This is a genomic window from Halarcobacter sp., from assembly GCF_963675975.1.
In the GTDB taxonomy this organism is placed as follows: domain Bacteria; phylum Campylobacterota; class Campylobacteria; order Campylobacterales; family Arcobacteraceae; genus Halarcobacter.
Genome location: NZ_OY780939.1, coordinates 346,028 through 403,698, shown reverse-complemented (window position 1 = coordinate 403,698; position 57,671 = coordinate 346,028). Strand labels below are relative to the sequence as shown.

Below are 57,671 nucleotides of genomic sequence, written 5' to 3'. Positions count from 1 at the left end.
ATGCTCTTTGTCTATGATATGAAAATCTTCTGATAAAACCTCTCCTGTATTTTTATCAACTAAAAGCATAGTATTATGTATTTCAAGTTCTGCTTCATTTTTATGACTGATAATTATGTCTTCAAGGTATTCACCCGAGACTTCATAATTGTTTTTAGTAAAAGCCTGACATTTATTTTCAAGAATATTTCTATCTTCATCAGTAATATGAGCTTGAGGAGTTTTGAGCTGTTTGCTATGAAGCATACTCAAGTAAGTTTCTTTAGCATACTCATCAAATGGCTTAAAGTTATTAAACTTAGTATTCATAAAGAACATCTCTCTTACTATGCAATTTCATAGCCTCATCTCTTGCTATGTCATCTACAAGTTCATTCTCATAGATACCACTATGAGCTTTAACCCATATAGCTTTAACTTGATGTTTATTTGATACCTCTAGATACTCTTTCCAAAGGTCTACATTAGCAACCCTCCTAAAGTTCTTTTTTATCCAACCTTCAAGCCATTCATTAATAGCCCTTACAGTTATGTTAGAGTCACTATAGACTGTAACTTTAGAAGGCTTTTTAATTGCCTTAAGTCCTTCTATGATAGCTGTTATCTCCATACGATTGTTCGTAGTATCTAACTCACTACCTTTGATTATCTTTTGTTTAGCTTTATCAGGTGTTTGTAGTAAAGCACAATACCCACCAGTTCCATTATTTCCGTTGTCTAAACAAGAACCATCTGTGTACATAATTACTTCTTGTAATTGTTCATTTTTCATTTGTTATCCTCCTTATATTTTGAGAAGAAACTTATTTTATTTTGTAATAATAAAAAGACTTTCTTCTCCTGATAGGGGGGTAGTTCCTGAGTCAGCCCATTTCTTGGGACTTTGTAAAAGTTTATTTTGTTTACTGAGAGACTCTTTCAATAATATTCTTAATAGACCTAGCAGTCCATGAACCAGTCTTTCCTCTTGCTGTGAGTAATCCTCTCTTATTAAACTCTTTAGCGATGTTGTTAAGAGAGTAGCCACTGTCTAACAGAGGTTTTATAATCTCGTAAGTATCTTTTGCGAATACATCAGCCTTTGCAGACCTAACTTCTGAACTGACTCTAGTTCCTTTATCTCTATTTCTAAGGTTTTGTGGAGAGCCTAACTTTACTCCTCTTTCTTTTGCTCTAGCTAAAGCTTCTTTAGTTCTCTTAGAGGTCATCTCTCTTTCATGTTGAGCTAGAGCTGAAAGGATGTGAATTGTAAGTTCATTTACATTCGGGTTGTCTGTTGCAATAAATTTAACCTCTGATTTCATTAAAGAAGAAATAAAACTCACATCTCTGGATAGTCTGTCAAGTTTTGAGATTAATAAGGTTGCATTGTATTGTCTACACATTTTTAAAGCTTTCATTAGTTCTTCTCTATCGTTTTTCTTACCTGACTCAATCTCTGTAAAGCTTCCTATTACTTCTCCTTTGTTGAACGATAAGTAATCTTTGATGGCTCTTTCTTGTGCTTCAAGACCTAATCCTGATAGACCTTGTTTAACTGTAGATACTCTGTAGTAAGTAATGAATTTCATAGTGTCTCCTAATGGTTTTGTTATAGTTTGTAAAAAAGTTAATTGTCCCTTTAAGCTATTTACACAAGAAAGGTAAATAAAAAAGACTGCCTATAAAACAGTCTTTACTTATGTGTTTAGTTTGTCTTGAATTAGAGATATCTTCTTATCAATAAGAGACTCTAGTTCAATTAAGTCTTTTTCTAAATGCTTAAACTTTGCCTTACCTTCTAAGAAGATTGCCTTGTCTTTTGATTCAAAGAAAAGAGAGTCTGAATTAAAACTTAGTTCTGTTCCTCTTGAAGTTGTTATTGTTGTATTGTTCATGTAAGTCCTTTTTGAATTAGTATAATACTGTATACTATTTGTATCAAAATGATTACATATGTATATTTAAAGAAAGCTTAAAAAAGTATGCGATAAGATACTTTTTCAGTTTAAAAGTTTACACTTGTAAATAAAAGCTTTATGAAAGCTCATAAATAGTGTTAGAAGCTTTAAAAATAACTCAAGGCTATTTAAAGGTTTGATGTAAAGAAAAAACAATCATAGAGCTTCTGAGAGTAGAAAAGGTAATACATGATTAAACCTACATATAAAGACATAGGAAGTATGGTTGGAAAAACGGAGACAACTATTAAAAGTTGGAAAGGTAGAAATGAAGAACTACTTCAAATCACAAGGCTTGGGGCTATCTGTAAAGCTAATGGAATTACTGAGGAAGATTTAGAAGCTCTGATACAATTAAAGCAGTCTATAAGTAGTAGGAAGGATTAAATAGATTAGAAAAAAACTGAGGCTTAATTAGAGTTACTTTGTTTTTCTATCATGTCTATATAAAAAGGGCTATGGGGGGGCAATAATATAGTAAATGGATATTTATAAGGTTTTCAGATTTTTGTGTCGTTTTTGAAAGGTATTTGAATGAAAAAATATTTTTTATCAGTAGTTTTGGGGATTATTGTTGCAGTTGGTACATTTACAATTCTTTTATATAGTTACAATAAAAATTATAAGAATAAATATGTTGAAGATATGGTTTTTGAATGTCAATTTTCATATGAGACACAGAGTTTAAAAAACTTTATATTACCTAATACTTTTGCATCAAAATTCGTTAAACAAAATGTCCCATTTGAAGATGAGGTCTTAAAAATTAAAATTATCGATAGCTGTGTTAAAAATATTTATAGACAAAGTAAAAAATAGGCTTGAGCTTTTGGAATAGCTTAAGAGGTCTGTACAGTATTATAAATAATGGGATTACTTAGTGAAATTGACATATGCTGTGAAATAGGTTAAAATTCGCTCAAAATCTGTGCAACATTTTGTACAACATTTTAAATCAAAACAGGCAAAATTAAGATAATCTAGGTAATCTTAAAAAGTTCTAGGAAGCCTATAAAACAGTGGTTGGTAATGCCCGGGATTGCAAATCCTGTATGCGTCGGTTCGAGTCCGGCTACCTCCTCCACTTTTTATACAATCATATTTATTCTAACTATTGTTTTATCTAGATTTTTTTAACAATCATTTTAAGTTTATATAATTCTAAATCAGTTATCTGATTTATTTTAAAATTTATTAATACTATTTTTATTATGTCAAGAAAAAGTAAAGAAAAACCATCTTGCAAACTTGACATAATATATTTATAATTTCTGTTCTTAATAAAGTGAATCTAAGTACAAAATTGCAATATGGCTAAAACTAAAATTGCAAGTTTTGTGCTTAGCTTTTAATTCTGTAAAGGGTATTTATGCCAATAGTTGACCTTGTACTATTTGGATTTATTGGTGTAGTTCTTATTGTCTCACTAGTAGGATTTTTTATTTATAATTCTAAATAGATTTATCTTTTATCATAAAATGTATTCAATCTATTTTATTCTTCAAATTAATTTGTTTCATATATAAACTTTTCTTATTTAAAATGCTATAAAAAGATTAAATATAGGCTTTTTATAAAAAATTATATTATAGTTAAAAATAAAAATATAAGGAAAACAAATGAAAAGTTTATTTGCTAAATTAATAGTTTCTTTTTTTACACTAGGAATTTTTTTTAATATTCATGCAATGCAGGTTAATGATAGTGTAGCATTAAATGGGGTGAAAGAAACAAAAAGTGTATTTTTAATAGATTTTACAAATGTGAAAAAAACTGCATTTTATTTGAATATTATAGAGGGTACACATAAAGGTTTAGTATCACAAGGTGTTAAACCAAATATGGTTTTAGTTTTTATTGGGGAAACTGTAAAGTATTTAAGTACTAAACAAGATGAAGCTTTTGAAATGGAAAATGAAGAGAGTTTGGAATCAATTCAAAATTCAATAAAAAGATTAGCAAGTTTAGGTGTTAGAATGGAAGTTTGTGCAGTTGCTACAAAAGTTTTTAATGTTGATAATAATACTATTCCAAAAGAGATGAATATCGTAGCTGATGGTTTTATATCTTTAATTGGTTGGCAAACCCAAGGGCATAAATTAGTACCAATTTTTTAATAAAATAGTAAAAACCTAAATTAGGATATTTCAGTTATCCTAATTTTTAGGTCTTGCAAATAGCTTTTTTAGTTATTTACTGTCTAAAACTTTTTCTAAAGTCTCTTTTGATAGTTTTGCTTGAGTACTATCTACTTTCGTATCAATTACTTTTATGAAGTCATTTAATTGATCTTTAGTGATTCCTGTATTCATTGCTGCTTTTAAGTGGAAGTTTAATTGTCCTTGTGTACCAGTCATAGCTGCCAATGCTGAGATTGTTACTAATTCTCTTTGTTCATGTGTTAGTACATCCCTAACAAAAATATCACCAAATAGATGCCCAAGAAGGTATTCATCTACAACTGGAGCAAAAACTTGATAAGGTGCACCTGTGTAATCCTCTTTTAATCCAGCTAATTTAGCTCTAATTTTTTTACCATATTCTATTGAATCATAGTTTTCTGGTTTAGGGCTTGCTTCTTTTCCTAATATATCTTCTTTTCCAGCAGCTTTTCTTTCCTCAACTACTTTCATAAAAAGATTTAAAGAGTTTAAACTTCTTGGAAATCCTGTATATGCATACAGATGAGCAATTGCCTCTTTTATTTCATTTATTGTAAGTTTTGAATCTAAACCTTCATTAAAGGCTATTTTTAATTTATCTAAATTTCCATTTGCAGTAAATGCAGAGATAGTAATCATATTTTGTTGTTTTTTATCTAACATTTTTATTTCCTCCTTAGCTAATAAAGAGCTTGTAAATAATAAACTAAAAAATGCAGTTATAGAAAGTATTTTTTTTAACATAATACCCTCCTATTTTCCATAATATTGTTCATCTGTAACAGGTTCCCTCCAAGTAACATTTTTACCTGTTTCTTCAACTGCACCAGTAATTACTAAGTGAGTCATTGCAATATCTTTTGAAGCACCATGCCAATGTTTTACACCAATTGGGCACCAAACTACATCACCTTCTTTTACAATCTCTTTTTTTCCATCCCATGTTTGAGTATAACCAACACCTTTAGTCACAATGATATGTTGACCTGCTGGATGTGTATGCCAGTTTGATCTTGCACCTGGTTCAAATGTAACATAAGCTCCTGAGTGAGTTTTTGCATTACCTTTTGGATAAACAGGGTCAATTCTTACTTCACCACCAGTAAAGTATTTTTTAAATTCAGTTTTATTTACAACAATAGATTTTCTATCTTCTAATTTTGTGATAGTTTGTTCTTGTTTTATATCTGCTGCATTAGACTGAATTGTAAGAATAGCAACAGTCAAACTTATTAATCCTAATTTTTTCATAGCTACGTCCTTTAGTTTTGGTTAATTACTAATTCAACAATAGGTTTAAAATTCCCTTGTCATATAGATTATAATAAAAAAGAGAACTAATTGCTAGAACAATATTACAAAACTATTGTCAAATCCTACAAATAGTTTAATTATAGGTAAATTTATGATTGTTTGGAGTATTGTGCAAGTGCTACAGAGAATTATTATATTAAATAGATAAAAAATATATTATAATAAAATAGATAATACTAAAAGGTTTTTTTTGAAAGAATTTATTAATGAAAACAGATTAAAACTACTTGACATAATAGAAAAGAAATATTCTTTAGATATTGATGGAGGATTACAAACAGAAATACCTGCATTAGACTTTTATTTTTCCCATAAAGAAACAGAGTTTAATACTACTGCTTATGAACCATCTTTGTGTATTATATTGCAAGGAAGTAAAGCCATAGATTTTGGAAAAGATCCTTTAGGTTATAATATTGAAAAATACCTTCTTTCAGCTGCAAATCTTTTTGCAAAAGTAAAAATTCTTGATGCAACAAAAGAGGAACCATATGTATCTTTAAGAATAAAATTTAGACTTGAAGATATTTACGAAGTGATAAAAAATCTGGACAATAAAAAATTTCAACTTTCTAAAAAAACAGAAAAAGGTTTGTTTTTTGATGAGCTAAATGAAAGATTATATGACCCTGTCGTAAGACTTGTAAAACTTTTAGAACAACCAAAAGAAGAGATAGAGTTTTTATCTCCAATGATTATAAAAGAGATACTATTTATTTTGATAAAAGATGAGAGTGGATATTTCTTAAATAAGTTCGCAATGGAAGGTACAATCTCAAATAAAATAGTAAAAGTTGTATCTCAAATTAAAGATAATTTCAACGAAAAATTAAATGTAAAAGAGTTAGCAAGATTGATTGATATGAGCGAGTCTTCTTTATATGAAAACTTCAAAACTATTACATCTATGTCTCCCATACAATTTCAAAAAAAGATTAGATTAGAAGAAGCAAAACTTATGCTTTTAAATCAAAATATTGAAGCTTCAGAGGTCGCTTTTGCAGTTGGATATGAAAGCCCTTCTCAGTTTAGTAGAGAATATTCTAGAATGTATGGAATGTCACCTAAAGCCCATGCAGAATATTTGAGAAACCAAGAAAGTATTTAATTTAGAGAATTAGGCATTGTATCTGGATAATCTTTATATTGATAATTTAAAACTTCATTTATAATGATAATAATAAACTATTAAAAGGATTATTTATCATGCCTATTCCAAGCAACTTAAAAAAGATATTTTTCTTCTTTTTTTATTTGATTTATTGAGTTTTGAAGTCTATTTAATCCATCTTCTAAGGTTTTTAATGGACAAGCGATATTTATTCTTATAAAGTTTTCACCACTTTTCCCATAAGTTATTCCAGATGCGATTCTAAGTTTTCCTAATTCTTTTATCTTCTTAACTAATTGTTCAGATTGAATATTTAGTTTTGAACAGTCAATCCATAAAAGATATGTAGCTTCAGGTTTTATTACTACAAGTTCTGGAATATATTTTTTTATATAATCAATTGCTAAATCTCTATTTTTTTCAAGATAAATTAGTAATTGGTCTAGCCATTCATCTCCATAGGTATAAGCACTAATCAGAGCTTCTATTCCAAATACATTTGGTTCAATTGATTCATTTATATTTAATGACCTATCTATTTTTTTTCTAAACTCCTCATTTGCAACTATTATATTAGAAGTTTTTAAACCTGCAAGATTAAATGTTTTACTTGGAGCTGTACAAGTTATTGAGTTTTGTAAAATCTCTTCACTAATTGATGCAATTGGAGTATATTTTGAATCACTATATACTAAATCTCTGTGAATCTCATCACTTAAGATTATTACATTGTGTTTTATACACAATTCAGCCATTTTTGTTAACTCATCTTTTGTCCAAACTCTTCCTACAGGGTTGTGTGGATTGCAAAGAATAAATAGTTTAAGTTTTTCGTCTTTTAGTTTTTCTTCAAAGTCTATAAAATCGATAGTATATTTATTGTTTTTGTATATTAAATCATTTGTAACAACTTCACATTTATTATTAATAATTGAGGTATTAAAGTAGTTATAAACTGGAGATTGGATTAGTACTTTATCCCCTTCTTGACAAAAAGCTTGAACTGTAGCACTTAAAGAGGGAATAACTCCTACAGTTGGTAGTATCCATTCTTTTTTTATTGAAAAGTTGTGCCTCTTTTCCCACCAGAAAATCTCAGCATCATAAAATTTTTCAGGAATCATTGTATATCCAAAAACTCCATGAATCCCTCTGATTAGTATACTATCTATGATTTCTGTAGGAGCTTTGAAATCCATGTCTGCAACCCACATAGGTAATACACCTTCTTCTGTTGTATCCCACTTTGAGCTATTTGTATTGTTTCTATCTATGACTTTGTCAAAGTTATATCTCATCTATATATCCTAAACTTGTTTATTTTTTTGTAATTATTTTTAAATTATCTAAATCAGTCTTTTCATCATCTAAAATTAGTTCTTTTATTTCTAATGCAGTTATATTTCCACTAATAGGGTTTTTTACACTGTCAATTGATGTAGTTATTTGTGCATCTAGGGTTGAATATTCAAAAGCTAAATCTGTATCAATCATCTCACAGTTTTCTAAAACTAAATTTTCGGCATAACATAAAGGTTGTGTTCCAGCAATCTTACAGTTAACAAATTTTAGATTTTTTGAGTACCAACCTAGATATTCTCCATTTATCACTGAATCATAAACTGTAACATCTTCACTATTCCAAAAAGCATCTTTTGATTTGATTTCTATATTTCTAAATGTTGCATTTTTTGTATGTTGGAAAGAGTAATTACCATCAAGTTTAAAGTTTTCAACTTCTATATTTTTACTATGAAAAAGTATATAATCACCAATAAAGTTTGTATTTGTAATCTTTACATTCTCGCAATCCCAAAGTGTTTCATTTGTATTTAGTTCGCAATTAATTATAGAGATATCTTTTGCATCTCTAAATATTTTTGGAGAATCAATTTTTGAATCTTCTAAAGAGATATTAGAAGAGTACCAAATACTCGCTCTTCCACCTTCTGCAAAATAACTCTCTTCAATTAATAGATTATCACAATGCCAAAAAAGATACTTACTTGAAAAATCACAACTGTGTGATTTAATATAATTACTCTCTTTTACAGCAGATTCTCCTTGGGTAAATTTACATTTATACAAATCTATATATGATGATTTAAATAAAGGTCTCTCTCCTTCAAATGTATTGTTTTGTATGAATTCAAAATTTTTATTAATATCTAAATTCTTCATATTCATTTTTTTCCTCTTTACAAATATTTAAATTGTTTTATTGTTTTTATAATTAGTTAAGTACGATGAGGTAACTATCTAAGATAAGTTTAGTATATAAAAAATTTAAATTTATCAGTAGAATAATATTACAGAATAATTGCCTAATAGTATAAAATTCAAAATTTTATACTATTTGGATTATTCTTTTACCAGATATCTGAAATAAGTTTATATGATTCAATTCTTTTTTCAGGGTCATGAATCCATGAGTTAATCATAATCTCATTCGCACCTGTTTTTTTAACTAATGCATCTAATCTTTCCTTAACAATTTCAGGTGTACCCCAGATTGATTCTCTTAACTTATGCGTAATTGATCTTTTTTCCCAATCTTCCCATAAACTATCCATATCATTAGTTGGTTTAGGGATAAGCTTATCTACTCCTCTTTGAATATAAAGAAATTTTTGTTTTTCTGTTGTAGCTAAGTATTGAGCCTCTTCATTTGTTGTTGCACAAACAGCATTTATACAAATGATAATATATGGTTCTTTTAATTGTTTTGATGGTCTAAAATTTGTTTTATAAACATTTATTGCTTCCATCATTGAATCAGGTGCAAAGTGCGAAGCAAAGGCAAAAGGTAAACCTTTTATTGCTGCTAATCTTGCACTAAAAGTACTTGAACCAAGTAACCAAATAGGTATTTCTAGACCAAATCCTGGTACTGCTTTTACACCCGTTTTACTAAACTCATCATAAAAGTAACTTTCTAACTCTTCTAACATATTTGGAAAATCAGAACCATCATTGTGAATATCTCTTCTAATAGCTAAAGCTGTTTTTCCATCTGTCCCAGGAGCTCTTCCCAAACCTAAATCAATTCTGTTTGGATACATACTTTCTAAGGTTCCAAATTGTTCTGCAATAACAAGTGGCGGATGATTAGGTAACATTATTCCACCTGAACCTATTCTTATTTTTTCTGTTTTAGCTCCAATATGACTTAATATAACAGAAGTAGCTGCACTTGCAATACTTGAAAAATTGTGATGTTCTGCAACCCAATAACGGTTAAATCCAAACTCTTCAACTTTTTGGGCTAGTTTTGTACTGTTATTAATAGCTTCACTAATAGTAAAACCTTCGCCAATAGGAACTAAGTCTAAAACTGATAATGGTACATTTTTATTAGTCATTATATTTCCTTATCAATTGATTTATATTTTGAATTTTAGCTATTCTTTCTTAAACTATTCTTACTTTACTTTAGGTAAGTAATAGAAAAATATCTTTATAAGTTAAATTGTAAATTTGTTTATTTGTCGTTGATTGTTATTTGCATTTTTTGAAGAAGTTCTAAAAGCTGGATTGCTTCTTTTTCATCCAAGTTTTTAATAAGTTCATTGTTTACTTCTCTGGCACAAGATATAATCTCTTGGGTTAAAGATATACCACTTTTTGTAAGAAGTAATTTTTTCTTTCTTTTATCTTTTTCACACTGAACTCTTTTTAAGTAGCCTTTTGTTTCTAGCCTATCTACAAGCCTTGTTATACTTGTTTCATCTCCATATGAATATTTTAGCAATTCTTTTTGGGTAGATAGATTATTTTTATAAAGGTTTATAAGTATGCTAAATTGAAGATGGGTTAAATTATATGGTTTTAACTTTGCTTCCATTGATTTTTTAATATTAATAAAAATCACGTTAAAATGGTATCCTAAGGAGTCTTGTAGGTTAAATTCATATTTATTCATAAAAGTATTATAGCTTAATAAATATAGTACTTGTCTTTAACAAGTATTTAAGTTTCAAATAAATATACTTGCATTTGACAAGTATATTTTCAATTGTTAAAGGATATTAATGGAAAAGTTTGATGTTTTAATTATTGGTGGAGGAGTTTCAGGACTTTCGTGTGCTATAACTTTAGGTTCTGCAGAATCAAAAATGGATATAGTTGAAAATAAAAAGATTTTAGTTCTTGATTCAGGTGAATCACACTTAAATAAAGCAGAGTTATATAATGTAGCAGGTGTAAAAGAGGGAACTAAAGGTAAAGATTTATTAGTTTCAATGAATCAAAAAGCAAATCTTTATAAAATAGTAGAAACTAAAAAAGATACAGTTACTAAAGTAAATAATGAAGATAATGAATATTTGATTGAAACACAATCAGGTGAAAAATATAAAGCTGAAATTGTAGTTTTCGCTACTGGTATGCAAACTATAGAAATTGAAGGGATTGGCTCACAAATTATAAAACATATAAGAGCTCCAAGACCAGGTATGATTATGATTGAAAACGATAATGGAATTATCGAAGATGGAAAATATGTTACAGGATGTGCAGCAGGTGCAAGTTCAATGTTTAGTTCGGCAGCTGGTTATGGGGCACAAACGGCAACAGATATATTAAGTCTTTGGGCAGGAAAATATACAGTAATTCATGATGTAGATACAAAATAAAAGGATAATTATGTCAAAAAAAAATGTACTTATTACAGGTGGTGCTAGAGGTATTGGTGCTGCAACAGCAGTTTTATTAGGAAAAAGTGGATACAGAGTTTTTATTAACTATGTAAATAGTACTCAAGTTGCGCAAGAGTTAGTAAAAGAGATAAGTTTTGATGGTGGAGAAGCTTATGCTATTCAAGCAGATGTAAGAGATGACGCACAAATTGAAGCTATGTTTGATGAGATTCAAACTAAACATGGTGGAGTGGATATTTTAGTATCAAATGCAAATATGAACTTTACTCCAAAACCTTTTGTTGATCAAACTTGGGATGAGTTTTCACAAAAATTAAATGATGAAATGCATGCAGCATATGTTTGTGCAAAATTTGCTACAAAATCAATGATAGAGAAAAAATTTGGAAGATTAGTATTTATCTCAAGTACTTTATCTGAAGACCCACTTACAAGTTTTATTGCACATGGTAGTGCAAAAGGTTCATTAGATTCATTTAGTAAATACTTAGCATATGAATTAGGTTCTTATGGTATTACATCAAATGTGGTAGCTCCAGGATTAGTATTAACAGATGCAACAGCAGGTGCACCTGAAGAGTTTATAGAATTTCTTAGATCTTCAACACCAACTGGAAGAGTAGCAAATCCAGAGGATATTGCAAATGCAGTTAGTTTATTTGTAAAAGATGAAAGTTCTCATCTTACAGGTACATATCTACCAGTTTGTGGTGGAGCTTATTTATAATATAAAAGGTTTTATCCCTTTTTATTAAAAATTAAAAAGGAAAAATCTTACTTCTAAAACATCTAAAAAATAAAATTTAAAGTATATAATGGGTTTTTTATATTAAAATTGCGCGATTTAATACCCAATAAAGAGAAAAATGAAAAAAAGCATTATAGAAAATAGAGAAATATTATTAGTTGAAGATGGTATTCATGATACCCATTTAAATGATATAAAAATTTTTAAAACAGAAGTTTATGAACCTAAAAGTCCTTTGATTTATGATGTTTGTTTAATACTTGTTCTTCAAGGTAAAAAGATTGCAAACCTTGCTAGTAATCGTTTTACCTTTGACTGTGACAATTATCTTGTTGTACCTACTACTCTACCTTTAGAGTGTGAAACCTATGCCACAAAAGAGGAACCTTTTATTAGTCTTATCATATCTTTAGATAGAGAAATGATGGTAGATATAATTGAAGAGTTAAGTCATAGGGATTTTAAAATTGAAAATAATAGCAATGTTGGTATTTTTGCTGATAAGGTAACTGAACAAATAGAAGATACAACTGCAAAATTATTAGATATCTTAGAATCAAAAGAGGAATCAATGATTTTAGGAAAAGGTGTTTTAAAAGAGTTGTTTTACAGAATTGCAATTGGAAAAAATGCAAAAATGCTCCATAAAATGTTTTTAGAAGAAAACAAAGAATCAAAAATAGCAAAAGCTTTAAAACATATCCATGATAACTATAATAAAACTTTAGATATGGATTCATTGGCTAGAGTTTGCGATATGAGTGTTTCATCTTTTCATAACCATTTTAAAAAAATAACTTCGCATACTCCTCTTCAATATATAAAAAAGATTAGATTAACAAGAGCAAAAGATTTATTGGTTAAACATGATTATAAAGTTGTGGATGTAGCAGATGAGTTAGGTTATGATAACCCTTCACATTTTAGTAGGGATTTTAAAAGTTATTTTGGGTATTCACCAAAAGAGGCAAAAGCCTCTTGTTAGTGTAGTGTAAGTTGAAACTTACGCTGCAATAGATCTGTTAATAATTTTTTCAACTTTGTCTAAAGTAACAGTTCCATTTTCTCCGATTTCAGTGTAACCGTGAGATTTAAATGCGCTATGGATATTTTCAACAACTTTATCATCAATCTCATAAGCAGTTAATTTAGTTGGAACACCAACAGATTCAAATACCTCTTCGATTTTTTCGATAATTGCTTCGTTATTGTTTTCAATTCCAAATACATTTTTACCAAATTGTGCTAATTTGTCTTGTTTCTCATCAATCATCTCTCTGATTAAGTGAGGTAAGATTACTGCTAAAGATCTAGCGTGATCTAATCCGTAGAATGCAGTTAATTCGTGTCCAATAATATGAGTTGACCAGTCTTGGCAAACACCATTTGCTAATTGGAAGTTAAGTGCTTGATTACAGATGTGCATTAAGTTTTCTTGCCACCATAATGTTCTTCTTTCTTCCCATCTAGAAGCAAGAGTTACTAAACCTTTATATAAAGTTTCAGCATAACCATCATTTACTAAAAGGTCATTTGTTTTTGTTAAGTATTGCTCAGAGATGTGAACAAATGCATCAACTAAACCATTTCCTAATTGTCTGTCAGATAAAGTTCCCATAAATGATGGGTCTAATACTGCAAATTGTGGGTAAGAATGGTCTGAGAAATACATTCTTTTTTCATCTGTAGTTTTTCTTGATACAACTGTTAAGTTATTTGATTCAGAACCAGTTGCTGCTAAAGTTAATACAACTGCTAAAGGAAGTGCTCTTTCAACTTCTGCTGTACCATCTAGGAAATCCCATCCATCACCATCATATAAAGATGCTGCTGCAAGGTATTTAGAACCATCAATAACAGAACCACCACCAACTGCAAGGATATAATTAACACCTTCAGCTTTTACTAATTCTACTGCTTTATTCATAGTTTCAACTGTTGGATTTGGCTCAACACCACCAAACTCTAACCATTCGTGACCTTTTAGTGCTTCTGCAACTTGGTCATAAGCTCCGTTATTTTTAACTGAACCACCACCATAAACTACTAATACTTTTTTATCTTTAGGGATTAGGTTTGCAATCTCTTTGATTTTACTTTTTCCAAATTCTATACCTGTTGGATTGTGAAAAGAAAATTCCATTTATTTTGTCCTTTATTAATTTTTGTGAGTGAATTATAAAAGGATTACTAATAGTTTTGAATACCAAATTCTACAAATCATATACCAAATTCTACAAATGAAATTTGAAACTTAGAGAATCAGACAAGAGCTTTGGATTATTTTTCTATTTAAAATTCTAAAACTGTTTTATAATTGAATTTATATAATATATAAGGATAATAAATTGCAAAAAACAAATACAAAGATTGGATTTTTTGCCTCTACAATCTCTTTTTTAATGGTCTTTGCAGCATCTGCTACACCAATACCACTTTATGATATTTATAGACAAGAAGATGGATTAACATATAATGATTTAGCCCTTACAGCGGTTGTTTATTTTGTTGGTGCAATTACTGCACTTTTAATTTTTGGAAGAATCTCAAATCACCTGGGAAGAAAGCCTGTAGCATTTTTGATTTTTGCATTAACTGCTATTGCAACTATAATTTTATTTGATGTTGATAGTGCTACTCCACTTATTATTGGAAGATTTTTATTAGGACTTGCATGTGGATTGGCTTCAAGTGCAATAACATCATATATAGCAGATAGTGCTTCTTTTTTACCCCATTGGGTACCTTCAGCAGTAATTAGTAATTCTCCTATGACTGGATTAACTATTGGAGCTATTGTATCTGGTTCTTTGGTTGAATTTGGACCATATCCTAGAGTATTGTGTTACATTGTTGTATTAATTGTATTAGCAATATGTACTATTTTAATAGCAATAAGTAAAGAAACAGTAGATAAAACACCAGGGATAATTAGTTCTTTTAAACCAAAATTTTCATTACCACAAGCAGATAAAAGATTGTTTCCAATAGCAGCAGTTACTTTTGTATCAACTTGGGCTATGGGGGCATTTTATCAAGCTTTTGGGCCTTCTGTTGCAGTTGACCAACTTGGAACTCATAGTACTCTTATGATAGGTATTTTGTTTTCATCTTATCTTCTTCCAAGTGCAATAGGTGGACCTTTAACAGCTAAATTAACACCAGCAAATGCTCAAAGAATAGGTATGGTTATGTTTACTATTGGTGTAATAGGAATTATTACATCATTAAAGTTTTCTAGTATAACAATGTTTTTAGCTTGCAGTGCACTAGCAGGTGCTTCACAAGGAGCAGCTTTAACAGGAAGTATTCGTTCACTACTTGCAGATGTTGATATAAAAGAAAGAGCGGGAATATTGTCATTAATATATGCAGTTTCTTATACAGGAGCAGCAGTACCTAGTTTTATTTCTGGACAGTTATCACATCATATGGACTTATTTCATGTATCAATTTTTTATGGAATAATAGCAATTGTTGCATGTTTTATTACACTTATATTTGCTAAAAATCCAAAGCATGCAGAGGCTGAGCTAGAGTTATAAATTATAATTTCTATATTTATAGAATTAGGCAATAAAGATAGAGTATTTTTCTACTAAAAAATTTTTGATTAATTTATAATGTTTATTGTAAATTAAATTGAATAGGAGAAAACTTGTGAGACGCTTATTAATATTATTTATAATGCTTTTTTCCACATCCCCCTTGTTTTGCAAGCAATCTCCTACTCAATTTAATGAACATAAATTGAGCTTGTCAGATATGAAAATTAAAAAAGGAGAATCAATGAAAATTTCTGTTAAATCAAATGGTAATACTACGATTTATGAATTAAATAATTCAACAGCTTCAAAAGAATTATATGAGCAGTTACCTTTAGATATAAAAGTTGAAAACTATAGTCATGATGAAAAGATATTTTATCCACCAAATAAATTATCAACAAATAATACTCCCCTTGCTAGCAATGCAAAAACGGGGACATTGGCATATTATGCACCTTGGGGTGATGTAGTGATGTTTTATAAAGATTTTGGAAGTGCTAGTGGTTTATATGAATTAGGTAAGGTTATTTCAGGTTCTGAATATATAAAAAATATGTCTGGAACTGTAGAGATTGAAAAAGTGGAATAAAAGAGCATTTATAAAATGGAATCTTTTTTCAAAGATGATTTAAAATAATCAACAAAGGATTAATATGAAAGATGCAAAGAGAAAAGAACATACGCGAAGAGATTTTATGAAAGCTAGTGCTATTGTTGGTGCAGGAGTAGTGTTTTCAACACAACCTGTTAATATATTTGCAAATACAAAAGGAGATAAAATGAGTAATACAGTTAAAACAAAAGGATACGCAGCATTTGATGAGTCAGGTGAAATTAGACCATGGGAATTTGAAAGAAGACCAGTTGGTGATGATGATATTTTAATAGAAATCAAAGCAGCAAGTATTTGTCACTCAGACATTCACCAAGAAAAAGGTCACTGGGGAAAACAACAATACCCACAAGTGCCAGGTCATGAAATAGCTGGTGTTGTAACACAAGTAGGTAAAAATGTAACTAAATTTAAAGTTGGTGATAGAGCAGGTGTTGGTTGTATGGTAAATGGTTGTACAACTTGCGGTGATGAAGAACAATATTTACCAGATACTAAATTTACATATGGTTACCCAGAAGAGAAAGAACCAACAGGAATCACTCAAGGTGGATATTCAACTCACTTAGTTGTAAGAGATCATTTTGCAGTACATTTACCAGAAAATGTATCTTTTGAAAAAGCAGCTCCACTTTTATGTGCAGGGATTACAACATATTCACCACTAATAAAAGCTGAAATTAAAAAAGGTGATAAAGTTGGTGTTGCAGGTATTGGTGGATTAGGTCATATGGCAGTAAAAATTGCTGTATCAAAAGGTGCAGAAGTATATGCATTTACTACAAGTGCTGACAAAGTTGATGATATCAAAGGTTTTGGAGCAAAAGAGGTTATTGTTGTAGATGAAGAGTTAAAAGCTATACAACCATATGCTGGACAATTAGATTATATGATTTCAACAATTCCTTATCAATTTAATGTAGCTGCTTATGCAAATGCAGTTAAACCTTATGGTTATTTTACAATGGTAGGTATGCCAATAGGATTTGAACTTACACTTAGCAATATTGGTTTAGCAGCAAACAGAGTTAACTTCAATGCTTCACTTATTGGTGGAATGAAAGAGACACAAGAGATGGTTGATTATTGTGTAGCAAATAATGTATTACCAGAGATTCAAATGATTAAAGCTAGTGAGATTACACAAGCTTGGAAAAACGTAGAAAACAAAAAAGCTAGATACAGATACGTAATTGATACAGCAACTATCTAAGTTTTAAAGGAAAAAAATGTCAAAAATCTTCATAACTGGTTCATCTGATGGGATTGGACTTGAAGCGGCAAAAAGGCTTATTAATCTTGGGCATGAGGTTGTACTTCATGCTAGAGATAAAAAAAAAGCGAAAGAGCTTGAATCTAAATTTAATGTAAAAATTTTAATAGGTAATTTAAATAATTTAGAGGAAACAAAATCTTTAGCAGAAGAGATTAATAAGCAAGAAACATTTGATACTATTATTCATAATGCCGGTGTATTTCATGAAGATAAAGAAACAATTTTTACAGTTAATGTTTTGGCACCATATATTTTAACAACTTTAATAAAAAAACCAAAACAACTCATATACATTGGTTCAAACATGCATCCTCAAGGAAGTTTTGACATAGAAAAACTATCTACTATAAAAAAGGTTGATTACTCAACCTCTAAACTTTTAATTCTAATGATGAGTTTAGCAGTTGCTAGATATTGGAAAGATATATGCGTAAACACAGTTGATCCAGGTTGGGTAAAAACAAAAATGGCAAATTACAATGCACCTGATAGTTTAGAAGATGGAAGTGCTACACAAGTATGGCTTGCTTCAAATGATGATTTAGGTTTTAGTGGAAAATACTTTTATCACCTTCAAGAAACAATATACTCAAAAAAAGCAGATGATGTAGAAATTCAAGATAAGTTAATAAATATATATGAAGAATTAACAGGGATTAGATTCCCTCATAATAATTAATAAAAAGATAATAATGGAAGATAAAAAAGAATTTGACTCCTCATGGGGTTCAGTATGGGCAATGGCACTTTGTGCTTTTGTTCTAGTTGCATCGGAGTTTATGCCGGTTAGTTTATTAACTCCAATTGCGAGTGATTTAAATATAACAGAAGGGCAAGCAGGACAATCAATAACTGCTTCAGGTTTATTTGGACTTTTAACAAGTCTTTTTTTAACAACTATCATAGGAAAAATTGATAGAAAAACAGTGATGTTATTCTTCACTTTTTTAATGGGTATTTCAGGCTTAATGGTTGCCTTTGCACCAAATACATTTGTATTTATGACTGGTCGTGTATTGCTTGGGATTTGTATTGGTGGTTTTTGGGGAATGTCAGCAGCAACTGCTATGAGACTAGTTCCTAAACAATCTGTACCAAAAGCACTTGCTGTTATAAATGGTGGAAATGCACTTGCAACAACTGTTGCAGCTCCACTTGGAAGTTTTTTAGGAAGTATTATTGGATGGAGAGGAGCATTTTTTTGTATTGTTCCTATTGCGATTATTGCATTTATTTGGCAATACAAGGGATTACCACAACTTCCAGCAAGACACTCTTATGGTCACAGACCAAAATTAAGCAGTGTATTTAAACTTTTCAATAACTGGAAAGTTGCACTAGGAATGGTATCAACAATGTTGTTTTTTATGGGTGTATTTTCACTCTTTACATATCTTAGACCATTTTTGGAAAAAGAAACAGGCTTAGATGTTGAGATGTTATCTTTAGCACTCTTAACTTTAGGAGTTACAGGTTTAATTGGAACATTTATAATTGGTCACTTACTAAAAACAAGATTATTTAGTCTACTAATAGTAATACCTTTTTTAATGATGTTTTTATCAATTGGATTTATCCTTTTTGGACATAATGTGGTTTTTGTATTTATTCTAATGGCTCTATGGGGCTTATTTGCAACTTCAGCACCTGTTGCTTGGTGGACATGGCTTAGTAAAACATTGCCAAATGACGCAGAAGCAGGTGGAGGACTTATGGTTGCAGTAGTTCAATTAGCAATTACATTAGGTGCTGCATTAGGTGGATTATTATTTGATGCATATGGATATGAAATTACATTTGTTTTTAGTGCAATTATATTAGCAATTGGTGCACTAATGTCAAGTATAACAGCAGTTTATACAATAAAAAACAAGTAATCTATGAAGATGATTAGATTCTTTTTTTTGATTTTTTTTACAGGAGTTTTTATGGGTAGTTGTGCACAAAACACAGAAAAAATAAATAAAGATTTAAAAGGACATTATGATAATGGAAAATTTAAAAATCATGAAGTTGAATATAAATCTGATTTTATAGATTTTGCGTCAAATGTGTGGACATTTATAACTGATAAAACAGAAAATAAAATACCTTCAGAAGATGAAATTCCTGTAGTAAAATTGACAAAAAATGATTTAATTAATATGCCTGATAATTCTGTGGTAAGAATAGTTCACTCTACACTTCTATTTAAAATGGATGGCAAATTTATATTAACTGATCCTGTATTTTCAGAAACAATTACTTCTTTTCCTATTTTTGCTCCAAAAAGGTTTCATCAATTACCTATTAGTATTGAAGATTTGCCTTTTATTGATGTTGTAATAATTTCCCATAATCATTATGACCATTTAGATGAAAACAGTATTAAAAAATTAAAAGATAAAGTTGGATATTTCTATACAACTTTAGGTGTTAAACAAATATTATTAGACTGGGGTGTAGATACAATGAAAGTTTGTGAGCTTGATTGGTGGCAATCTTGTACAAATCAAACAATACAGATATCTGCAACTCCAGCTCAACATTTTTCAGGACGTGGTTTATTTGATAAAAATGAAACTTTATGGGCTTCTTGGGTTATAAAATCATCTAAAGCAAATGTATACTTTAGTGGAGATACTGGATATTTTGAAAGTTTTAAAAAGATTAGTGAAAAATATGGTCCTTTTGATATGACTTTTTTAGAAGCAGGGGCATATAATGAAAGATGGAAAGAAATTCATATGATGCCTAATCAAACTGTTCAAGCGAATATTGATTTAAATGGAAAAATACTTTTTCCTATACATAATAGTACTTTTAAATTATCACTCCACCCTTGGAATGAACCTTTAAACAGAGTTTTAAAAGAAGCAAATAGAAGAAAAATTAAGATAACTCATCCAATGATGGGAGAGATAATTCCTTTATTGGAATATACTGAATCTAAGCAATGGTGGAACTGAATAAAAATTCACATAAACTATGTAATGTAAGTAATATTTTAGTAAAATATAAAATTATCTTTAAACTTATCAGGAAATCTTTATGTCATATAACTTACAAGAATTATCAAAACTTGATAAAAACCTTCTTCATTTATTAACTGAACACTTACCTGATATGCTTTGGATTAAGGATATTAACGGGTATTATATCTACGCAAATAAAGCTATTTGTGAAGGTTTATTAATGGCAAAAGATACTAGTGAACCTATAGGGAAAAATGATGTATTTTTTGCAATGAGAGAAAGAGAAGCCCATAAAGAAAATCCAAAATGGCATACTTTTGGTGAGTTGTGTTTTAACAGTGACCAAGTTGTAATTGATGCAAATAAACAAATGAAGTTTGAAGAGTGGGGAAATGTAAAAGGTAAACTACTTTATTTGGAAGTAAACAAAGCACCTTTTTATGATGATAAGGGAAATATTATTGGAACAGTAGGTTCAGGTAGAGATATAAGCCAATTAAAATTAACTCAATTTGAGTTAGCAAAACAAGCACAAATTATTGAACAAATTCATGATTGTATTATTACTAGTGATAAATTTGGAAATATTATAACTTGGAATAGAAGTTCTGAAAAAACTTTTGATTATAAAATAGAGGAAGTTTTAGGAAAAAGTATTAATATAATTTTCCCAGAAGAGGTATATGAAGAGATTAAAAATATTGATTTAAAAAATCTTGAAAACAATTCTTTTGATAAAAAAGTAAAATTAATAACTAAAACCTCAAAAATATTAACATGCATGCTTTCTATGTCTTTTTTTAAAGAGAAAAATTCAGATAAAAACAGAATTATTTATTATATAAAAGATATAAGTGATGAAGAAAAATTAAGTGAAGAGAATAAACAACAAGAAAGAATTATAAATATACAATCTCAACATGTAGCAATGGGGCAAATGATAGGTAATATAGCCCATCAGTGGAGACAGCCTTTAAGTGTAATTTCTGCTGCAACAACTGGAGTTCAAGTTCAAAAAGCTTTAGGTACTCTATCCGATGAGTCTTTAGAAAACTCATACAACAGTATTAATATGCAAGTTCAATATTTATCTAATACTATAAATACTTTCAGAGATTTTATAAAAGAAGAAAAAGTTTATAAAGAGGTGATTTTACAAGAGAGAGTTGATAAGGCTTTAGAGATTTTAGATGCGGCATTGGTTGGTAATCATATAAAAGTTATAAATAATATGGATTATACAACTCCTTTAAAAGTAAAATTAATAGCAGGGGAACTTTCTCAAGTTATAATAAATATTGTAAGTAATTCTAAAGATATTTTAATAGAAAAAGAGATCAAAAATCCTTGGGTAAAAGTTGATTTAACAACTAAAAAAAATAAAGTGATTTTATCATTTGAAGATAATGCAGGGGGAATCCCTTTAGAGATTATAGATAAGATTTTTGAACCATATTTTACAACTAAACATAAATCTATAGGTACTGGCTTAGGATTATATATGAGTTATAAAATCGTGGTTGAAAGTTTAAGAGGAAAGTTATATACAAAAAACACACGAAATGGTGCAAAGTTTTATATAGAACTTCCTTTAGTTGATTAACTATTTCTAACTATTTGATTTCTACCATTTTCTTTGGCAATATATAATCTTTTATCAACTGTTTTCATTACTGACTCCAAATCATCTTCATCTGTTGGTACAATTGAAACTAAACCTATAGAAACAGTCATATAATCAGAGATTTTACTACCTTTACTTTCTATTTTTAGATCGTTTATGTTTTTTTGTAGTTTTAAAGCTAAATTGTAACAAGCGTCACTTTTATAACAATTAAAAATTATTGCAAACTCTTCACCACCAACTCTAAATGCAAAATCTGATGGTCTTTTACAAGTTTCTCTTAAACATTCACCAATTTTCTTTAAAGCTTCATCTCCATATGCATGGCCATACATGTCATTAAGAAGTTTAAAATAATCTATATCAAAAAGAATTACAGAAAAATATTTTTTTTCTCTTCTAGCTCTTTTCATCTCTAAATCAAAGATATTTTCAAAATGTCGTCTATTATATAAAGAGGTAAGTTGATCGGTGATTGAAAGTTCTTGCAATTGTTTATTTGCTTCTTTTAAAGCCTCTTCTGCTTTGATTCTGGCATTTCTTTCTCTCATTAGGGTTAATGTTCGTGATGAAACTCCATCATACATTGAAAGTATAGCTTCAATAAGTATTCTTATTGAACCATTCATTAGTCTATCAGAGATTCTTTTTGCTTCTTCTTTAGATTTACCTTTTTTAATCTCTTTAATTACTATAGCTAGTCTTTTATCTTCATCAATAATATGAAATGATAACCATCTAATTAAGAACTTAATAACCTCTTCAATAATATCAACAAGAGCTTTATCTTTATTTTTTTCCCTTAATTCAATAACTGTAGGCAAAAATTTTGTATGACTTTTCTTGTGAGCTTTTAGTAATGAACTATCTTCTAAGAACTCTTCCCAAATTTTTTCTTCTGCTTCAAAATGATAATCTGCATATTTTGCAAGTTCATTAAATGCAGTTTCAATCTCTATTTCTTGTTCGTTTATCAGAGTATTTGCTAGATTATTCAATAATTTTACTAATATTTTATGTTGCTTATCAACCTCTTCATGACCAATTTCAAAGTTTTTATTCCACGGAAAAACTTCAAAATAATCTAATGATTCATTTTGTGACATTCTCAACCTTAATTTTTCTTATTATAACAAATTATTGTTTTAGCTTTAGTTATTAAAAAAATATTAGAAGTTATTAATTTATGGGAGTTTTATTATATTATGAGGATTGTTATTTTTGAGAAAGCCTAAAAGCTTTCCCATTGTTCATCATCTTTTTTTACAGCAGTTTGTTTTTTTGAATCTTTATTTTTAGTCTCTACTTCGGATGTATTTAAATCTTTTGCAGTAACAGTTTCTTTACCAATAAATTTTTTCTCATCGGCATTACTTACAATTTTTGTTGCTATATATTGTGTTTGAACTGCAACTTCTTTTGTATGGGTTGCTACACTTGCATTTTCTTGAGTTTGTTGGTCTAATTCAGTTACGGCATCATTTATTTGCTCAATTCCAGACTGTTGCTCTTTTGAAGACATTTCAATATCTTTTATAATTTCAATTGTTTTTGCAATATTTTCATTTAAATCATGATACCCATGAATCATTTTGTCAGCAATAAGTTTACCATCATTCGCTTTTGTTGTTGCATTTTCAACCATTGATTTAATCTCATTTGCTGCATCAGCACTTCTTGAAGCAAGATTTCTCACTTCTTGTGCAACAACAGCAAAACCTTTTCCTGCTTCACCAGCGGTTGCTGCTTCAACCGCTGCATTAAGTGATAAAATATTTGTTTGAAATGCAATTTGGTCAATTATTGTTATAGCTTCGTTTATTGCAGTTACTTGTTTATTTATTTCATCCATAGCTGAAGTTGTCTGTGAAGCTAATTTTTGTCCATCACTTGCTGAAGAGTTTAATTCTTCTGCATAATTAGACATTCTAACTACATTTTCAGTATTTTGTACAATATTACTCGTAATCTCTTCTAAAGCTGCAGCAGTTTCTTCAAGTGAGGCAGCAGCTTCATTTGTTGAATTACTTAGAATATCAACATTTTCAAGAAGAATATCTGCACTGTTTTGTAAGGTAAGACCATTTGCTTTATTCTCTTTTAGCATATGGTTAATAATTTCAGCTAATGAATTCAAACCTTGTGAAGTTTTCCCTGTTGGGTTTGGAATTCTATGGGTAAAATCTAAATCTTGGAACTTTTCTAAGCCAAGTTGAACTTTATTCATATCTCCACAAACTCTATCAGCCATAATATTAAGCATTTCATTAAAAATATTTCTTAATTCATGTAGTGATTCATTTTGTGAATCAAGTTCAACTTTTTTGTAAAGAATACCATTTTTAGCCTCATTTACTATTCTTTTAACATCATCAATAACAAGTAAATCTTTATGAATACCATCTTCTATGGTTTGAAGATATTTATTAAAGTTTTCAGATACCATACCTATTTCATCTTTTGATGAAACTTCAACTCTTGATTTAACATCTCCACTATTTAATAATTGTAATATTCCATTATTTAGTTTTTTTAATGATGAAGATATACTCATAGGTATAGTAATAGAGAATAAAATAATGGCAATAACTATAATAGCTGAAATGATTATAGATGTATGTATAAGGTTTTTATTTAATTTTGCTACCATAGGTCCTATTTGATCTTGTTCCTTTTTAATTGATAGTTTAATATCTTCAGCTAAAGAAGCTATTTTTGCACCAATTGGAACTAATGATTTAGTAGTAATATCATTTCTTTTTTCTATTATTTCAACTAGTTTATTTAATCCATTAAGATATTCTGAAATTGTATTTATAGTAGTCTTAATATCATTTTTTCTTTTTTCTGAACTCATTAATGAAGATAGTTTACTAATATTATTTTTTAAAAGTGAAAACTCTTGTTGAGCTCTATTTATATCATCTGTTGAATTTGAGTTTAAAAATTTTACTACATAAAGTCTTGCTAAAAGTAATAATCTAATAGAGTGAGAAGTTTCTAAAGCTTCAATGTTTTTATTATCTTTTTCAGCATCGAGCATTATTGATGTTAGTAATTGTTCAATATTTTTGCCATTTATATTAAGATTTTCATTTACTATTTTATTACGTTCATTGATTAGTGATATAACATTATAAAAGTCTTCATTATATGTGTCCAATTCGCTTACAATTTTATTTAGCATCTCAGCTCTTTTTGGACTTTTAATCTCTTTAGTTGCTGTTTTTAAAAATTCTGAAGTAGTTTTATAATATTTATCAAACTCTTCTATACTCGTTTTTGATTGAGTCCTTAAATATGTTGAACCTTGCATTCTCATCATTAACATATTTCCTTGAACTCTACTAGCTAGAAGACTATCTCTGGCAAGTTCTCTATAGTTTGAAAAGCCATCAGAAGATTTGTTTAATCCTATTATATTGTAGGTTGCTAGGATTATGACAAGTAACGATATTGCGGAAAATGAAAGTATTAATTTCTTTTTTATACTTAGATTTTTAAACATAGTAAGCTCCTTCAAATCTTTATATTTTATAATATAGAAGTCGATATTAAATGGAACTTATAAAAAATATATAATATTATTTATTGTAAATTTAGTAAAAAATTATTTTATAACTCTTTACTTAGTCTACAACCAACTTTTTGTATTGTTTCGATAATTTGATGTTCTAGTTTACTTCTTAATCTATAAACTAATGTTCTTAAAGTACTTGTTGAAACTTCTGTTTTAGGCCATATTCTCTCTTCAATCTCTTTAAATGGAACAATCTTATTTTCTGCTTCAATTAAAATTCTAAGTAGTAAATTTTCTTTTTTACTTAAAGATATAGGAAAGTTTTTAAAATACAAATTATTTTCTTGGAAATTATAATAATAGTCTAATCCTATATGAATCTCTTTGGGACTAATAGTATCTTTTGTTTCTTTTTTAATTTTGTATAACCCAAGTAATATATTTGATTTAAGTTCATCTCTCTTAAAAGGTTTGATCATATAGCATATAGGTTCTGTTTTTATTGCTCTTTGAATTGTGATTTCATCTGAAAAGGCAGTGATGTATATAACTGGAATTTTTTCAATAGTATGAATTTTTTCAATAGTTTCAATACCATCTTTCCCCTTACCTAAATTAATATCCATAAGAATTAAATCAGGTTTATGTATTCTTACATTGTTTAAAGCAGTATTATAGTCTGAAGCTATAGCACTAACTTTAAAATCGAGACTTTCTAATGTTTTTTTTATATCTAAAGCAACTATAGTTTGATCTTCTACTACTAGTATATTAGGAATTAAATCGTTATTCTCCATTATAATGTACTATCTCCTTACTTTTTTATTAACACTAAGTATTATATTACTAATTATATAAGTATTATTTTAATAACTAAATTAATTATATAATTTGTTTGTATGGAAGGTTTATTTCTGTTACAACACCTAATTTCTCATTGTAAACTTTAATCTCACCTTTAAATTCTTTTAGAATAATATCTTTTGATATGCTAAGTCCCATCCCTGAAGAATCTTTTTCTTTTAGTGTAAAATTGTTTTCAAATATTTTATTTAGATATTTTGAATCAATTCCACCTGCAGTATCTTTTATTTTTATATTACAAAAATCTTTCTTTTGTAAAATCTCTATACTTATTTTCTTTTCATCAAATTTTTTATTACTAAGTTCAAATTCATCTAAGGAGTTATTTATTATATTTAATATGACTTGAGCAAATTCACTTTTTTGCCCTTTTATATTAATGGTTTTATCAATATTCTTTTCTATTGAAATATTATCTTTTAAAAATCTATTTTTTAAGATTCTCTCTATTATGATTATTGTTTTATTTACATTGAAAAGTTCTACACCTTTTTCTGTAGATAAAAATATTTTAAAATCTTCTGCTGTGTTATAAATATAATTAGTATTTTCTTTTATAATATCAAGATTTTTTGTTAATTTATCGGCTGTTATATTATTTGTTTCAGAATCAATTTCAAGGGATTGAACACTAAGAGAGATAAGATTTAGCGGATATTCCCATTGTAAAATTATATTATCTATTAAGTTCCCAACTTGAGCTTGTTTAAGTTTTTTGGATAACTTCTCTTCCATTAACAGTCTATTTGTTACCTCTTCTTGAACTTTTTTTTCTAAGTCTTTATTTAATTGTTTTAACTCTGTTATATCAATTGCAATACCTAAGATAAAATCTTTTTTTAATAAACCTAAAAATGAGATTTTAATTAATCTTGTATCAAAATATAGTTTTTTATCGTTTGGAAGAGTAAAACTATCTTCAAATTTTATTTTCTTTTTTGACAAAACTTCTAAATCGATTTGTTTATCACTATATGGAAGATTTTTTTTGTAAAATTTATATGAATTTTCACCCAATAATGATTCTTTGCTTGAGTGTCCATAAAGTCTTGCAAGTGATTTATTTAATAAAATAAAATTACCTTTATTGTCTTTTAATACAATAGGAAAAGGTAAGCTATCAATTAATGTTTCTAATATTTTCATTTGAAACGTTTGTAAATAAGAACCTATAACGACAATAGGAAGTGTAACTAAAAATATGATAAAAAATATTATTACAATTTTATTTTTTAGTTCCCTTAATTCTCTTTCATAAAATTGTTTTTTGATTGAATATATGATAAAAAAATCATTATCTGTTATAGAAACTTTATTTATATAGTAAATATGATTTCTATCTTCAAATTTATTTTTTAGTAAAGTATCAATATTTTTGATTTCATCTTTTACTTTAAAATTAGTATTTAATTGTGTACTCCAACATTTATTTTTATCAGGATGAAGTAGAAAATTTTCTTTACTGTCCATGTAATAAACATTAAAAATACGTTGATCTGTAATATAGTTAATAAGTTCATCTGCATTATAATTTATGATTACAATACCTTTAAAAATTTCGTTTATATATATTGGAGTTGATACTCTAATAGTTGGTTTAAATGGAATTTCTATCTTTTTATTTTCAACATTTAAATCAAAATCAGAGATATAATATTGGTTATTCTTTAAAAGTTTGGTTTTTTTAAAATAGTATCTATCACTTTTATTTTGCAACTCTTTTGTAATAATAGTTTTTCCTTCTACTTTATCTATTCTTATTTTTTCAAAACCTTGTTCATCTAAATATCTAAACTGAAATATATTTTTATTAGTTTGTGTAAAAGTTTCAAAATCATGAATAAGTAGATTTTTGTTAGATAAATTAGTGTTATCAAGTAATAACTTATTGAAATGAGTACTATCTTTTATGTGTTGTAAAATAAGTTTGTAATGATTTATTTTTTTTATAATCTCTTTTTCTGTTTTTGTAAATTCTAATTTGGCAATTTCAATATTTTTTTTATATAAAGATTCAGTTAGAGATTGTTTAAAATAACTGTACATTAGAAAAGCAATAATTGTATTTAATATACCCACAATTATAATAAAAATATAAGCATTTTTTTTAGCTGAAATTGAGTAATTCATAATAAACTTTCATACATAACATAATTAAATATATTATATGCTAAGTTACTTAAATTAAAATATATTTTTAAAACTAATTTAAATTATATTTGATACAAAGATTAATTTTTAAGGGAAAAATATGGTTATTTTTTTTTGTATTTATTGGAAAACTTTTTACAATAGCTTCTTTTGCTGCGTTATAAAATATTTTTTTTCCATTTAATATTTTTATATTTTTTAATTCTCCTTTTTCTCCAATTATAAAATTAACATTTACATATCCTTCTATTCCTCTTCTTCTAGCACTATTTGGGTAGAATTTGTTTTTGTTAATAGTTTTTTTTACTTTTTCTATATAGTCATTTTTTATTTTAGTTATATTTACTTTTGGGGTATGTGGTACTACTTTTTCTACTTTTTTTGAAGATAATGGTTCGATTTTTTTAATCTCTTTTTTTATTTGAGGTTTTGGTTTTGTGACTTTTTTTTCAATTTTCTTTTTTGTTTTTTTTACTTTTTTGCTAATCTTTTTTTTAATTTTTTTAGGTTCATTTTTTTGCTCTTTGATGATTTCTTTTTCTTTTTTTAATTCAACTTTTGGTTCAATAAGTGATATTTTAACTAAAGATTTTTTTTCCTCATTTTTTGTAATGTTTGACTGATTATTAAAACTATAAAGCACAGTTGTGATAGTTGATGCATATAATATTAATGTAATAAAAAAAGAACCAAAGTATCTCAATTTTGATTTTCCTTTTTAGTTATTATTCCTATATTTTCGTAATTGTTGTTTTTTAAAATATCTAATAAAAAAATGAAATCTTCAAATTTCACATTTTTATCGCAATTTATTTGAATAGGTGTTTTTTTCTCATAAGTTATAAGTTTTTTCTCAAAATCAAATTTTTCTATTAGATTTTTTTCAAATAAAATTTCACCATTTTCTTTTATTGTAATAGTAATACTTTTTTTGTTTTCTATATCTTTTGCACTTGTAGCTTCTGGTAAATCAACAGGAATCATTCCTTTTGCAATAAATGAAGCTGTGGTTAAAATAATAACTAAAAGAACTAGCATAATATCAATAAATGGAATTACATTTATCGAATCAAACTTTTTAACTTTCACTTTTTGCCTTTTTACTTATATCCCATTTAGCAAGAAGTACTTCTACTTTTCTTACTAAATGGTTATTAAATACAATTGCCGGTATTGCTACAATCAAACCCATAGCTGTGGCTTTAAGAGCTAAAGCTAAAGAGGTCATGATGTTTTTTACGTCAATATCTCCACTCTCTCCCATAATATAAAATGTAATAATTATTCCAAATACAGTTCCTAATAAACCTATATAAGGGGCATTTGATGCAGTTGTAGAGATTATGCCAAGATTATTTGTTAAAGCAATTTCTAATTCCTCTTTTGAATTATAGTTATTTAGTTTTATTGTTTTGTAAAACCACATTCTTTCAATCCAAAACATAATGCTTAAAAAACTTAAGAAACCTAAAAATCCTATAACACCATAATCTGCTAATTTGCTTATTAATTCTATACTCATTAATCTATTAATTAAAATCTTTTAATGAAACTTCTATAGCTTCTTTAAAATTTTTAATCTCTCCTTCATATTTTTTTAAATCTACAGCTTTTTCTTTATGCACATTTTGAAACATTTTAGAACTTTTAGAGGTGTTATGATTGTGCCCACCACGTTTCACACCATGCGTACTAAATACATAAGCTCTATAAAAATTTAAACATAAATAAAAAGTTATTAAAGATGAAGCAAATATAAATGCTAAAACTTTTTTACTTTTTGATACTTCAAAAAAGTTTATTCTTTTTGCTAAAATTAAATATCCCCAAATAACTGCTAAATAAGGGAAGAAATTAAATATTTTTAACCAAGAATCTTGTCTTGAAGCAAGATTTGAAACTTTTATTTCTTCAAATCCAAACCCATATAAAAATCCATTTACTATATCTGCATAGGTGTGGGTAAAAAAACTATGTAATAAGTGAGCTAAACCACCTATAATAAAGATTGGAATAAAAGCATAACCTAAAGTAGCAAGGGTTTTTTTAGTATCATTGTTTAAAAATTTTGAAGCAATAAGCATACCAATATAAACTACTGATATTGAAAAAAGTAGGGCATAGAAAAAAGAAAACATTCCAACTGTGTCTATTGATGTGATATTAAAAGTTCTTTCAAAAAAGTTTGCTGTTTTGCTCCAAATAAATTGCTCAGCTATATTTGTTCTGTTTAATCCATGGTGAAATGACATAGTAATAGGAATAGCTGCAACAATAAGTATATATGTCCATACTTCTGCTAAATCAGTTTTAAATTTTTTAAATAAAGTATTTGAGGGTTTAGTGATTTTAAAATTAACACCTTCACATGCAGCACTGCAATCCATACATAAAGTACAATCTTCCATTGAGTTCTTTTTTACAAAAGTAAATGGTTTTAGATTATAACTACAAGCTTTAGCACAATCAAAAGTTTTACACTCTTTACAATCCTCTTTGTAAGTTCCTAAAAAGGTAGAAGATACTTTATGAAATGCTTTTGTTAAAGTTCCAATTGGACAAATATACTTACAATAATTCATATCTTTATAAAGGTAAAAAAGTAAAAAAGCAAGAATTGTTAAGATTGTAAACATTAGTGCAGTATTACCAGGAGTTTTCCAAAATCCAGGAAAAGTATAATATACAAACCACCAACCAATAATTAATATTGATATTCCTATGTATCTATTTTTTAGAAAACTTGGAAACTCTTTGTTTAAACCAATTTTTGTAAGATATTTACCAACAAAACCATGGGGACAAATACCACAAAAGATTCTTCCAAATGTTGCAAGGCTTACTACCATAAAAAGTGACCAAAATAGTCCCCAAAACAAATATCTTGTAAAAATATTTCCTGATTCTGGTTCTTTAAATCCAAAATAAATACCATAAATAAAAAGAGCAAGAGTTAATATTTGAACTGTTCTTATAACTACTTTATTTTTAAAAAAGATTTTTAATACGGGAATATTATAGATATCATTTATATCTCTATTTTTATTTGTTATCATTTGATATTCCTAAAATCTATATCTAAGACCAGCATAAAATGATCGTGATGGACCAACAATAATTGTTGAGTCTTCCATTGTATTGTCAACTCTACTAGCTGTTAGATGCACAAATTGGTTGTACTTTTTATCAAATAGATTATCAATTCTTGCAAAAATCTCCAAATCTTCATTGACTTTATAAGATGTTCTTAAATTAACTAAAGCATAAGCACTTTGTTTAAAATTATTTGTTTCATCAGCATAATAAGTACTTTTTGCAATCACTTCTGGAGATATTGTTAAGTTATCAATTGGAGTGTAGTTAAATACTAAATTAAGAGTATGTTTTGGAGTTCTTGGAACTTGGTTTCCTGCTAAATTTAGAGTTTGAAACACTGCTGGAGAAACTAAAGTTCTAACTCCTCTTGGATAGGTGTAAACAGCATCAGAAACAAGTTGTTTATAGTTGTTTTTCGTAAATTCTGCATTTAAATAAGTGTATGCAAGATTTATTGATAAATTATCTAAAGGAGAACTGCTTAAAGCTAGTTCAAAACCTCTGCTTCTCATATCCCCTACATTGTCATAATAATTATCTTCATCAGAACTTCTTACATAATTTCCTGCTCTCATTCCAATATAATCTTTTCTATCTAGTTGATAGATTGAGGCTTCATAATTAAAATAATCAGTTTTTCCTCTTAATCCAAATTCATAGTTTATAATCTCTTCTGAATCTATATCTGTTTTATATCCATTATTACTATTACTACTTATCTGTCCCGCGCTTGGAGCTCTAAAACCAGTAGAAACACTTGTATATAAATTTGTATTAGCATTAATCTCATAGTTTAATCCTGCTCTAAATGAACTTTCATTAAAAGATGGTGATATATTTTGTAAAGGGTTTAATAAGTCTTCTAAATCATAATTTATATCATCATATCTAAAGTTAAAAGTTGAGGTAAGTTTATTTGTAAATTCGTATTTAAATTCAGTATAAAAAGCATTTATATCTTCATCTAGATTTGAAGAACTTGCCGAAAGACCACCATATGAAGCAGTCCCCCATGGAAGAGGAGTTCTATTTGTAGTTTCATTATTTCTTTGTATATCAAGCCCTAGCATTAATGCATAAATATTTGAAGAGTATCTGTATTCTGCTTTTATACCATTTTGCGACCATTTTTCATCATTAAAATAATCGTGTGCATCATTAAAGCCATCATTATTTACATCTTCATAAGCTGATTGATAAGATTTGTCATCTGTATATCTGTATGTATTAAGCATAAGATTTGAGTTATTTGAAAAATCTTTAGAATAGGTAATAAAGCTTTTTACTAAAGTAGTATCATAATCTGATGAGTAAGTAATCTCTCTAACACTTTTTGGATCAAGTATAGCTGCACTTGTTCCATGGACACCGCTTCCATCTCCTGTATCAATTTTATTATAACTAAAACCAAAAACTACATCACTTGTATCATCTAAATAATAATTGTATTTAGTACTAATAGATTTATCTTCTTTAAAAGCTCTATCCCAAAATCCATCAGTATTTTTATAACTACTTTGAATTTGTAAAGCAGAGTTTTCAAAGCTTTTATTTGTAGATACTAAGATTTTTTCATAACCAAAGCTTCCAAGTTGGGCCTCTAATTTACTAAAATCTTTCCCTTTTGGCCTTTTTGTTGTAATTACAATAGCCCCTGATAAAGCATCATTTCCATAAAGATAAGATGCTCCACCTTTTATTATTTTTATGGTTTCAATATTGTCTAAATCAATATTGATTTTTCCTGTAGTTTCTTGAACTGGAACACCATCAATAACAACTGCAATACCAGGTCTCTCACCCATATAAACTTGATTGTCAACACCTCTTATGTGAAGTTTTACAATATCACCTTCTGTTTGCATTGCTGTGATTCCAGGGGTTGAATTTAAAACTTCAACTATATTTTGAGGGTTGATTTTCTCAACTTTTTTTTCGTCAATTATTGTTACAGATGATACTTCACTTTTTTTTGCTTCAAATTTATCATCAATTGTTGTTGAATCAACACTTATTACACCTAAATCTTCTGATGCAAATAAAAATGTTGATAAAGCCATAGATAAGATTACTGTTTTTTTCATTGTTCCTCCAAAATAAAGGACACAAATATTAACAATAGTAAAAGAGAGATTTAACTATAATAATATCGGTGTCAAATACCAAGTTTCCATTCTTCTGTCGCCAAACTAGTGAGAGTGGGAACTTTTTTTAATATAGGGATATTATCTAGTAGATGTTAATTATTAGTTAATTTAATGTTAATTTAAAAATTAATTCAGTTATCTAAGGTAAATATTATATTTAAGAAGCAGAATGAACTGCTTCTATAAAATTGTTAGCTTAAGAAAGTAGAGTTATATTCCTCTTCATTGAAACCAATAGTAAATTTGCATTCTCCATTTAGTCCATGTTCAATCACAGGTCTTTTTATAATGCCATTATCTTTTTCTATTAAAGATAGTGCTTTTTTTTCTGTAGTTTTTTTATCTTTTAAACCCAAATCTTTATATGGTTTACTTCTAGGATTTAACATAGAAGTAGCTGGGACAAAACTTGTCCATTGTTCAATTTTATCTTTTCCTACAGGAGTTTTAGAAAGGTCTATAAACTCATATGAGATATTATTATTATCAAAAAAAGCTTTTGCTTTTTTAACACTTGCGCAACTTTTTATTCCATACATTTTCATTTTATTTCCCTTTTTATTGAATATCAATATGATATTTTAAATTAAGTTGAGAGCTAAAATCTTTAGCAAAACCTAAAGCAATACCTTGAATTGTATAATCAACTCCTGCTTCACTTTGACTAACACTTTTTACAGGATATACATAAATATCCATACATTGATCAAAGAAAAAAGATATTGTTTTATTCATTGATTGATCTAATATTGTAAGTTGTGAATTTTCAAGATGTAACGCTTCACCAATATTATGTCCATTCACTGTTAATATTTCATAGTCTTGAAAATGAAAGTTATACTCTAAAAGATATTTCATAATAGAGCTTTCTTCACTTTTTATTTCTATAGTTGATTCCACTTTTTTGTTATTAAATTTAAAGCTTTTTGTTAACTGCGTATTCTTTTTTTGCTCTTTATATATCCCTCCATCTCTTCTAAGTTTAATACTGTTTTGAGTAATATCTTCTACTTCAAAAGCTTGATTTGCAAAATCTGCATATTCATTAAAGTTACACGCTTTAAAACTCTCTTCTGTTAAACTTTTATCTGTAATATGGTCAATTGCTGATTTTTTTATATACCAATCTGTAAAAAGTTCAATATCTTCAGTCGTAGATAAAAGTGAATCATTGTGAATTGTTGCAATCTCTTCATCGCTTTCAGTCTCTTTAACTTCTAATTCCTCTTTTCCTTCAATTTTTTGGATTTTATCATGGTAAGTTTCGTGATATCTAGTAAGAGTATTTTGTAGATTAAAACACTGTTTTCTTAAATCAAATTCTATAATTTGACCACCCATTTTTGGGTCAATTATTGTAATTAAATCAGGAGTATAAAATTTGTATTCTTCATATGAATCCATATTTATATCACATTTTTCATAGCCAGTATTATTTAAAAGGTTTTCACATCTAATGATATATTTATAAGCATTATCTCTTAAATTAGGAAGATAAATTCCTCCAAAAACTCCATGCCATAAGACATCATTACATTGGATTCTATATAGATAATCTTTAAATTGCTCCGATACATCTTTTTTTCTTGAAAGCTCTAAGGCTCTTTTATGTATCCAATTGCTCTCATTGTATTTAATAAAAAAGTTTTTCCAAATCCCACCACGAATTAGATACTCTTTATCCATATGTTGGTGGATTAAATCTAAATAATCATTTGCATTTGTTGGAAGTGTTGACCACTCACCCATCTCATGGTATGAAACAGTTGGTAGGTATGACAATGATATTGCATTGTTCTTATCATAAAAGTCTGAAAATGTAGTTATATTTATTGTTTCATCTTCAATACATTTTGCAAAAAAGTTTTTTAGCCATTGTTTTTCATAAACTTTTTCATAGGTTTTTGGCCATACTCCAAATTTTTCCCCATCATCAAAAATGATTGCGGCATTTTTACCTTCCTCATTTGAAAATTCTTTAATTTTTTTAATACTATTATCAATAGTTGCAAAGGGAATAATATATCTTAGGTCTTTATTTATAGGAAATAGTGCCATTTGATTATTACTGTTTTCAGTTAAAAAGTAACCATTTAACTCATCTTTCTTAAATCCTGATGCAATTAAATGATAATCATCAACTATTACATAATCAATATCACACTCTTTTAAATCATCAATAATAGAGTCATCCCAGATTCTTTCAGTTAGCCAAAGGCCTCTTGGTTTTTGATTGAAGTTTTCAATTATAAAATCTGATAATTTATTTATTTGTGCAACTCTATCATGACTTGGAATAGAAGCTAAAATAGGTTCATAATATCCCCCTGTAAAAAACTCTATTTGTGAGCTTAAACTCTTTATTAAGGAGAAAAGTTCTGGCCTCTTTTTTTTGATAAATTCGAATAACCAACCACTAAAGTGAACAGAACATTTAAACTCTGGATAGTTTTTTAATATCTCAAAAAAAGGTTGATAAGATTTTTCAATTATTTCATAAATTACTTTATCAAAATTGTCTATAGGTTGATGACAATGAATACCAAATAAAAGATTAGTTTGCATATGAATCCTTAAATATTTAATTAAATTGCAAATAATTTATACCTATATTTTATTTTACTTAAATATAATAGTAACTATCATTTACAAATTGATTACATTATATACTTTTGCAATTAGAATGTAATTGATTTCATGTATTATAATATAATAATTTGTTATTCTAATACAAAAAAATATAAAAGGAAAAATTATGGCATTAAAAGTAGCAATCAACGGTACAGGTAGAATAGGTCTTATAGCAACAAAAATCATCGCTCAAAGAAGTGATATTGAATTAGTGGCATTAAATACTACTAGTGATTTAGACATGTTAGTTTATTTGTTAAAGTATGATAGCGTACATATGGGAGTAGATGCTGAAATAATAGATGATAATCATATTAGTGTAAACGGATGCAAAGTAAGAGTATTCTCTGATAGAGATCCAAAAAATATTGATTTTGGTGGATGTGGAGCAACTGTAGTTATTGAGTGTACAGGAGCATTTTTAACAACAGAAAAATGTCAAGCTTATTTAAAAGGTGGAGTTGAAAAAGTTGTAATGAGTGCACCAGCAAAAGATGATACTCCAACTTTTGTTTTAAATATTAATACAGATTCTTATAATGGTGAAAAAATTATCTCAAATGCATCTTGTACAACAAATGGTTTAGCTCCAATTTGTAAAGTATTAGATGACAACTTTGGGATTGAAAATGGTCTTATGACTACAATTCACTCATATACAAATGACCAAAATATTTTAGATGTAAAACATAATAAAGATAAAAGAAGAGCAAGAGCAGCTGCATTAAATATGATACCAACAACAACAGGAGCTGCAAAAGCTATTGGTTTGGTTATGCCTCACTTACAAGGTAAATTAAATGGATATGCTATGAGAGTTCCAACTGCTGATGTTTCAGTTGTAGATTTAACTGTTAATCTTAAAAAAGAGGTAACAAAAGAGGATGTAAATAAGGCTATGGAATTAGCTAGTCAATCACAATTTGATGGATTTATTGAAATTGATAACGACAAAAGAGTTTCAAGTGACTTTATAGGTAGCTCATACTCTTCATCTTTTGTTCCAGATATGACTTCAGTTGTTGAGGGAAAAACTGTAAAAGTTCTTGCTTGGTATGATAATGAATGGGGATATACTAGTAGATTAGTTGATATGACTTTATTTGTTGGTCAATACTAAAAGGTAGTAAATGTCAATAGCAATAATGACCTCGGGAGGGGATTGTGCAGGGATGAACCCTGCCATAAAACAATTTGTTGATTATTGTTTTACTAAAGATGTTCAACCATATTTAATATATGATGGTTTAGAAGGTCTTATTGATGGAGATATAAAAGCTGCAACATATGAAGATGTTGCAGGGATTATGCACGAAGGTGGTACAAAAATAAGGTCTTCAAGATCAAAAAGATTTTTTGAATATGAGTATAGAAAGCAAGCTTTTGAAAACTTACAAAAATATGGAATAGATAAGATTGTTATTTTAGGTGGAGATGGTTCTTTTAGAGCTTTAAATCAATTTCATAAAGATTTTGGAGTAAACTTTATAGGAGTACCAGCTACAATAGATAATGATATTTTTGGTACAGAATATTGTTTAGGTGTTGATACTGCATTAAATATCATAAGGCAAGCAACAGATGCAGTAAGAGATACCTCTTCTTCATTTAAAAGAGCTTGTGTTATTGAAACTATGGGTAGAGATTGTGGATACTTGGCATTGGTATCTGCTATTACTTGTGGTGCAGAAGTTTGTATTATCCCTGAACTTGATTATGATTTAGAATCTATTGGTAATAGATTAAAAGATGAATTAGAAAAAGGGCGTAAATATATTGTTTGTATTGTTGCTGAAGGGTGTAATCATGATAAATGTACAAGTACAAATCAACTTGTACAATGGTTAGAAACTGATATTGGCATTGAAACTAGAGCAACAATTTTAGGACATGTTCAAAGGGGAGGTAATCCAACTGTATTTGATAGATTAATGGCTTCGGAGTTTGTTACATACTCAATAGATAAGTTACTTTCTGACCATATTGGTGGAAGTGTAATAGTTTATAATAGAAGTGAATTCCAATTTGTAACAATTGAACACGTAAATTCACAAAAATATAAAATTAGAGATGATTTATTAGAGTTGGCTAAAAGGTTAGTAAACTAATAAACAAAGTCTAAAAAAATCTAAAACGAAAGGTAAATAATGAAAGCGATTGTATTAGCTGGTGGATTTGGAACAAGAATTCAACCTCTAACTAATTCCGTTCCTAAACCTATGCTTCCTATATTAAATAGACCTATGATGGAGCATATAATCATAAAGTTAAGAGATGAGTTAGGTATTACAGAGATTGGAGTATTACTCTATTTTAAACCTGATATTATTAAGGACTATTTCAAAGATGGTTCAGACTTGGGAGTAAAAATACAATATTTTTTACCTGATGATGATTATGGTACAGCAGGAGCAGTTGCCTTTGCAAAAGAGTTTCTAGATGAAACATTTATTATCGTAAGTGGAGATTTAGTTACAAATTTTGATTTTAAGAAAATAAAACGTTTCCATGAAAAGAAAGAATCACAACTAACTATTACATTAACTTCTGTTGAAAATCCACTTCAATTTGGAGTAGTTATTGCCAATGAAGAGGATAGAATAGAAAGATTTTTAGAAAAGCCAAGTTGGGGTGAAGTTTTTAGTGATACTATCAATACTGGTATTTATATCATTGAACCACAAGTTTTAGATTTAATTCCTTATAAAGAAAATTTCGATTTTGCAAAAGATTTATTTCCTAAAATGATGAAACAAGAGATTCCTCTTTGGGGATATTCTCATAAAGGTTATTGGAGAGATGTAGGTAACCCTGAAAGTTATAGAGAGGTTTTTAAAGATATATTTAGTGGAGATATAAAACTTCCTTGTAAAGGTGAATTGTCAAATATAGATAATGGTGAAATCTATTTAGAAGAGGGTAGTAAACTTCATAAAAAAATTAGAGTAGAGGGTACTGTAGTAATTGGTAAAAATGTGTTTATTGATGAAGGTGTTACTCTAAAAAATTGTGTTATTGGAGATAATTGTAGAGTTAGTAAACACTCAGAAATTATAGATTCTGTACTTTGGGATGATGTGAAAATTGGGGTAAAAGTAAAATTAAATAACTCAGTTATTTGTAATAACAATGTTATAAAAGATGAATCAAAAGCTTCATTTGGTGTGATAATGGCTGAAAAATGTTTAGTTAACAAAAAAGTATCTTTTGAAAAAGATATTGTTATGTGGCCTGATAAAGTATTAGAAGCATCATCGGTAGTTAGTACAAATATTATTTGGGGAAATAGATATAAATCTTCAATTTTTGAAGATGGAGCTGTTATTGGTAGAACAAATATTGAGCTTTCTTGTGAGATGACAACTAAGCTTGCAGAAGCCTTTGGTTCTATACTTCCTGTTGGATGTTCAGTTTATGTATCAAGGGATTATCATAAATCAACATTTATGCTAAAAAGAGCATTTGTTGCTGGAATATTATCAACGGGTGTAAATATTGTCGATCCATATAATGTTCCATCAAATGTAATGAGACATGCCTTAAGTAAAACAGATGAGATCGTTGCAGGTATTCACCTAAGACAATCTGTTTTTGATCCAACACAAACTGAAATTATCTTTTTTACAAATGAGGGTTTAGTTTTAGATACTAAATTGGCTCAATCTGTTGAAAGAATATTCTTTAGAGAAAATTTTAGAAAAGTAAAATATGATGAGATTGGTACAATTACAGAAGACAAAAACCTAAGAGATGTATATATTGAAACAATTGAAAACTCTTTTGATAAAAATATGTTTAAAGATAGTGAATTAAAAGTTGCTGTAGATATTATGAACGGTTCAACATCTGACATTTATCCAAAAATTATAAATGAATTAGGTATTGAAAATATTATATTGAATGCCCATAAAAGTGAGAAATTAAAACCAAATGATATTGTAAAGACCCAAGAAAATATGCAAAATATTGTAAGGGGTTTAGATTTTGATTGTGGTTTTTTAATTTATCCAAATGGTCATAAATTACAAGTGATTGATAATAAAGGTGAATTGATTTATGATTATAAATTGTTATTAGTTATTTTAGCTTTATTAGATAGCACAACTGATAGAAAACTAAAAGTGATCTTACCAGCTTGGGCACCTGATTTTGTAACTTATGATAATATAGAAGTTTCAAGGGAAAAACTATCAAGTTTCAAAGCTGAACAACTAAAAGAATATGATTTAATTGCAGATAGTGATGGACATTTTGCATTTAATGAGTTTGGATTAAATAGGGATTCTATTTTTACAAGTTTTAAAATTTTGGAATTGCTTGAAAAATCAGGTAAAAAATTGTCAAAACTTCATAAAGATATTCCTGATTTTTCATATAAAGGTGAAAATATACCTTGTCCTAGCTCTTTAAAAGGTAAGATGATGAGAAAATTCTTAGAAGATGGAAAAGGTAAGAAAACATCTTCAACAGATGGAGTTAAGATCTGGATGAATGATGATGAGTGGATACTTATGGTTCCAGATCAACATAATGAGTACTTAAATCTTTATGTTCAAGCAGAAGATGAAAAAAGTGCAGGAAAGATTTTCTACTCATATCAAGATAAAATAGAAAAGTGGATAAGTGAATAAAAAAATATATTTGTCATTTCTATGGCACATGCACCAACCATACTATAAAGATGATTATACAAAATCAACTTTAATGCCTTGGGTCTTTTTACACGCAACAAAAGACTATTATGATATACCATGGTATATGGAAAAGTTTCCAAAAATCAAGGCAACTTTTAATTTAGTACCTTCTTTGTTAGCTCAAATGGAAGAGTATATAAAAGGTGCTGCCAATGATAAGTTTATTGAATTTTTAAAAAAAGAACCCGCTTTTTTAAGTAATGAAGAAAAACTATTTTTAGAAGAGTATCTTTTTTTACCAAATGAACATCATATGATAAGACCTTTTCCTAAATACCATGAATTACTAATTAAATTTAAAGCAAATAATAATTCTTTGTCAAATTTTAGTAATGAAGAGATTATAGAGTTAGAAGTTTTATTTTTATTAAGTTGGTGTGGAAATTTTTTAAGAGAAAATAATAGTTTGGTAAAAGAGTTAATTAGACAACAAAGATATTATTCTCAAAATCAAAAAATAGATTTAGTTAATACTATGTTTTCTTTTTTAGAAGAGGTTGTTCCTTATTATAAAAAGTTAAAGGATAAAGGACAAATCTCAATATCAACAACCCCTTTTTATCATCCAATATTACCACTTTTAATAGATAGAAAAAGTGCAGTTGAGGCAAGAAATGATGTGGTTTTACCAGCAACAAAAAGTGCAGATTATAAAGAGTTTGCTTCAAAGCAGGTAAGTAGTGCAATTGAATATTATGAAAAACAATTTGATGCTAAACCAAACGGATTTTGGCCTAGTGAAGGAAGTGTAAGTGAAGAAACAATCTCTTTACTTGCTAAAAATGGAGTAAAATGGGCTTGCTCTGATGAAGAGATTCTTTTCAAATCTTTACAAAAATCAAATAAAGAAGTGGTATACAATTCTTACTTTTTAGAAACACAAAATGGAAAAGTGAATCTATTTTTTAGAGATAAATATTTAAGTGATCTAATAGGATTTGAGTATAGTAAAAAAAATGCAAAAGATGCGGCAAATGATTTTGTTTCTCATCTAAAAAATATCTATTTAAATGCAGAAAAATCAATAGTTGTTCCTGTAATCTTAGATGGTGAAAATGCTTGGGAATTTTATCCTAATAATGCACAAGATTTTTTTGAAAATCTTTATGAACTTTTATCAAATCAAGATTGGTGTGAGTCAACACTTTTTGATGAAATAGAACAGATAGAAGAGATAGAAAAAATTCCATTATATAGATTAGCCAGTGGAAGTTGGATAAATGGTAATTTTGATATTTGGATAGGTAACTCACAAAAAAACAAAGCTTGGGAACTACTTGATACTACTAAATATGATTATGATAGAAAAAAAGAACTTTTAGATGATGATACTATCAAACAAATTGACAAAGAGTTTTTAATTGCCCTTGGAAGTGATTGGTTTTGGTGGTATGGAGATGACCATTATACAGAATTAAATCATCAATTTGATGATCAGTTTAGAGCACATCTTAAAAATATTTATAGATTAATGGATGAAGAGATACCTTCAGAAATCCATGTTCCTATAGTAAAAAAAGATAAAGGTAAATTGATAAATATTAAGCCAACAGATTTTATTTATCCTACTGTTGATGGAAATATGAGTAACTTTTTTGAGTGGCTAAATAGTGGTAGATTTGATATTAAAAAAGAGTTTAGTACTATGGATTCTTCAGCTTTATTAGCTGAATATCTTTATTATGGAATAGATAAAAAACCGAATCTATTTTTATATTTAAAAGGTGAAAAATTTCAATATAAATCAAACTTAGAGTTAAGATTAACTCTAAACGATATGATATTTACTTTTGATATAAAAAAAGGTAAAGAGAGTATTGAGCAAAATGGATTATATTTTGATATAGCTTTTGATAAAGGAATAGAATTAAAACTTTATGATTATACACATAAAAAAATTGATCTTATGTTTGAGATTTTCGAAGATGAAAAGAAAATTCAAAGATACCCTTTATATGATGAAGTTATTTTGGATTTTGAAAATTTATTTTTAAAAAATTGGTATATTTAATAGGAGATATTGTGTCAGAATTTAGATATTGTAAATTAACAAAAGAGTGGACACTTTTTGCTCCTGAACGTCTTAAAAGACCAAAAGGTTTAAACAATAAAAAAGAGGTTTATCTTGGTGAAATTATGCATGAGAAATGCCCTTTTGATTTAGGAAAAGAGGAGTTCACTCCCCATGAAATAACTAGAATTTCACAAGATGGAAAATGGAAATGTAGAGTTGTTCCAAACCTTTATAATGTTTTATCTATAGAAGCGCCTCTTCAATCTACAAGAGATAGTTTTTTTGAAAAAGCAAGTGGTTTTGGAGCCCATGAAGTTGTTATTGAAACTCCAAATCACGATAAACAAATTTGGGATTATGATTATAATGATTTGATAAACTATTTTTTAATACTTCAAGAAAGGGTAGTTAACCTAAAAAAAGATGATAGATTAGCCTACCTTTCTGTATTTAAAAATCAAGGGGAGGAAGCAGGAGCTTCAATGTCCCATTCCCATTCTCAAATTATAGGATTACCTTTTTTACCTAAAAAAATAAAAGAGAATTTTGAGTATCAAAAAGAGTATTTCAAGGCTCATAATAGAGCACTGTTTGATGATATATTATATGAAGAATTGGCCTATGGAAAAAACATAATTGCTCAAAATAGTGAATTTGTATTGTATTGTCCTTATGCTTCCTCTTTTGCCTTTGAAGTAAAAATTGTTTCAAAAAAGAGATTATCATCTTTAAGTGAATTTACAAAAAGTGATTTAAGTGCATTATGTGATATTACTAAAGAGTATTTTTCAAAATTTTATGCTGCTTTAGGTGATGTTGCTTTTAACATGATTATTAACAATGCGCCATATAAAGATTATAATGAAGAAACAAAAAACTATTTTAGGTTTAATATTGAAATAAAACCAAGAATATATAAAGAAGCTGGATTTGAACAAAATACAGATATAAAGATTAACGTAGTTTTACCAGAAACAGCAACAAAAATATACAAGGAGAGTAGATGAATATTCTGTTTGCCGCAAGTGAAATATTTCCTTATGCAAAGACAGGAGGATTGGCTGATGTAGCTTTTGCTCTTCCTGAAACATTAAGAAAACAAGGTGAAAAAGTTTATACAATTATGCCTTTATACAATCAAGTTAATAGAGATAAATTTGATATAGTTTATAATGGTTTGACTTTTGATTACTGGCTTTATGGTGTTAGACACCAATTTGATGTATTTGAAAATAAAAATAATCCAGAGGAACTTTTTATTTATAATCCTATTTTATGTGATAGATGGGGATTATACCATGATGATTTTGGAGACTTTGGAGACAATGCTTTAAGATTTGGACTTTTCTCTTATGGTGTTTTAGAAGTTATGATTCGAATGAAATTAAAAATTGATGTGGTCCATGTAAATGATTGGCAAACAGCATTAATCCCTTTACTTATGAAAACAAGATATAACTTAAAACAAAAAACAGTATTAACTATTCATAATATGGCTTATCAAGGAATCTTTCCTAAAAAAGTAATGGATGAATTAGAGATAGACTGGAATAGTTGCTTTAAGTTTGATGGCTTAGAATACTTTGATAATGTAAACTTTTTAAAAGCAGGAATCTTTTTTAGTGATAATGTTACAACTGTTAGCCAAACCTATGCCCAAGAGATACAAACACCAGCATTTGGTGAGACTTTAGATGATACATTAAGAGTAAACAGTTATAAATTAAAAGGTATAGTAAATGGTATAAGTGTGGAAGTTTTTAATCCTATGAAAGATGAATATATAGATAAAAACTTTTCAATTAAAACTTATGAAGGAAAATCTATAAACAAAACAAGTTTATGTAAAGAGTTAGGCTTTAAAGAAGAGCAAAGGCCACTTTTTATTTTTATAGGAAGATTCACTTCTCAAAAAGGTGTTGATTTAATACTTGAAGCTATAAATCTATTTAAAAGCTATGAAGCGAATTTTGTTATATTAGGTAGTGGTGAAGATATATATAACCATATGTTTGGCAACTTGGTTGGTGTATATGAAAATATACATGTAAAAATAGGTTATGATGAAGCTTTTAGTAGAAAACTTTATGCTAGTGCAGACTTTTTATTAATGCCTTCATTGTTTGAACCTTGTGGTTTAAATCAAATGATTGCAATGCAATATGGTGTTCTTCCTATTGTTTCTAAAACAGGTGGATTAAAAGATACAGTTTTAGATTTTACAGATATAAAAAATATCGAAGATTCAAAGTTAGGATTGGGAATTACATTTGATGAATATAATCTATTTTGGTTTAATCATGCACTTGCAAAAGCCTTTTCTTTATTTGGAAACAAAACAAAATTTGAAAAAATCTCTAAGCATAATATGAGTATTGATAACTCATGGATTCATTCTGCTTCTGAGTATTTAAATCTATATAAATCATAAAAGGGATAAAAATGAGTTATTTACATAAATATGAGATTGATAAAAAATATTCTACAAGTGTTGCTTATTTTTCTATGGAATTTGCAATCCATCAGGCTTTAAAGATCTATTCAGGTGGTTTAGGTTTTCTTGCTGGTTCACATATGAGAAGTGCTTATGATTTAAAACAAAATCTTATTGGAATAGGTATGTTATGGAGTTATGGATATTATGACCAAGGAAGAGATGAAGATAGATATTTAAAAACTGAATTTAGAAGAAAAAGATATTATTATTTAGAAGATTTAAATGTAACTGTTACTGTGGATATAAATGGAAAGCCTGTGTATGTTAAAGCATATTTAGTTCCAAGTGAATTATTTAATAGTGCTCCATTAATCCTTTTATCTACAGATATTCCTGAAAATGATTATTTATCAAGAACTATTACTCATAAATTGTATGATTCAAATACAGAAACAAGAATAGCTCAAGAGATAATATTAGGTATTGGTGGAACAAAGGTATTAGAAGAACTAAAATACAATCCTGATATTTATCATATGAATGAGGGACACTCTTTACCTATGGCTTTTGAATTATATAAAAAGCATAAAAATATTGAAGAACTTAAAAACAAAGTAGTTTTTACAACCCATACCCCAGAAGCAGCAGGTAATGAGGAACATGATATAAATCTTTTAAATAAAATGGGATTTTTTAGTGAAAATAGTTTAGATGAAGTTAGAGAAATCACTGGAATCACAGGGGATAAATTCTCTTTAACAGTAGGGGCATTAAAAATGTCAAAAATTGCAAATGGAGTATCAAAAATCCATGGTGAAGTTGCAAATGAGATGTGGAATTTTGTAGAAGGAAGATGTGAAATTATCTCTATTACAAACGCACAAAATAGAAAATATTGGACAGATAAAGGTTTATTAAAAGCTTTAGATGAACATGAAGATTTTGAACTTGAAGCTAGAAAAAAACACTTAAAAAGATTGCTTTTTGATGAGGTGGCAAATCAAACAGGAAAAATGTTTGACCCAGATGTATTAACAATTGTTTGGGCGAGAAGATTTGCTGAATATAAAAGACCAGGTTTATTAAAGTATGATTTACAGCGATTTGAAAATATGATAAATAATCAAAAATATCCTATTCAAATTATATGGGCAGGTAAACCTTATCCTTTTGATGCACAAGCAATAAATATTTTTAATGAGTTAAACCATATAGCTAGGTCATATAAAAATATTGCAGTATTAATTGGATATGAACTAGACCTTTCTATGAAATTAAAAAAAGGGTGTGATATTTGGCTTAATACTCCAAGAGTTACTAGAGAAGCTAGTGGTACAAGTGGTATGAGTGCTGCTATGAATGGTGCAATAAATCTATCTATTGCAGATGGTTGGCATCCAGAATTTTGTAAAGAGGGAGTAAACTCTTTTACGATTCCAACAGAAGGAAGAGGATTAGCTATTGAAGAGCAAGATAGATTAGATAATAAAAACTTGATGGATGTTTTAGAAAACAAAATCATTCCATTATATTATGATGATAAAAAAGAGTGGTTGAATGTAAAGAAAAGCTCAATTTCAGATGTTATTCCAGCATTTGATTCGGGTAGAATGGTACATGAATACTACACATTAATGTACAATAAATAGAAAAAAAGGGGTAAATAAATGGGATTAAATGAACTTGCAGGAAAGAAAGCACCAAAAGAGATTTTAGAAAACATACCAAAATTAATAAGTGATTATTATGTAAAAGTACCAGATGTAGAAAATCCAGCTCATATGGTTAGTTTTGGAACTTCTGGACATAGAGGTTGTGCTTCAAAAAATAGTTTTAATGAAGAGCATATTTTAGCTATGGCTCAAGCTGTTGCAGAATATCATTTAGAAAAAAAGCATAGCCAACTTTTTTTAGGTATGGATACCCATGCCTTATCTATTCCAGCACATAGAACTACCCTTGAAGTTTTAGCTGCAAATGGTATAAAAACATATTATGCAAAAGATTTTGGATACACACCAACTCCTGTAATCTCTCACGCAATTTTAACCCATCAAAATAGTGACGGGATAGTAATAACTCCTTCACATAATCCTCCTAGTGATGGGGGATTTAAATATAATTTTAGTGATGGTGGTCCAGCTGATGAATCTATTACAAAGGTTATTGAACAAAGAGCAAATGAGATTTTAAAAAATGATTTAGAAGATATTCGAGTAATGGATTTGGAAGAAGCTTTGGAAACAGGTTTTTTAGTTGAATATGATTATATAACTCCTTATGTGGATGATTTAAAAAATGTAATTGATATGGATGCCATAAAAGTTGCAAACCTAAAAATTGGTGCAGATGCTATGGGTGGTTCAGGGATGGCTTTTTATAAAGCAATAAAAGAAAAATATGATTTAAATATGGAAATTTTTAATGATACTCCTGATTTCACATTTTCATTTATGCATTGCGATAAAGATGGAAAGATAAGAATGGATTGTTCTTCAGCTTATGCAATGGCTGGACTTATAGATTTAAAGGATAAGTTTGATATTGCATTTGGAAATGATACAGACTTTGATAGACATGGGATTGTAACAAAAAGCAAAGGTCTTTTAAATCCAAATCATTATCTGTCTGTAGTGATTGATTATTTATCAAGAAATAGAGATTTTGATGATTTAGGAGTAGGAAAAACTTTAGTTAGTAGTTCTATGATTGATAGGGTTGTAAAAGATAATGGTAAAAAAGTATTTGAAACACCTGTTGGGTTTAAATGGTTTGTTAAACCTTTTATAAAAAAAGAGATATTTTTTGGTGGAGAAGAGAGCGCAGGGGCGTCTTTCTTGAGAAAAAATGGTGAAGTTTGGAGCACAGATAAAGATGGAATTATTTTAAATCTTTTAGCTGCAGAAATCTTAGCTAAAACTAAAAAAGACCCAGGTGAATATTATGATTCATTAATAGAAAAATTTGGTGAACCAGTTTATGGACGACTTGATGCTCCTGCAAATGTTGAGCAAAAGAAGGCTTTGAAAAATTTAAAACCTGAAGATATTAAACAAGAAAGTTTAGCAGGTGAAAAAATAGAAAATATATTAACAAAAGCAGACAATGGTGCTGCAATTGGTGGCCTTAAAGTTGTAACGCAAAATGGTTGGTTTGCAATAAGACCTTCAGGTACTGAAGATATTTATAAAATTTATGCAGAAAGTTTTAAAGGAAATGAACATTTAAAACAGATTCAAGAAGAAGCTCAAGAAATAGCAAATAGCATATTTAGTAATCTTTAGTTAGTAGTTTTATACAAGGATTTTTGTATAATATAAAAATATATTAATATTAGGAAAAATTATGAAAACAGATTCGGAAAGTTTGATAAAAGAGAGTTTGAAAAATGAAAATGATTTTTCTAGTGCTTCCCATGTAGTTGATAATTTTGCATCAGAAGCAAAACCTGCTCAAGAAGAGTTTGAAATACCAAGTAGATATAATAAAGATACTTTACGAATTATATTGGTTAATACTGAAAAATATTTTGTGTACTGGGAAGTTAGTGATAAAACACTAGATAATGAAAAAATTAATTTAGATAATGAAAAGTTATATTTTAAAATAGATGATATTAATGGAAATGAATTATATAGTTTTGATTCTTCATTTGCTTTAGGGGATTATTATATAAATTCAAAATTTGGAGATATGGATATTTTAGTTAGAGTTGGTGTTATGGAAAATGGTAGTTTCAAAGAACTATTTAGCTCAAATGTAATTCATACATTTTCATCAAAAATCAATTTCCCTAGTCAAGAAGAATATGAAGCTTTATTAAGCAAAGGGTACAGTTGGAGTGAGATTATTAGAACAACAGTTGAGCACTTTGATTCAGTAGGTTCTTCATCAAAATATGTGGAAGAATTGGAAAGACTAAAAACATTTATTGAAGAGAATGAGAAAGAAAAAGTAAGCTCTTCTACAAATTTAAAAGGAAATATAAATGGTTAAAGGTTATTGGGTTCCAGTTTTACACTCACATCTACCTTTTGTAAAGCATCCTAAATATGAAAACTTTTTAGAAGAGCATTGGTTATTTGAAGCAATTACAGAGTGTTATATACCTTTATTAAAAAGATTAAAAAAACTTGAGGATGATGGGGTTAATTTTAGACTTACTACTTCAGTTACACCACCTTTAGCTGAGATGTTAGCAGATGAACATCTAATGGGAAAATATAGAAAATATTTAGATACTCATATCGAACTTGGAAATAAAGAGATTGAAAGAACAAAAAATGATGAACATTTTCATTCAATTGCAAATTTTTATAGGGATTTATTTGTTGAAACAAAAGAGTTTTTCGAAGGTTTTCTAGCAGGAAATGTACTAAATGGATATAAACATTTTTATTATAATGGAAGTTTAGAGGTTATCACTTGTGGTGCAACCCATGGATATCTTCCAATTTTAAGTGTAAATGAACATGCAGTTAGAACACAAATTGATATAGCTGTAAAAGCTCATCAAAAACATTTTGGGAAAAAACCAAATGGTATTTGGCTTCCTGAGTGTGCTTATTATGATGGTTTAGATAAGATTTTAAATGAAAAAGGGATTAAGTTCTTTATTGTAGATTCCCATGCTTTAACTTATGGGCGACCAACCTCATTAAATGGAGTTTATGCTCCAACTTATACTCCAAATGCAGTTGCTGCTTTTGCAAGAGATGCACAATCATCAAAACAAGTATGGAGTTCAAAAGAGGGTTACCCTGGAGATTTTAATTATAGAGATTTTTATCGAGATATTGGTTATGATTTAGACTTTGATTATATAAAACCATATATTAATCCAGATGGAGTTAGGGTTTTTACAGGTTTTAAATATCATAAGATAACAGGAACAACTGATTATAAAGAGGTTTATAATCCTTGGATTGCACAAGATAAAACAAAAGAACATGCACAAAATTTCCACTTTCATAGGGAACAACAGTTTGATCATTTAAATAAACTTATGGATAGAACACCAATGGTTGTTTCACCTTATGATGCGGAATTATTTGGACACTGGTGGTTTGAAGGTCCTGAGTTTTTAGCTAATATGTTTAGGGAAATAGATAAAAATAAAACTATGAAAGCTCTTACTCCAATGGAGTATTTAAATATGTATCCAAAAAATCAAATTGTAAATCCAAACCCTTCTTCTTGGGGTGATAAAGGGTATTATGATGTTTGGTTAAATGAGGGTAATGATTGGATATATAGACATCTTCATGAGATGGCTGATGTGATGGAAGAAAAAGCAAAAGAGTATTTTAATACTAATGATGAAAATATATCAAGGGTATTAACTCAAATGCTAAGGGAGCTACTTTTAGCACAAAGTAGTGACTGGGCTTTTCTAATGACAACAGCCACAGCAACAGAGTATAGCGAGAATAGAACAAAAGAGCATATATCAAATTTTAATGAATTACTTGGTATGATAAACAGCAATAACATCGATTTTGAAAAAGTAAATTCTTTAGAGAATAAAAACTCTATTTTTGATTTTATTGATTTTAGAATATTTATTACAAGTTAAGGTAAATTATTATGATAGCTGTTTTTAATGCAATTACTAATATTGCAGAAGATATAGAAAAAAATGTATTTGTGGATTGTGAAAGTTTTTTAGAAAGAGGTCTTTCTGACAAACAGATGCATGATAGTGTACACAAATATTGTTCTGAGGTTATACAAAGAGAACTTAAAAAAGTTAAATCTGTACATGGATTTATTGGAAAAGATAAAAAAGAATACACAACTATTAATGAGGGTGGAAAATATAAAATAAGTTATGTTGCAATTGATAACTTAGATTTATTAGATGTGAATTTTTCATTAGGTTCAATTTTTGGAATTTATGAAACTCATATGGATGCATTTCACTTAAAAGCTGCAATGTATATAACTTATGGTCCAACTTTCCAATTAGTATTTGCATCTAAAACAGAGGGTGTAATCTATTTCTCTTTTGAAGATGGAGAGTTTATAGAACAAGATCCATTAACACTTGGAAAAGAAGGAAGAATCAATTCAACTGCAGGATTAGTACCTGAGTGGACTGATGAACATAGAAACTTAGTTAATAGTTTTTTCAACAAAGGTTATAGACTTAGATTCTCTGATTCATTATCTTTAGATACTCACCAAATATTATTTAAAAAGGGTGGAATCTATTCTTCACCTTCAACTAAATCTTTCCCTGATGGAAAATTAGAAGTGATTTTTGAAGCTTTCCCTATCTCATATATTATTGAGCAAGCAGGTGGTAGAGCTATTAGTAGAAAAGGAAGAATTCTTGATATGACTAATGTTGAGATTAGTCAAAAAACACCTATTTATTTTGGTTCTACAACTGAAATTCAAGCAGTAGAAGACTCTTTTATATAATCAAAAAATAGAAGAGACTTTATTGTTTCTTCTATACATCTCTCATAATCTTTTTTATCTTTAATCTCTTCAAAACTATTTGTTAACATTGAATAAACTTCATAAGATGGTTGTTTGTTATATAAAGTATTTATCATAGTCATTAATGTTTTAATGGTAATGTGATGACTTAAAGACGATGAAGAGTTATGCTCTAAAGAACAAGCCAATTTATACTGATTTTCTTCGGAATATGAAGCATCTATAAATATAATACTTTTTGCTTCTTTTAATTCTAAAGATAATTCAGGAGTTAATTGAAAAGTTGAGATTAGTTTTGTATTCTTTAGTTTAAACTTTTGAAGAGAAGATAGCACATCTATTCCAAATGCATCTTCTCCCCTTAATTCATTGCCAAAACCAACTATGATTAACAACTTATCCTCTTTTGATTGTTTCTATTATATTTTTATTATAATCTCTTATTTCTATATTAGAAGATACAATTCCTAGTGCATGGGTTGAGCAACTTAAACATGGGTCAAAACATCTAATAACTGCTTCAACTCTATTTAAATCACCATCTTTTATATTCTTCCCATCTACAAAAGTTTGGGCAACTTGTTTTACCCCTTGGTTCATTGCTAGGTTATTATTTCCTGTAGCAATGATTAAATTCACTCCTGTAATTATCCCATTGTTATCTGCTTTATAATCATGGAATAAAGTTCCCCTAGGTGCTTCAGAACATCCAACACCTTGATTTCTATTGATATTTGCATGGGCTCTTATTTGTGAATCTAGGGTTTGTTTTTCATTTAATAGTTCTTCTATTCTTTCAATAGCATAGATAATCTCAATTAATCTTGCATAATGGTAGTAAAATGAGTTTAATACAGGCTTTCCATTGTTTAGATTTTTAAACCTTTCAAATTCTGTATCTGCTAAAGGTGTGCCACATTTTTCTGCAACATTTAATCTTGCAAGAGGTCCAACTCTATACATCCCTTTTTCATATCCAAAAGGCTTATAGTATGGAGATTTTAAAAAACTATCCTCTTCTACTGCTTCACCAATATAATCTTTATAATCTTTTGGATCAATTTTATCTGCTAAAACATTACCTTCACTATCTATAAATTTTAATAAGCCATCATAATGTTCAAGTTTTCCTTTTTTATTAACTATTGACATAAATAAAGATGGAAAGTTAGCAAATGAATTTATCTCTTTTTGAAACTTGTGAAGATTTTGAACATAGTATTTTAAAGTATTTTGAGCAATCTGCATAGCTTCAGGGATTTGCTCTTTGATACTGTCTTTTGTTTCTTCACTTATCTCATGGCTAACTCCTCCTGGTACTATCCAAGTTGGATGGATTCTTTTTCCCCCTAAAGTTTCTATAATCTTTTGACCAAAAGCCCTAAGTTTTATCCCATCTTTTGCCATCTCTGGATTAGTTTGCATTAGTTTAAAGATATTTCTATCTTCAGGTTTTGCATCAAAACCATAAACAAAATCTGGACTACTTAGATGATAAAAGTTTAGAGCATGAGATTGGATTATTTGTGCTAAGTTTATTATTCTTCTTAAGTTTCTAGCTGCCTTTGGAGGTCTAACTGCCAAAAGATTATCACAAGCTTTTGATGATGCAATAGCATGACTTACAGGACATATACCACAAGTCCTAGCAGTAAGTGCTGGCATCTCTGTATAAGGTCTTCCTTCACAGATTTTTTCAAAACCTCTGTATTGGGTTACATGTATTCTTGCATCTTCAACTTGTTTTTTATCATCTAAATCTATTGTGATTTTAGCATGACCCTCTATTCTTGTAACTGGACTTATTACTATTTTTTCACCCATGATAATCCTTTATATCCCAAATCTTGTATATTTGCTAACATCAACTTCAACACCTTCTATAAGACCTTTTAATACTTCATAAATAGCATTTGCAGGAGTAGGACATCCTGGTACAAAATAGTCTATATCTACAGCTTCATTTAAAGGAATAACTTTTTCTAAAAGTTTTGGAACAATTTTATCAGGGTATTTCCCTTTGTTTAAATCAGCTAAATCGAAATAACCCTTTTCTAATGCTGCATCAGTTCCTGCAAGATTTTTAAGAGTAGAAACATTCCCTGTAATGGCACAATCTCCAAGTGCTAGGATTTTCTTAGAGTTTTTTCTAATTTTATTTATGATTTCTAAATCGTGGTCAGTACTTAGTGCTCCTTCTACAATAAAAAGGTCTATATTTTCCGGTACCTCTTTTGCATCTACATAGGGACTATAAACCACATCCATATATTCAGCTAATTCAATAATTCTTTCATCCATATCTAAAAATGACATATGACAACCTGAACATCCATCAAGCCAAATTGTTGCAACTCTTATTTTTTCAGTAGGTATCATTTGTTTTTCCTTGCTTGAATTAGGTTAGTTACTATATTTTTCTTTTTAACCATCTCTGTAGCACTTAAGCCTTTTTCAAAAAGTGAACCAGTTGGACAAACTTGAACACATTTTCCACAACTAGTACAACTCTCACTATCGGCCCAAGGTTCATCCATATCATGAATAATCTTAGCATCTATTCCTCTACCAAACAGATCAAGAGCATGAGCACCTTCCACTTCATCACAAACTCTAACACATCTTGTACAAAGAATACATCTATTTGGATCATATACATAATCTTTGTGGGAAGCATCAATCTCAAAGTTTTTATGGATATAAGGAACATAACTATGTTCAAGGCCTAATTCAATAGCTTGATTTTGAAGTTCACAGTGACCATTTGAAACACATACACTACAAGTATGAGTTCTTTCTGCAAAAATCATTGATAAAACCATTTTCCTATGAGATTGAAGTTTTTCTGAGTTTGTTGTAACCTCCATCCCCTCTTTTATTTTTGAAGTACATGCTGGAATTAAACCTTTAGCTCCTTTAACTTCAACCATACACATTCTACATGAACCAACACTACTTAGCCCCTCAAGAAAACAAAGGGTTGGAATTTTTATATTGTGCTCATTTGCAACTTCTAAGATAGTTGCATCTGATCTTCCTGTAACATCAATATCATCTATTTTAAATGTTTTGACTCTAACTTTATCTTTAAGCATCTTTTATCCCTTCTAAGTATTCATTTTCAAAATATTTAATAGTACTTAATACTGGATTTGGAGCTGTTTGACCAAGCCCACAAAGACTAGTGTCTCTTACTACTTCACACATATTTTTTAATAATTCATAATCACTTTTAGTTGCATCTTTTTTTATAAACTTATCAAGTAGATTTTTTAATTCTAAGGTTCCTACTCTACATGGAACACATTTACCGCAAGATTCACTTTGACAAAAATCCATAAAAAATCTTGCAACCTCTACCATATTAGAGCTGTCATCCATAACAATAAGTCCACCACTTCCCATAATAGAACCTATAGATTTTAAAGATTCATAATCAACTGGAATATCAAGTAGTTCTTCTGGAATACATCCACCACTTGGACCTCCTGTTTGGATTGCTTTTAATTTTTTCCCTTCACTTAGCCCACCACCAACTTCATAAATCAGTTCTCTTAAAGTGATTCCCATAGGCACTTCAACTAATCCTGTATTTTTAATATGTCCTGTTAGTGCAAATACTTTAGTACCAGGGGATTTTTCTGTACCTATACTTTTAAACCATTCACCACTGTTTCTAATAATAGGTGATATATTTGCAAAGGTTTCTACATTGTTTAGTACTGTTGGTGATTTCCACAAACCATAATCACTTAAGTGTGGTGGTTTTTGTCTTGGGTTTCCTCTATTTCCTTCAATTGATGCAACTAATGCTGTGGCTTCACCACAAACAAATGCTCCACCTCCAAGTCTTACTTCTATATCAAAGCTAAAACCACTATCTGCAATTTGATTTCCTAATATACCTTTTACTCTTGCTTGTTTTATGGCTTTATTTAGTTTTTGAACAGCAATTGGATATTCAGCTCTTACATATATAAAACCTTTTGTTGCTCCACAGGCATATCCAGCTAAGGTCATCCCTTCAATAATTTTGTGAGGATCTGCTTCCATAATCGCTCTATCCATAAAAGCTCCTGGATCACCTTCATCTCCATTACACACAATATATTTTTGTTCAGCTTCAACTTTTGCTACAGTTTCCCATTTTAATCCAGTAGGGTAGCCACCTCCACCTCTACCTCTTAAACCAGAAATTTTAATCTCATTTATAACTTCTTGGGGAGACATGTTTTCAAGTGCAGTATATAAAGCTAAATATCCATCATATGCAATATAATCATCTATATCGTCAGGATCTACAATTCCAGCATTTTCTAAAACAATTTTTTTCTGACTAGTAAAAAAACTTTGTGTAACATCACACTTTTTATCTTTTATTGGAGTTTGTTTGTTTAAGGTTTCAATAAAGCTATTTGAACTATCTGAAGTCATTTTACTATAAATAGAAGCTGAATCTTTTACTTTGTGATAATGAGAAACCATAATTGCTTCTGAGCACAAACCACTACACCCAACACCTTTGACTTTACATCTTTCATCTAAACCATTTTCTTTTACATCTTTTTTTAAATTTTTTAAAAGTTCTTCAGAACCTAAAGAGCAACAACCACTTCCCACGCAAACTCTTAGTTCTTCATGGGAATTTCTTTTTAAATCTCTTTTTTCAATAGCTAATTTTTCTAAGTCTTCTAATGAATCTAACATTTTATCAACTCCTCAGCTTCTGTAACAGCTTGTTCAATTTCTAAATGACCAACTGATTTATTATCATAAACGGCTATAGGAGCTAAGGAACATGCTCCCACACATCTTGCACTAATTAGTGACACTAAATTGTCTTTTGTTGTTTCACCAGCTTTTATTTTAAATCTTTCTTCTAGACGTTCTAGTATTTTATTTGCATTTTTTATATAACAGGCTGTTCCCATACAAACTACAATTGTATGTTTTCCTTTTGGTTTAAGTCTAAAATAATGGTAAAAAGTTGCGACACCATACACTTTTGAAAAAGGAACTTTCAATCTTCTTGCAATAAATTTTAGTGTTTCGTTTTCAAGATAGCCAAAACTCTCTTGGGCAGTATGTAAAGCTTCAATTAAAGCACTTCTATCATAATTTAACTTTTTCATGGTTTTTTCAACCATCTTATAACGAGAATCATTAGGTATAGTTGCTAGCAAAGTAAATCCTTTCATGATTTAATACGTATATTATATATGGTTTAAGTTTCAATAATATTACGAATATGTATATTTATTATAAATAGTTTATATTTTAATAAGCTTAAGCAAATTTTAGGATTTAAAGTATATTGAATTTTAAAAAAAGTGTTAATTATAAGCAAATCTTATGCAATATTAAGGATAAATTTATCTAATTAGCGTTATTATTTCCTTGATTAATTTCATGCATATCTATTGAGTATCATAAGTAACTCTTATGGTACTCTTTTTTTTGTATTGTAATAAGTGCAAAATCCCACACTAAATTTATTGCTAATCCTAGAAAAAAAGCTATTAATACATTCATACTAAAAATTTCTCTTTCTTTCACAATGTTTAAAATTATTGTACCTAGAGGTAAACTCCAAATAAAAAAGTACATACAAAGAATTTTAACTGAAATTTTAACTTGAGGTTTGACAGTATACATTTTTTACTCCTTAAAATTAGGAGTCTCAGTGAGGGCATAATATAAAGTGTGCAACCCGACTATCTAC

The 57,671-nt window shown here is 28.5% G+C and carries 53 protein-coding genes and 1 riboswitch (2 of these 54 running past the window's edge); of the genes, 25 read left to right on the top strand and 28 right to left on the bottom strand.

Annotated features, from left to right (window positions below; translation table 11 throughout):
* From ACKU3H_RS01860 to ACKU3H_RS01845, 4 genes are all read right to left on the bottom strand, one after another.
* Positions 1-309, bottom strand: the 5' end (the start) of a protein-coding gene (locus ACKU3H_RS01860; RefSeq protein ID WP_320035283.1) for a hypothetical protein. It extends 480 nt beyond the left edge of the window; only the first 309 of its 789 coding nucleotides appear in the window; its start codon is at positions 307-309; its stop codon lies beyond the left edge, outside the window.
* Positions 299-772 (bottom strand): ribonuclease HI, encoded by a 474-nt coding sequence (locus ACKU3H_RS01855; RefSeq protein ID WP_320035282.1) that lies wholly within the window; start codon positions 770-772, stop codon positions 299-301. The genes ACKU3H_RS01860 and ACKU3H_RS01855 overlap by 11 nt, the downstream gene beginning before the upstream one ends.
* Before the next feature lie 130 nt (positions 773-902).
* The gene (locus ACKU3H_RS01850) at positions 903-1,571 is read right to left on the bottom strand and encodes a recombinase family protein (protein ID WP_320035281.1); all 669 of its coding nucleotides are present in this window, start codon (positions 1,569-1,571) and stop codon (positions 903-905) included.
* Between the two features lie 108 nt (positions 1,572-1,679).
* Positions 1,680-1,877 carry a hypothetical protein gene (locus tag ACKU3H_RS01845; RefSeq protein WP_320035280.1) on the bottom strand — a complete coding sequence of 66 codons (198 nt, stop codon included), beginning with the start codon at positions 1,875-1,877 and terminating at the stop codon, positions 1,680-1,682.
* A gap of 252 nt (positions 1,878-2,129) precedes the next feature.
* Here ACKU3H_RS01845 and ACKU3H_RS01840 point away from each other — a divergent pair, with 252 nt between their 5' ends.
* From ACKU3H_RS01840 to ACKU3H_RS01830, 3 genes are all read left to right on the top strand, one after another.
* The gene (locus ACKU3H_RS01840) at positions 2,130-2,327 is read left to right on the top strand and encodes a hypothetical protein (protein ID WP_320035279.1); all 198 of its coding nucleotides are present in this window, start codon (positions 2,130-2,132) and stop codon (positions 2,325-2,327) included.
* Between the two features lie 147 nt (positions 2,328-2,474).
* Positions 2,475-2,759, top strand: a complete 285-nt coding sequence (locus ACKU3H_RS01835) for a hypothetical protein (protein WP_320035278.1) — start codon at positions 2,475-2,477, stop codon at positions 2,757-2,759.
* An 800-nt stretch (positions 2,760-3,559) separates the two neighbouring features.
* Positions 3,560-4,057, top strand: coding sequence for a DsrE family protein (locus tag ACKU3H_RS01830; RefSeq protein WP_320035277.1), 498 nt, complete (start codon positions 3,560-3,562; stop codon positions 4,055-4,057).
* 72 nt (positions 4,058-4,129) lie between these two features.
* On the opposite strand, the gene ACKU3H_RS01825 is transcribed toward ACKU3H_RS01830, so the two are convergent.
* Entirely contained in the window at positions 4,130-4,846 is a 717-nt protein-coding gene (locus ACKU3H_RS01825) for a carboxymuconolactone decarboxylase family protein (protein WP_320035276.1), read from the bottom strand.
* A gap of 9 nt (positions 4,847-4,855) precedes the next feature.
* Entirely contained in the window at positions 4,856-5,353 is a 498-nt protein-coding gene (locus tag ACKU3H_RS01820; RefSeq protein ID WP_320035275.1) for a cupin domain-containing protein, read from the bottom strand.
* A gap of 253 nt (positions 5,354-5,606) precedes the next feature.
* Between ACKU3H_RS01820 and ACKU3H_RS01815 the strand changes: the two genes are divergently transcribed.
* Positions 5,607-6,524, top strand: a complete 918-nt coding sequence (locus tag ACKU3H_RS01815) for an AraC family transcriptional regulator (protein WP_320035274.1) — start codon at positions 5,607-5,609, stop codon at positions 6,522-6,524.
* Between the two features lie 116 nt (positions 6,525-6,640).
* Here the strand turns inward: ACKU3H_RS01815 and ACKU3H_RS01810 are convergent, their stop codons facing one another.
* From ACKU3H_RS01810 to ACKU3H_RS01795, 4 genes are all read right to left on the bottom strand, one after another.
* Positions 6,641-7,825, bottom strand: coding sequence for a MalY/PatB family protein (locus tag ACKU3H_RS01810; protein WP_320035273.1), 1,185 nt, complete (start codon positions 7,823-7,825; stop codon positions 6,641-6,643).
* Between the two features lie 19 nt (positions 7,826-7,844).
* Positions 7,845-8,714, bottom strand: coding sequence for a DUF3737 family protein (locus tag ACKU3H_RS01805; RefSeq protein WP_320035272.1), 870 nt, complete (start codon positions 8,712-8,714; stop codon positions 7,845-7,847).
* A gap of 182 nt (positions 8,715-8,896) precedes the next feature.
* The gene (locus tag ACKU3H_RS01800; RefSeq protein ID WP_320035271.1) at positions 8,897-9,889 is read right to left on the bottom strand and encodes an LLM class flavin-dependent oxidoreductase; all 993 of its coding nucleotides are present in this window, start codon (positions 9,887-9,889) and stop codon (positions 8,897-8,899) included.
* A gap of 119 nt (positions 9,890-10,008) precedes the next feature.
* A complete protein-coding gene (locus tag ACKU3H_RS01795) occupies positions 10,009-10,398 on the bottom strand; it encodes a MarR family transcriptional regulator (RefSeq protein WP_320035270.1) in 390 nt (129 codons plus the stop codon).
* Positions 10,399-10,558: 160 nt separating this feature from the next.
* Between ACKU3H_RS01795 and ACKU3H_RS01790 the strand changes: the two genes are divergently transcribed.
* From ACKU3H_RS01790 to ACKU3H_RS01780, 3 genes are all read left to right on the top strand, one after another.
* Complete coding sequence (locus tag ACKU3H_RS01790) at positions 10,559-11,161, top strand: FAD-dependent oxidoreductase (protein WP_320035269.1); 603 nt, start codon at positions 10,559-10,561, stop codon at positions 11,159-11,161.
* Between the two features lie 10 nt (positions 11,162-11,171).
* Positions 11,172-11,912, top strand: a complete 741-nt coding sequence (locus tag ACKU3H_RS01785) for an SDR family oxidoreductase (RefSeq protein WP_320035268.1) — start codon at positions 11,172-11,174, stop codon at positions 11,910-11,912.
* A 139-nt stretch (positions 11,913-12,051) separates the two neighbouring features.
* The gene (locus ACKU3H_RS01780; RefSeq protein WP_320035267.1) at positions 12,052-12,918 is read left to right on the top strand and encodes an AraC family transcriptional regulator; all 867 of its coding nucleotides are present in this window, start codon (positions 12,052-12,054) and stop codon (positions 12,916-12,918) included.
* Between the two features lie 18 nt (positions 12,919-12,936).
* On the opposite strand, the gene ACKU3H_RS01775 is transcribed toward ACKU3H_RS01780, so the two are convergent.
* A complete protein-coding gene (locus ACKU3H_RS01775; protein ID WP_320035266.1) occupies positions 12,937-14,076 on the bottom strand; it encodes an iron-containing alcohol dehydrogenase in 1,140 nt (379 codons plus the stop codon).
* Between the two features lie 205 nt (positions 14,077-14,281).
* Here ACKU3H_RS01775 and ACKU3H_RS01770 point away from each other — a divergent pair, with 205 nt between their 5' ends.
* From ACKU3H_RS01770 to ACKU3H_RS01740, 7 genes are all read left to right on the top strand, one after another.
* Complete coding sequence (locus tag ACKU3H_RS01770) at positions 14,282-15,478, top strand: MFS transporter (RefSeq protein ID WP_320035265.1); 1,197 nt, start codon at positions 14,282-14,284, stop codon at positions 15,476-15,478.
* A gap of 244 nt (positions 15,479-15,722) precedes the next feature.
* Positions 15,723-16,070 (top strand): cyclophilin-like fold protein, encoded by a 348-nt coding sequence (locus tag ACKU3H_RS01765; RefSeq protein WP_320035264.1) that lies wholly within the window; start codon positions 15,723-15,725, stop codon positions 16,068-16,070.
* A 64-nt stretch (positions 16,071-16,134) separates the two neighbouring features.
* Positions 16,135-17,307, top strand: coding sequence for an alcohol dehydrogenase catalytic domain-containing protein (locus ACKU3H_RS01760; RefSeq protein ID WP_320035263.1), 1,173 nt, complete (start codon positions 16,135-16,137; stop codon positions 17,305-17,307).
* Between the two features lie 16 nt (positions 17,308-17,323).
* Positions 17,324-18,049: an SDR family NAD(P)-dependent oxidoreductase gene (locus ACKU3H_RS01755; RefSeq protein WP_320035262.1), complete on the top strand. Its 726-nt coding sequence runs from the start codon at positions 17,324-17,326 to the stop codon at positions 18,047-18,049.
* A 13-nt stretch (positions 18,050-18,062) separates the two neighbouring features.
* A complete protein-coding gene (locus ACKU3H_RS01750; protein ID WP_320035261.1) occupies positions 18,063-19,247 on the top strand; it encodes an MFS transporter in 1,185 nt (394 codons plus the stop codon).
* Between the two features lie 51 nt (positions 19,248-19,298).
* Entirely contained in the window at positions 19,299-20,318 is a 1,020-nt protein-coding gene (locus ACKU3H_RS01745; protein WP_320035260.1) for an MBL fold metallo-hydrolase, read from the top strand.
* A gap of 82 nt (positions 20,319-20,400) precedes the next feature.
* Positions 20,401-21,927: a PAS domain S-box protein gene (locus tag ACKU3H_RS01740; protein WP_320035259.1), complete on the top strand. Its 1,527-nt coding sequence runs from the start codon at positions 20,401-20,403 to the stop codon at positions 21,925-21,927.
* On the opposite strand, the gene ACKU3H_RS01735 is transcribed toward ACKU3H_RS01740, so the two are convergent.
* From ACKU3H_RS01735 to ACKU3H_RS01685, 11 genes are all read right to left on the bottom strand, one after another.
* Positions 21,924-23,054, bottom strand: coding sequence for a bacteriohemerythrin (locus tag ACKU3H_RS01735; RefSeq protein WP_320035258.1), 1,131 nt, complete (start codon positions 23,052-23,054; stop codon positions 21,924-21,926). The two genes, ACKU3H_RS01740 and ACKU3H_RS01735, sit on opposite strands and share 4 nt — an antisense overlap.
* A 125-nt stretch (positions 23,055-23,179) precedes the next feature.
* Complete coding sequence (locus ACKU3H_RS01730) at positions 23,180-25,456, bottom strand: methyl-accepting chemotaxis protein (protein WP_320035257.1); 2,277 nt, start codon at positions 25,454-25,456, stop codon at positions 23,180-23,182.
* Positions 25,457-25,563: 107 nt separating this feature from the next.
* Positions 25,564-26,265: a response regulator gene (locus ACKU3H_RS01725; protein ID WP_320035256.1), complete on the bottom strand. Its 702-nt coding sequence runs from the start codon at positions 26,263-26,265 to the stop codon at positions 25,564-25,566.
* 85 nt (positions 26,266-26,350) lie between these two features.
* On the bottom strand, positions 26,351-28,462 hold the full coding sequence (locus ACKU3H_RS01720; RefSeq protein ID WP_320035255.1) for a PAS domain-containing sensor histidine kinase: 2,112 nt from the start codon (positions 28,460-28,462) through the stop codon (positions 26,351-26,353).
* A gap of 73 nt (positions 28,463-28,535) precedes the next feature.
* Positions 28,536-29,186: a TonB family protein gene (locus ACKU3H_RS01715; RefSeq protein WP_320035254.1), complete on the bottom strand. Its 651-nt coding sequence runs from the start codon at positions 29,184-29,186 to the stop codon at positions 28,536-28,538.
* A complete protein-coding gene (locus ACKU3H_RS01710) occupies positions 29,183-29,572 on the bottom strand; it encodes a biopolymer transporter ExbD (protein ID WP_320035253.1) in 390 nt (129 codons plus the stop codon). Before ACKU3H_RS01710 ends, ACKU3H_RS01715 begins: the two co-directional genes overlap by 4 nt.
* Positions 29,562-29,990 carry a TonB-system energizer ExbB gene (exbB, locus tag ACKU3H_RS01705; RefSeq protein ID WP_320036453.1) on the bottom strand — a complete coding sequence of 143 codons (429 nt, stop codon included), beginning with the start codon at positions 29,988-29,990 and terminating at the stop codon, positions 29,562-29,564. The genes ACKU3H_RS01710 and exbB overlap by 11 nt, the downstream gene beginning before the upstream one ends.
* A 22-nt stretch (positions 29,991-30,012) precedes the next feature.
* Positions 30,013-31,539, bottom strand: coding sequence for a 4Fe-4S binding protein (locus tag ACKU3H_RS01700; RefSeq protein WP_320035252.1), 1,527 nt, complete (start codon positions 31,537-31,539; stop codon positions 30,013-30,015).
* A 9-nt stretch (positions 31,540-31,548) separates the two neighbouring features.
* The gene (locus ACKU3H_RS01695; protein WP_320035251.1) at positions 31,549-33,663 is read right to left on the bottom strand and encodes a TonB-dependent receptor; all 2,115 of its coding nucleotides are present in this window, start codon (positions 33,661-33,663) and stop codon (positions 31,549-31,551) included.
* A 254-nt stretch (positions 33,664-33,917) separates the two neighbouring features.
* Entirely contained in the window at positions 33,918-34,271 is a 354-nt protein-coding gene (locus ACKU3H_RS01690; protein WP_320035250.1) for a Spx/MgsR family RNA polymerase-binding regulatory protein, read from the bottom strand.
* Between the two features lie 13 nt (positions 34,272-34,284).
* On the bottom strand, positions 34,285-36,291 hold the full coding sequence (locus tag ACKU3H_RS01685) for an alpha-amylase/4-alpha-glucanotransferase domain-containing protein (RefSeq protein WP_320035249.1): 2,007 nt from the start codon (positions 36,289-36,291) through the stop codon (positions 34,285-34,287).
* Between the two features lie 190 nt (positions 36,292-36,481).
* Between ACKU3H_RS01685 and gap the strand changes: the two genes are divergently transcribed.
* The 11 genes from gap to ACKU3H_RS01630 all read left to right on the top strand — a co-directional run bounded on the left by gap (position 36,482) and on the right by ACKU3H_RS01630 (position 51,928).
* The gene (gap, locus tag ACKU3H_RS01680; RefSeq protein WP_320035248.1) at positions 36,482-37,477 is read left to right on the top strand and encodes a type I glyceraldehyde-3-phosphate dehydrogenase; all 996 of its coding nucleotides are present in this window, start codon (positions 36,482-36,484) and stop codon (positions 37,475-37,477) included.
* A gap of 10 nt (positions 37,478-37,487) precedes the next feature.
* Positions 37,488-38,465: a 6-phosphofructokinase gene (locus ACKU3H_RS01675; protein ID WP_320035247.1), complete on the top strand. Its 978-nt coding sequence runs from the start codon at positions 37,488-37,490 to the stop codon at positions 38,463-38,465.
* Positions 38,466-38,504: 39 nt separating this feature from the next.
* Positions 38,505-40,988, top strand: a complete 2,484-nt coding sequence (locus ACKU3H_RS01670) for a sugar phosphate nucleotidyltransferase (RefSeq protein WP_320035246.1) — start codon at positions 38,505-38,507, stop codon at positions 40,986-40,988.
* Positions 40,981-43,062, top strand: coding sequence for a glycoside hydrolase family 57 protein (locus tag ACKU3H_RS01665; RefSeq protein WP_320035245.1), 2,082 nt, complete (start codon positions 40,981-40,983; stop codon positions 43,060-43,062). Before ACKU3H_RS01670 ends, ACKU3H_RS01665 begins: the two co-directional genes overlap by 8 nt.
* A gap of 11 nt (positions 43,063-43,073) precedes the next feature.
* Positions 43,074-44,072 carry a galactose-1-phosphate uridylyltransferase gene (gene galT, locus ACKU3H_RS01660; RefSeq protein ID WP_320035244.1) on the top strand — a complete coding sequence of 333 codons (999 nt, stop codon included), beginning with the start codon at positions 43,074-43,076 and terminating at the stop codon, positions 44,070-44,072.
* Positions 44,069-45,496: a glycogen/starch synthase gene (locus ACKU3H_RS01655; protein ID WP_320035243.1), complete on the top strand. Its 1,428-nt coding sequence runs from the start codon at positions 44,069-44,071 to the stop codon at positions 45,494-45,496. The genes galT and ACKU3H_RS01655 overlap by 4 nt, the downstream gene beginning before the upstream one ends.
* A gap of 11 nt (positions 45,497-45,507) precedes the next feature.
* Positions 45,508-47,151 carry an alpha-glucan family phosphorylase gene (gene glgP / locus ACKU3H_RS01650; RefSeq protein ID WP_320035242.1) on the top strand — a complete coding sequence of 548 codons (1,644 nt, stop codon included), beginning with the start codon at positions 45,508-45,510 and terminating at the stop codon, positions 47,149-47,151.
* An 18-nt stretch (positions 47,152-47,169) separates the two neighbouring features.
* Entirely contained in the window at positions 47,170-48,786 is a 1,617-nt protein-coding gene (pgm, locus tag ACKU3H_RS01645) for a phosphoglucomutase (alpha-D-glucose-1,6-bisphosphate-dependent) (RefSeq protein ID WP_320035241.1), read from the top strand.
* A 61-nt stretch (positions 48,787-48,847) separates the two neighbouring features.
* Positions 48,848-49,498 carry a DUF4912 domain-containing protein gene (locus ACKU3H_RS01640; protein WP_320035240.1) on the top strand — a complete coding sequence of 217 codons (651 nt, stop codon included), beginning with the start codon at positions 48,848-48,850 and terminating at the stop codon, positions 49,496-49,498.
* A complete protein-coding gene (locus ACKU3H_RS01635; protein WP_320035239.1) occupies positions 49,491-51,077 on the top strand; it encodes a 1,4-alpha-glucan branching protein domain-containing protein in 1,587 nt (528 codons plus the stop codon). The genes ACKU3H_RS01640 and ACKU3H_RS01635 overlap by 8 nt, the downstream gene beginning before the upstream one ends.
* Positions 51,078-51,088: 11 nt before the next feature.
* A complete protein-coding gene (locus tag ACKU3H_RS01630) occupies positions 51,089-51,928 on the top strand; it encodes a hypothetical protein (RefSeq protein WP_320035238.1) in 840 nt (279 codons plus the stop codon).
* Here the strand turns inward: ACKU3H_RS01630 and ACKU3H_RS01625 are convergent.
* From ACKU3H_RS01625 to hoxE, 6 genes are read right to left on the bottom strand one after another with little or no spacing between them, the layout of a single operon-like run.
* Complete coding sequence (locus tag ACKU3H_RS01625) at positions 51,901-52,344, bottom strand: hypothetical protein (protein WP_320035237.1); 444 nt, start codon at positions 52,342-52,344, stop codon at positions 51,901-51,903. The two genes, ACKU3H_RS01630 and ACKU3H_RS01625, sit on opposite strands and share 28 nt — an antisense overlap.
* A 1-nt stretch (position 52,345) precedes the next feature.
* Entirely contained in the window at positions 52,346-53,773 is a 1,428-nt protein-coding gene (locus ACKU3H_RS01620) for a Ni/Fe hydrogenase subunit alpha (RefSeq protein WP_320035236.1), read from the bottom strand.
* A gap of 9 nt (positions 53,774-53,782) precedes the next feature.
* The gene (locus ACKU3H_RS01615; protein ID WP_320035235.1) at positions 53,783-54,328 is read right to left on the bottom strand and encodes a hypothetical protein; all 546 of its coding nucleotides are present in this window, start codon (positions 54,326-54,328) and stop codon (positions 53,783-53,785) included.
* Positions 54,325-55,044, bottom strand: coding sequence for a bidirectional hydrogenase complex protein HoxU (gene hoxU, locus ACKU3H_RS01610; RefSeq protein ID WP_320035234.1), 720 nt, complete (start codon positions 55,042-55,044; stop codon positions 54,325-54,327). The genes ACKU3H_RS01615 and hoxU overlap by 4 nt, the downstream gene beginning before the upstream one ends.
* Complete coding sequence (locus ACKU3H_RS01605) at positions 55,037-56,656, bottom strand: NADH-ubiquinone oxidoreductase-F iron-sulfur binding region domain-containing protein (RefSeq protein ID WP_320035233.1); 1,620 nt, start codon at positions 56,654-56,656, stop codon at positions 55,037-55,039. The genes hoxU and ACKU3H_RS01605 overlap by 8 nt, the downstream gene beginning before the upstream one ends.
* On the bottom strand, positions 56,650-57,132 hold the full coding sequence (hoxE, locus tag ACKU3H_RS01600) for a bidirectional hydrogenase complex protein HoxE (protein WP_320035232.1): 483 nt from the start codon (positions 57,130-57,132) through the stop codon (positions 56,650-56,652). Before hoxE ends, ACKU3H_RS01605 begins: the two co-directional genes overlap by 7 nt.
* Before the next feature lie 518 nt (positions 57,133-57,650).
* Positions 57,651-57,671, bottom strand: a riboswitch (cyclic di-GMP riboswitch) (it continues 54 nt past the right edge of the window).

Coding starts and splice junctions, on each gene's coding strand:
- ACKU3H_RS01735 (WP_320035258.1), bottom strand. CDS start 23,054: ATGTCACAAAATGAATCATTAGATTATTTTGAAGTTTTTCCGTGGAAT.
- ACKU3H_RS01780 (WP_320035267.1), top strand. CDS start 12,052: ATGAAAAAAAGCATTATAGAAAATAGAGAAATATTATTAGTTGAAGAT.
- ACKU3H_RS01775 (WP_320035266.1), bottom strand. CDS start 14,076: ATGGAATTTTCTTTTCACAATCCAACAGGTATAGAATTTGGAAAAAGT.
- ACKU3H_RS01810 (WP_320035273.1), bottom strand. CDS start 7,825: ATGAGATATAACTTTGACAAAGTCATAGATAGAAACAATACAAATAGC.
- ACKU3H_RS01755 (WP_320035262.1), top strand. CDS start 17,324: ATGTCAAAAATCTTCATAACTGGTTCATCTGATGGGATTGGACTTGAA.
- ACKU3H_RS01640 (WP_320035240.1), top strand. CDS start 48,848: ATGAAAACAGATTCGGAAAGTTTGATAAAAGAGAGTTTGAAAAATGAA.
- ACKU3H_RS01745 (WP_320035260.1), top strand. CDS start 19,299: ATGGGTAGTTGTGCACAAAACACAGAAAAAATAAATAAAGATTTAAAA.
- ACKU3H_RS01730 (WP_320035257.1), bottom strand. CDS start 25,456: ATGTTTAAAAATCTAAGTATAAAAAAGAAATTAATACTTTCATTTTCC.
- ACKU3H_RS01845 (WP_320035280.1), bottom strand. CDS start 1,877: ATGAACAATACAACAATAACAACTTCAAGAGGAACAGAACTAAGTTTT.
- ACKU3H_RS01655 (WP_320035243.1), top strand. CDS start 44,069: ATGAATATTCTGTTTGCCGCAAGTGAAATATTTCCTTATGCAAAGACA.
- ACKU3H_RS01835 (WP_320035278.1), top strand. CDS start 2,475: ATGAAAAAATATTTTTTATCAGTAGTTTTGGGGATTATTGTTGCAGTT.
- ACKU3H_RS01630 (WP_320035238.1), top strand. CDS start 51,089: ATGATAGCTGTTTTTAATGCAATTACTAATATTGCAGAAGATATAGAA.
- ACKU3H_RS01790 (WP_320035269.1), top strand. CDS start 10,559: ATGGAAAAGTTTGATGTTTTAATTATTGGTGGAGGAGTTTCAGGACTT.
- ACKU3H_RS01690 (WP_320035250.1), bottom strand. CDS start 34,271: ATGAAAATGTATGGAATAAAAAGTTGCGCAAGTGTTAAAAAAGCAAAA.
- ACKU3H_RS01760 (WP_320035263.1), top strand. CDS start 16,135: ATGAAAGATGCAAAGAGAAAAGAACATACGCGAAGAGATTTTATGAAA.
- ACKU3H_RS01685 (WP_320035249.1), bottom strand. CDS start 36,291: ATGCAAACTAATCTTTTATTTGGTATTCATTGTCATCAACCTATAGAC.
- ACKU3H_RS01605 (WP_320035233.1), bottom strand. CDS start 56,656: ATGTTAGATTCATTAGAAGACTTAGAAAAATTAGCTATTGAAAAAAGA.
- ACKU3H_RS01805 (WP_320035272.1), bottom strand. CDS start 8,714: ATGAATATGAAGAATTTAGATATTAATAAAAATTTTGAATTCATACAA.
- glgP (WP_320035242.1), top strand. CDS start 45,508: ATGAGTTATTTACATAAATATGAGATTGATAAAAAATATTCTACAAGT.
- ACKU3H_RS01825 (WP_320035276.1), bottom strand. CDS start 4,846: ATGTTAAAAAAAATACTTTCTATAACTGCATTTTTTAGTTTATTATTT.
- ACKU3H_RS01635 (WP_320035239.1), top strand. CDS start 49,491: ATGGTTAAAGGTTATTGGGTTCCAGTTTTACACTCACATCTACCTTTT.
- ACKU3H_RS01855 (WP_320035282.1), bottom strand. CDS start 772: ATGAAAAATGAACAATTACAAGAAGTAATTATGTACACAGATGGTTCT.
- ACKU3H_RS01840 (WP_320035279.1), top strand. CDS start 2,130: ATGATTAAACCTACATATAAAGACATAGGAAGTATGGTTGGAAAAACG.
- ACKU3H_RS01720 (WP_320035255.1), bottom strand. CDS start 28,462: ATGAATTACTCAATTTCAGCTAAAAAAAATGCTTATATTTTTATTATA.
- ACKU3H_RS01765 (WP_320035264.1), top strand. CDS start 15,723: ATGAAAATTTCTGTTAAATCAAATGGTAATACTACGATTTATGAATTA.
- ACKU3H_RS01785 (WP_320035268.1), top strand. CDS start 11,172: ATGTCAAAAAAAAATGTACTTATTACAGGTGGTGCTAGAGGTATTGGT.
- ACKU3H_RS01820 (WP_320035275.1), bottom strand. CDS start 5,353: ATGAAAAAATTAGGATTAATAAGTTTGACTGTTGCTATTCTTACAATT.
- hoxU (WP_320035234.1), bottom strand. CDS start 55,044: ATGCTTAAAGATAAAGTTAGAGTCAAAACATTTAAAATAGATGATATT.
- ACKU3H_RS01740 (WP_320035259.1), top strand. CDS start 20,401: ATGTCATATAACTTACAAGAATTATCAAAACTTGATAAAAACCTTCTT.
- ACKU3H_RS01850 (WP_320035281.1), bottom strand. CDS start 1,571: ATGAAATTCATTACTTACTACAGAGTATCTACAGTTAAACAAGGTCTA.
- gap (WP_320035248.1), top strand. CDS start 36,482: ATGGCATTAAAAGTAGCAATCAACGGTACAGGTAGAATAGGTCTTATA.
- ACKU3H_RS01700 (WP_320035252.1), bottom strand. CDS start 31,539: ATGATAACAAATAAAAATAGAGATATAAATGATATCTATAATATTCCC.
- pgm (WP_320035241.1), top strand. CDS start 47,170: ATGGGATTAAATGAACTTGCAGGAAAGAAAGCACCAAAAGAGATTTTA.
- ACKU3H_RS01620 (WP_320035236.1), bottom strand. CDS start 53,773: ATGGGTGAAAAAATAGTAATAAGTCCAGTTACAAGAATAGAGGGTCAT.
- ACKU3H_RS01750 (WP_320035261.1), top strand. CDS start 18,063: ATGGAAGATAAAAAAGAATTTGACTCCTCATGGGGTTCAGTATGGGCA.
- ACKU3H_RS01800 (WP_320035271.1), bottom strand. CDS start 9,889: ATGACTAATAAAAATGTACCATTATCAGTTTTAGACTTAGTTCCTATT.
- ACKU3H_RS01670 (WP_320035246.1), top strand. CDS start 38,505: ATGAAAGCGATTGTATTAGCTGGTGGATTTGGAACAAGAATTCAACCT.
- ACKU3H_RS01675 (WP_320035247.1), top strand. CDS start 37,488: ATGTCAATAGCAATAATGACCTCGGGAGGGGATTGTGCAGGGATGAAC.
- ACKU3H_RS01615 (WP_320035235.1), bottom strand. CDS start 54,328: ATGATACCTACTGAAAAAATAAGAGTTGCAACAATTTGGCTTGATGGA.
- ACKU3H_RS01695 (WP_320035251.1), bottom strand. CDS start 33,663: ATGAAAAAAACAGTAATCTTATCTATGGCTTTATCAACATTTTTATTT.
- ACKU3H_RS01830 (WP_320035277.1), top strand. CDS start 3,560: ATGAAAAGTTTATTTGCTAAATTAATAGTTTCTTTTTTTACACTAGGA.
- ACKU3H_RS01725 (WP_320035256.1), bottom strand. CDS start 26,265: ATGGAGAATAACGATTTAATTCCTAATATACTAGTAGTAGAAGATCAA.